Genomic DNA, 56,551 nt, shown 5'->3' on the forward strand with positions numbered 1-56,551 from the left:
TCTACATGAAGGCGCTCGAAGCCGGACGCGTCGCGCGCGAGAACGCAGCCGTCGCCGATGCGGTGAACCGCTTCTTCAACCAGGACGTGCTCGGTGCCGCGTCGCCCTATGCGGCCAACGGCAAAAGCGAGCCGACGATCCGCGAGGCGCTCGACCGCGCGGTCGTGCACATCGACGAGCGGCTGCGTGACCAACCCATCGTCGAAGCGACGGTGCGCATGACCATCGGCGAGGTGTACGGCGAAGCGATGCAGATCCCGCAGGCGATCGAGCAGGAGCGTCGCGCGCTTGCCTTGTTCGAACGCCATCTCGGGCCCGGGGATGCGCGCACCCAGCAGGCGCGCTACCGCCTGGCGACCGATCTCACCGACGACTCGCGTTTCACCGAAGCCAGGGCGCTGATCGACGACACCGATGCGCTCCGGCGCAAGCTCGAACTGGACGATGTCGAAACCACACTGATGTCGCGACGCGCCGGTTGTTACTGGTACATCCGGCGCGCGCAGTACGACGCGGGGTTGCCGGCGTGCGAGGGCGTTGTCGAATCGCAGCTGGCATTCGATGCGAGCGACCACACCGCGCTGATCCAGGCCCGCACCAACCTCGCGGTGCTGCACAGCCGTGCCGGGCGTATCCGGCAGGCCGAGGAGCAGTTCGCGATGGTGGACGCGAGCTTCGCCGAATCGAACGACCATGGCAGCCCTACCCGGCTGCGCGTGGATTATCTGCACGGCATGAACCTGCTCGCCCTCGGGCGGCTGGACGAGGCGGCGCGGACGCTCGGTGCGGCGCATCGCGGTTCGGTGGCCGCGTTGGGGGCGGACAATCCGCACACGCTGGAGGTGCAGATGGGCCTGGCGAAGTTGCACCTGGCCCGCTCGAGGCCCGCCGACGCGATACCGCTGCTGCAATTCGCGCATGCGGCCTACCTGCGACAGCTGGGCAAGGACAGCCACTTCACGATGGAGGCGCGCGACGTGCTCGACGACGCGCTGTGCGCGGCGGCACGCGGCACGCCGGATGAAGCCGCCGCGTGCGACGCCAACGCCGCACGCGACGCGCGCCCCGAGGCGTGAAACCCGCAGCGCCTCAGGGCGCGACGGGCGCCTGCACGGCTTCGCTGAACTTCGCGCCGCCGTTGTAGGCGAAATACACGTGCACGGTTTCGCCCTTGGCGAGCACCGTCTCGTGTACTTCCTGCGTCGACTGGCCGAACCGGCACGTGCCCCGCCCTTGCGGGTCCGCCGCCACGGCCACTTCCACCTTGCCGGCCGGCACCTTGAAGCGCGCGGTTTCCGCGTCTTCGAGGCGGGCGGCCCAGCGCCCGTTGATGTAGACGGCGGCGAAGCACGCGCCGGCTTTCCACGCCTTGCCGCGCGTGACCTGCAACGTGCCCCACGGACCGCGCACCGGCTCCTGGTAGGCGAACACGCGATCGGCCGGTGCATCGGCCGCCGGCGTCGCCGGCACGCCGGCCGCACGCAGCGCGTTGCGGGCGGCGACCTTGTCGGCGGCTTCCTTTTCCACCTGCTGCGCCGCGTGCGCCGCGTAGGCCTCCGACGCCGTGTCGCGATAGGTCGCCGACGCCTGCAGTTCGCCGCGCTTGGTGACCTTCATGTCGTAACCATTGTCGGACAGGCTGACGGTGGTCTCGTAGCCCATCATCTGGTCGAACACGAGCGTCTTCGCATCGACGACGCGGGCCGTCGCATTCGGCGCACGCGCGACGTCGAACAGCAGTTCGCCGGGGCGCTTGCCCGGCAGGATGCGCATCTTCGGTATCTCGCTACCGCGAGGGTCGGTGCCCGTTTCGACCATCACCTTGCCGGGTTCTTCCCACTGGATGCTGCGCGACTTGGAGGCGTAGTTCGGCCAGCCGCTCACGTCCTGCCCGGCGAACGTTCGCCCGACCAACGTCGCGTACGGACCCCACACCGCCGGATCGGCGGACGCGGCGTCCTGCGCGTGAGCGAGGTTCGTATACAGCGCGCTCGACAGCGCAAGCGCCATGCAGGTTTTCAGGATTCGCACCACGTCACTCACCTCCAGCCAGGGCTTCGTCGTTCGACACGAAGCGACGTTCCATTTCGTTGCGGAATGCCACGTCGCGCGTTTCGTTGCGCTTCTGCAGCGACTTGCGTTCGCCCGCCGACAGGTTGCTCACCGCCTGCACGCGAAGTGCGCCCGGTTCGCGGGCGCGGTACAGCACCAGGCGGCACGCGCCGGCGGTGCGGTCGATCACCGGCGCGGCGATGGGATAACGCTCGCCGTCGGCGGTCTGCTCGGCGATGGACAACGCCGTCTTCGCACCGCCCTTCACGAACGTGCCGTAGATGCGGTCGGGAAGGTTGTCCCAGTAGCGGATGTCGGCCTTGGGCTTGCTCGCCGAACTGACCAGCACCGCGGCGATGCCGACCACCGCCAGCGCGCCGGCGGCGCCGCCGCCGTCGTTGAGGCTGACGGCCATCGTCGCGCCCTGGATGCCGATGCCGGCCACCGTTTCGGTGCCTTTGCGGAAGCTCGCCTTGCCGTCGAGGATCGCGTCCACCTGGCGGCCACCGAGCGTGGACGCCTGCCAGCCGAGGTCGCCGAGCAACGGCAGTTCCTGCGTGCCGGCGTGTGCGGACACGAACGGGTTGTCGCCGGCCTTCAGCTGCATCGCCTCGCCGTAGGAACCCGTGGCGGTCTTCACCGGCGAGGTGCCCGACTCCACCAGCACCAGCGTCGTGAGACCCTTTGCCGGCGCCTTGAGGCCCTCGGGTTTCTGCGTGGCCGCACGCTGGTAGAAATCGGCGGCCATGCCCGCGTCGCCGGCGCAGGTCGACGACCAGCCCGACAGCAGCGACATCATGCCGAAGTCGCCGGCGTAGGTTTCGTGGCCGGAGATCGTGTCCTGGTACTCGGCCGAACGGAAACTCGCACGCGCGTTTTCGTAATCGCCGCTCGCCATGAACAACAGGCCGCGGTAGTAGTACGTCATCGCGCGCTCGTACGGCTCGCCCTTGAAATCCTTGCTGCCTTCGGCGGACCAGAGCGAACGCGCCTTCTTCGCCGAATCGGAGTTGGCGTAGATCAGTTCGATGCGTTCCAGCGCGGCGTCGAAGGCGCGCTCGGCGACGTCCAGGTGCCCCTGGTCGATGGCCTCCAGCCCGAGCCGCTGCAGGTTGAGCACGGCGCCCCACTCGCCTTCGGCGAGCAGCGTGTCGTAGTACGGGCGCAGGCCGGCTGGCAACGCCGACGGCGCATCCTGCGCGAAAGACGGCGCGGTGCAGGCCAGCAGCGCGGAGAACAACGCGGCGCGGCCGAGGTTCATCGTGGTGCGCAGGCTCATCGACGCACCATCGCGTCGGCCATGCGGTGACCGGTTTCGTTCGCCAGCACGCGTGCGGTGTCGGCCTGCGTGGCGGGCGCCGCGGTACCGCGTTCGAAGCCGCCAGCCGTTGCCACGTAGGGACGCACCGCGGGTTCGCCCGCGTCGGCCGGCGTGTCGAAATCCAGCAGCGTCTCGCCGGTGGCGATCGAACGCAGCGATACATGGAAGCGGCGTCCCGACGCCGCATTGCCGTCGGCGCTGGAGGTCACCTCCATCAGGAAATCCGCGTGACCGACGAGCGCGCCGGTCTCGATCGCATGCAGGTTCGGCCGCTCGCCCTGCGCCGCCTGCCCCGCCAGCCGCGTGGCCAACGTGCGGTCGATGAAGCGGACGCCGCCCTGGCGCAGTTCGGACATGAAGACCGACTGCATCGAACGGGCATCTGCCGACAGCGCGGCGTGCGTGGGGCCCTCGCCTTCGACGAAGGATTCGCTGCGCTGGTGCAGGTGCGCCTGCGCACCGGCGACGGCAACGCCGACCGGACCGCTGGATCCGTCGACTACGCCGTCGACCTGCGCGGCATTGCCATGCACGCGGCGGTCGAGGGTTTCCACGTCGCGATAGCGCGTGGACACGGCGTCATCGAGCGTGGATTCCCAGAACAGCATCACGCGGTTGCGTGCGCCGAGCCGGCCGCGCAATGCGGTCCACGGCGTGGCGACCTGCTGCACCGGGCGCGCGGCCGGCGTGAGCACCGTCGGCTGCCCGGGGCGCATCTGTGCGCCGGTCACCGCCGGCACGGCGAGGCCCGCCGTCGCGGCGCACGCGAGCGCGCAGGAGAGCAGCGTCCGGCGGCTCACGGGTTGCGCGCCAGTTCGATGTAGTAGTGCGCGGCCTTGCCCGTGGAGAACGAGGACTCCTGGTACACCGCCATGCCGCCCGCGGGCAGGAACACCGTGCGCCATGCCGACACCGGCTCGGCCGGCGCCATGCCCGCATCGAGGAACGCCGTGCGTGCGCGCACGCTCATCGGCGCACCGGTGCAGTTGGCCAGTCGCGCATTGACCTGCACGGTGCCGCCCGCGGTGTTCTGCGTGGCCAGCTGCTGCACGATGACGCTGTTGTAGAGGCCGGAATCGCTGATCAGCACCGCATCGGCCGGGATGTCCTTCACCGAACCGTAGGCGGTCGACGTCAGCGCCGGGCCGCCGACGAGCGCACTGGCCTTCAGCGCCTTGTAGTCGCACTTGAGCATGGCCTGCGGACGTGCGGCCGGCGTGGACGAACAACCGGCCAGCGCGAGCGCGATCACCGCGGCCGAAACGAGGATGGAAGCGGAGGATTGCATGGCGTCTCCTTCAGGGAACTCGCGAGTGGATGCCGCGCGCGGAACCGGGCACGCCGCGTCAGCGGCGGCCGGTCGTCCCGGCGGCACGTGTGTTGGGATGGAAGGCGCGCCGTCGCGGCGCGCGGGACGTCAGCGGTAGACCACGTCGTCGGCAGCGGCGCGCTGGAACTCGTACATGCCGCTCCACACGACCGCGCCGGTCTCGGCGTCGACCAGTTCGAACGCGATCTGGTTGTAGCGCTGGATCACGCCGCTCTTCGGGTCCCGGCTGTCGAGCGTCATGATCGCGCCGCCGAGGAAGTAGTCGACGCCGGCCTGGGCGCCGGTCATGCCGGTCGTGCCCACGTCCGTGACGCCTTCGCGCTTGAGCTCGCGCTGCTTGGCGACCATCCCCGCGTAGCGCTGACCGACGAAGGCCATGCGGCCCTGCGAGGCGCGGTTGAGTTCGGTCATCAGCCGCTGCGTGATCATGCGGCGGTTGATGATCTGCGAGCCCTCGTTCCGGAACTCCTGCTCGTCGATCAGGATGCGCGGCGGCTTGGACAGCCCGTTGAGGAAGCCGCTGGCGAACATGTCGCGCGCCATCTGGTTGGTCATCGACTGGATGTCGTGCGCCTCGATGCCGACGCCGGTGACCAGTCCCTTTTCCGACGGATCGAGATCGCGCGCCTGGACGCCGTTGCGGTTCTCGAGCTTGCGTTCGCGCGCCTGGCCTTCCCCGGCCGGCAGACACGCGGCGGCGAGTACCAGCCAGATGCCGGCACTGAAATGTCTTGCAGTCACGATTTCCCCCTGGAGTGCTGGACCGCCCGGCGCACCGGGCCGGCATCGCGGCCGGCCCCGCGGCCGGCGGGACGGGCGAAGTGGACCACCGTCACATCCCGGAGTCTTTTCCGAGCGCTGAAATCTTCTGAAAAGTTATGAATCGCGGCGCGGATCGTGCGGCAACCCGTTGTTGGTCAAGCACTTGCGAGCGACCCGCGCGAGCGCATCCCGCTTCGCCAAGGCGCCGTTGTCGCCGCGGAGCAGTTCCCGGCAGCCATGAAGGCAGGACGGCGCCGCCGGTCCGCCCTTCCCCGCGCGCCGGTCAGTCCGGCGTCAGCACCACCTTGCGGCAGTTCTCCTGCTTCTTCTCGAAGACCTCGTAGCCCTTCGGGGCGTCGGACAGCCGCATGCGGTGGCTGATGATGACGTCCGGGTGCAGCTCGCCATTGGAGATATGTTCCAGCAGCTGCGGCATGTACTGCTGCACGTGCGTCTGGCCCATGCGGAAGCCCAGGCCCTTGTCGAAGGCGTCGCCGAACAGGAAGCCGTGGATGAAGCCGGCGTACACGCCGGGCACGCTGACGATGCCGCCGCGCCGGGTCGCCGCGATGCACTGGCGGAGCGCCTTGCCGCTGGAGCCCTCCAGCTTCAGCGTCGTCATCGCCGTTTCCAGCTTGCTCCCCTTGGCCTCGAAGCCCACCGCCTCGATCGACGCATCGACGCCGCGGTTGCCCATCAGCGACACGATGAGCGCGGCGGGATCCTCTTCCTCGTCGAAGTCGATCGTCTCCACGCCATAGGTATCGCGCGCGAATTCGAGCCGGTACGGATGGTGGTCGATCATGAAGATGCGCTCCACGCCGAGCAGCCGCGCGCAGGCCGCGGACATCATGCCCACCGGGCCCGCGCCGAAGATCGCCAGCGACGAGCCGGGGCCCACCGCCGCATTGAGCACCGCCTGGTAGCCCGTCGGCAGGATGTCCGACAGGAACAGCACCTGCTCGTCGCGAAGCGTGCTGTCCGGAATGACCAGCGGGCCGACGTTGCCCTGCGGCACGCGCACGAACTCCGCCTGCCCGCCCGCGTAGCCGCCGTACAGGTGCGTGTAGCCGAACATCCCCGCGCCCGGTCGCGCGTCCTTCTTGTTGAGGATCGCGCCACGGTCGGGGTTGGTGTTCTCGCACGCCGCGAACAGCGCACGGCTGCAGAAGAAGCAGTCGCCGCAGGAAATGGTGAACGGCACGACGACCCGGTCGCCGCGACGCACGCGCGTGACGGCCGGACCGACGTCCTCGACGATGCCCATGAATTCGTGGCCGAGGATGTCGCCATCCTTCATGCCCGGCACCTTGCCGCGATACAGGTGCAGATCGGAGCCGCAGATCGCGGTGGCCGTCACGCGCAGCAGGACATCGGTGTCCTCGAGGATCGTCGGATCGGGCACGTTCTCGATGCGTACATCGTACGAGCCCTGCCAGGTCAGTGCTTTCATCTGCCGCTCCTGCGTCGTGTGTACCTGAATGATCTCCCGCAAGACGCATGCCACCCGCCGCACCGTGCAGGCGGCCTCGACGGCGCGTAGTGCGTGAAGCGGGTCGATCGCGGCAGAAAAAAGTTCACGAATGGCCTCGGTGTTGCGGATCGCGCGCGTCTTCGATGTGAATCCGATTGCCCGCGTGCGTCACGCGCATGAAACACATGCGATGGGACCGTAACTGCGGAACGCGAACAGGAGCAGGAAGTGGCACGACACAAGCCGATCGAACGCCAGGTCATCGTCATCACCGGCGCCAGCAGCGGCATCGGGCTGGCGACGGCGCTGACGGCCGCGGAAAAAGGAGCGACGGTGGTGATGCTCGCGCGCAGCGAGCAGACCCTTGCGGAGATCGCCGAGGAAATCCGCGCGAGCGGTGGACGCGCATTGGCGCTTACCGTCGACGTGGGCGATGCCGACGCGGTCGCCGAAGCCGTCGACCGCATCGTCGCGGAGTTCGGACGCATCGATACCTGGGTGAACAACGCCGGCGTCTCGATCTACGGATCGCTCGACGAAATCGGGCTGGAAGACGCGCGGCGCCTGTTCGACACGAACTTCTGGGGCGTGGTGCACGGCAGCCTCGCCGCCCTGCCCCATCTGCGTCGCGAGAACGGCGCGCTGATCAACGTGGGCAGCGAAGTCTCCGAGGCCGTGGTCCCGCTGCAGGGCATGTACACCGCGAGCAAGCACGCCGTGAAGGGCTTCACCGACGCGCTGCGCGTGGAAGTGGAGAACGTCGACCGGTCGGGCATGTCGGTGGTGCTGATCCAGCCAACCGCGGTCAACACGCCCTTCCCCGAACATGCGCGCAACTACATGTCGCGCGAGCCGAAACTGCCCGACCCGCAGATTGATCCGGCGCAGGTCGCCGCCGCGATCATCGAGGCGGCGCAGAGCGGCGGTCGCGACATCAAGGTCGGTTCGATGGCGCGACTGAACGTGATGGCCTCGCGCCTCATGCCGCGCGTGGCCGATCGCCTGTCCGCACGGCAGGTCGACAAGCAGCAACTCGACGAGGCGCCCATCCGCCCGCAAGGCACGCTGTACGAAGCGGGCCAGGCAGGCCGCGTGCACGGATCCCATCGCTGATCCGCGGATGCGGCGCCGCCGGTATCACGGCTACTTCACCATGTTCGATGTGTCGTAACAGGCGACGGATCCACACACATCACGCATGGACTGGTCTTCCACAACATGGGGTTTCCTCGCGCTGTACTGGGTCTGGGTGATCGCCGGTGCGCTCGATTTCGCATGCCACCGGCGCACGGACCTTCCGCACACGTCGGGTGTCGCCGAATCATCGATGCACCAGGTGCAGCTGGCCTTGTGCGGGTCGGCGACGGTGCTCGTCCTGCTGTTCGAGCCGACCGCAGGACTGGCGGCGCTGCTGCTGTGCATCGTGCTCGCGCATGCGTGGGCGGGGTTTCGCGACACGCGGTTCGCGTTCGACTCAGGCCGCACCATCCTTCCGATCGAACAGCACATCCACAGCGTGCTCGACATGGCGCCGTGGATCGCGTGGGCGATCGTGGCGTGGCATGCCGCGAGCGCGCCTGCGCTGGAATGGTCGCTCAGTCTGCGTCGCCCCGCAGCTGATGCCGCGCTCTGGATCGCGGTGCTGCTGCCGGCGCTGGCGCTATGCGTCCTGCCTGCGCTCCGGGAATTTCGCGACGCATGGCGCGCGAAGGCGGGTGCTTCGCATGCCTGAGCTTGCGCAGCGCCAGATGCGCCAACGTCAGTCCGGCTCCGAAGGCGACGTACGACGACACCATCCCGGCCGCCGAGAGATGCCGCTCGAAGCCCGGCGTCAGCCGCTTGGGCACGACGTGGTAATCGACGACGTACGCGGTGACGGCGGTCGCCGCGCCCAGCGCGGTCACGCCGCGCGGCGTGCAGGACGCCGCCTTCAGCTCGAACCATCCCGCCCACCACAGCGAACTTGCATGGTGGATGGCGTAACCCAGCGCGGTATGCCGGACGTCGGTGCGGTGTCGCCGCATCGCGGGGTCGCCCCACACCCAGTGGCTAGTCGCATTCACGCCGCTTGCCGCCTTTCCGGTCCGCGCGCGCGAGAACGCCGCGACGACCACCGACGACAGGGCGCTGGCCATGGAACCTGACACCAGCGTGCGCGACAACCAGTCGCCGACTTTCGCACGGAGCGCCCGATGCGAATCCTGCTGACCGGATCCACCGGCATGATCGGTTCGGCGCTGGTCGAGCGGTTGCTGCGCGATGGACATGAGGTGGTCCTGCTGGTTCGCGATCCTGCCGCGGCGGAAGCGCGGTGGCCGGCCGCGCAGATCGTGCGCGGAAGTTTCGGGGACGACATCGCCTGGGCCGACCACCTGCAGGGCGTCCACGTGGTGATCAACGCGGCGGGTCGCTTCGGAACCCAAGCAAGCCAGACGCTGGATGCAGTGCACGTGAAAGGGCCCGTCGAACTGTTCCGTGCCGCGACCGCCGCGGGCGTGGAGCGCATCGTGCAGATTTCCGCGCTCGGTGCGGATGCAGCGCGGCCCGAGCCGCACCTGTCGACCAAAGGTCGTGCCGATGCGGAACTCGCGGCCTTGCCAATACGCAGCACGATCGTGCGCCCATCGCTCGTGTTTTCTGTCGACAGCCCGAGTACGCGCTGGTTCGCGGCCCTCGCGCTGCTCCCGCTCACGCCGCTGCCCGCGGGCGGCGAGCAGGAGGTGCAGCCCGTGCATGTCGACGACCTGTGCGACGCCATCGTGCGCATCGCGACGCTGCCCGATCCGCCGTCGGAGGTGGACGCCGTCGGTCCGCGTGCGCTCACGCTCCGCGCGTACCTCACTCAGTTCAAGCAGAAGTTGAACGGCTGGGGCGGCTTCATCGTCGTGCCCGGCTGGCTGCTCCGGACGATGTCGGCGCTCTTCGGCTGGGCGAGCCCGTGGCTGTCGCCGGCCTCGTTGAGCATGCTCGCGTCCGGATCGTCGGCACCGGCCGAGGGTTTCTCAAAGGTGCTCGGACGCGCGCCCCGCGATGTGTCGACGTTCGTGCACCCGGGCAATCGTTCGGCACTGCGACGCGAGGCCATGCTCGAATGGCTGCGTCCGCTCCTGCGCGCCACGCTCGTCGTGTTGTGGATCGTGACGGGTCTGGTGTCGGCATTCGTCTATCCGCGCGAGGCGAGCCTGGAGCTGCTCGCGCGCACCGGACTGCACGGCTTCGTTGCGGAGATCGCGCTGTACGGCGCCGCCGCGCTGGACGTCGTGCTCGGCGTCATGCTGCTGTTCCCTGCCTGGCGGCGCCTCAGCTACACGGCGCAACTGCTGCTCATCACGTTCTACACGCTGGTCATTACGTGGTGCCTGCCCGAGTACTGGGCGCATCCGTACGGACCGATCCTCAAGAACCTGCCGCTGCTGGCGGCGATCGCGCTCGCTCGCGAACTGGATGCGCCCGATGGACGTCATCGTCGTTAAATTCCTGCATGTCCTGTCGTCCACGTTCCTGTTCGGAACCGGCGTCGGCACCGCCTTCTACCTGCTCGTCGCCAGTCGCTCGCGCAACGTGCAGGTCGTGGCGGCGATCGCGCGCTACGTGGTCGTCGCGGACTGGATCTTCACCGCCACCACCATCGTCTTCCAGCCGCTGAGCGGGCTCTACCTCGCGCACCGGCTCGGCTACCCGTTGAGCTCGCCGTGGCTGTACTGGTCGATCGTGCTGTTCGTCATCGCAGCCTTGTGCTGGCTGCCGGTGGTCTGGATCCAGATGCGGCTGCGCGACCTGGCCGTGGACGCGGCGAACCGGGGCGAAGAACTGCCGCTGCGTTACCACGGCTATCTGGGCGCGTGGGCCGCATTGGGCGTGCCCGCATTGATCAGCTTCCTGGTGATCTTCTACCTGATGGTGGCGCGGCCGGCCTGAGCGGTGGCATCGAACTTGCGACGGTTCCGTCTGCTAGTCGTCAGTACCGGTAGGCCTCCATGCACAAGCATCTCCTGCTCGCCCAGCCTCGCGAACGTCGCAGTGGGATTCCGGCAGCGTCCGGCGCAAAACTGCATCGCATCCCGCCCACGCCTTCACGATGCCGCGACGTGAGCGCGCTCGGCATCGTGTGCGCGCCGGCGGCCACATACCGCGGCTATACGGTGACGGTGGTGCTGGATCGGCTCGCGGTCGGCGATCGCTGGACGGGACGCGCGACGATCGCATCTAGCCGTTCGCCGAGCAGGACGTTGCTGGCGCTTTCGTTCGAGCGGTTGCCGAGGCAGCGAGGCGGCGATCGCGCACGACTGATCGTCTTGCGCGCTGCGCTGGAGGCGATCGACAACGCGCACCGCAGCGGCCGCGAAGTCTGCGCTGCGGACGCCTGAATCGCGTACTAAGGCCCCGCCCGCTCAGCCGCGCCCGGAGCGGATGATGTCCTGCGCTAGCTCACGCAGCAGCTCCGGCGCATCCGGACTCGCGTCGGCGTGCCACTCCACGCGTTGCCCATCCGGCCTGACCAGCGCGAGCGTCGACCCACCGCTGGCGTCGTCCGTCTCGATTTCGATATGCCAGCCGGGCGGCAGGCTGTCTCCCATCAGGTGTATGTCGGGGACGATGTTCGAAAAGTGTCTTGGCGTCATTGCGTGTGCCGTGCGATCCGCACGGACTTCCATTCCGTCTGCTCGATGGTGATGAGGCGCGCAACAGTCGTGCCAGTCGCGATGTCGCGGCGCACGAACGGAAGAGCCCGCCGCAGCGACTTCGCGCATGCCCATGGAAAGTCTCGCGAGGCCAAAGCCCGCAGGAAGATCGTGGCCCGCTGCGCTACTGCAGGGCACGCTCGCGCTCCGCGCCACCCGAGCGCATTGAAGTTTATGCAGCGCCCGGAAAATTTCTGCAGGTCCGCGCTTCGATGGTGAACCACACGAGCTCGCTGCGTCCGCGATTCCGCGTGGCATCGAACTTGCGTTGCATTCCTCGTGTCAGGGGCGCATGGGACGGCCCGCTCGTTTCACCGGCGTCATCACGATCGAGGGTGGAAGCATGGAAACAGCGCATGCCAGGCATGCCGCACGGAAAGCGGCGTCGGGCCTGGTCGTAATCGCCGCAGCGCTGGTCACGGCGTGCGGAGGCGCGACCGCACCGGCGGTCGCCCCACCCGGCGACGACAAGCAGCCGCGCACGGAAGCCCTCGAAGCCGGTGCCGCACTGCTGCAGGACAACGGCCCGCTCGCACGCCACGACATCCACCTCGTCGGTTTCCATCCGATGAAGGACGAGCCGAGCCACCAGATGGAAGCGCACCACTTCTGCCGGCAGGTCAACGAGGACTTCGCTCAGTGCGCGCTGTTCGACGGCAACACCGCGCAGGCGAACCTCACCGGTGTCGAGTACATCGTGTCCGAGAAGGTGTTCGCGCAGCTTCCCGCGGAAGAACGCCGGTACTGGCATCCGCACAACGCGGAGATCCTGACCGGCCAGCTGATCGCACCGGGGATTCCCGCGCCTGCAGAACATGCGCTGATGAAGTCGAAGATGAACAGCTACGGCAAGACGTGGCACACGTGGCATTCGCGCATGGGAACGCAGCCGGCCGATGCCCTGCCATTGGGCCCGGCGATGCTCGCGTGGTCGTTCAATCGCGACGGCGAAGTGCAACCGGCGCTGGTCGAAGCGCGTGATCGGAACCTGGGCGTCTCGACGAAGGACATCCGCCGTCAGCGCCAGGATCTGGTGCCGCTCGCACATCCGCAGGTCGGCGTGGACGCGTTGCGCGAGCGGTTTCCGGATGCAACGCCCATTCCGGGCGTGACGGAGCAGCCGTAATGGCGTCGGTGATGCGCACGTTGTGGAACTGCGAACGAACACGCTCTCCGTCCAGTTGGTCGACTCGCACGCTGCTTCTGCTCGCCCTCTGCATCGTTGCGTCGGCAGGCGCTCAAACGCCTCGCGATGGCGAGTGGCCGATGGCGACGCTGGATTACGCCAACACGCGCTACAGCCCGCTGGACCAGATCCGCGGCGACAACATCGAAAACCTGCGCGTCGAGTTCACCTTCTCCACCGGAAACAATCGCGGCCAGGAAGCCGCACCCATCGTGGTCGGCGACACGATGGTCATCGTCACGCCGTTTCCCAATGTGGTGTACGCGCTCGATCTTTCGCGACCGGGCGCGCCGCAGAAGTGGAAGTTCGAACCCAAGCCGCTGCCGGCCGCGCAAGGCGTCGCGTGTTGCGACGTGGTCAATCGCGGCGCCGTGTTCTGGCAGGGCAGGTTCATCTTCAACACGCTCGACGGCCGCACCATCGCGCTAGACGCCACCACGGGAAAGCCGCTGTGGGACGTGAAGCTCGCCGACATCAACAAGGGCGAGACCATCACCATGGCGCCGATGGTGGTGAAGGGAAAGGTGCTGGTCGGCAACTCCGGTGGCGAATTCGGCGTGCGCGGCTGGCTGGTGGCGCTGGACGCCGCGAGCGGCAAGCAGGCGTGGAAGGCCTACAGCACCGGGCCGGATAGCGAGGTGCTGATCGGCCCCTCGTTCAAGCCGTTCTACGCGAGCGATCGCGGCAAGGACCTTGGCAGGACGACGTGGCCGCCCGACGCGTGGAAGATCGGCGGCGGCACCGTGTGGGGCTGGATTTCCTACGACCCCGAACTGGACCTCGTCTACTACGGCACGGGGAACGCCGGCCCGTGGAACGCCGAGCAGCGCCCCGGCGACAACAAGTGGACGGCCGGCATGTTCGCGCGCGATCCCGACGACGGGCAGGCGCGCTGGTTCTACCAGTTCAGTCCGCACGACCTGTTCGACTACGACGCCGTCAACGAAACCCTGCTGCTCGACATGACCATCGACGGCAAGCGTCGCAAGGTCCTGGTGCGACCGGAACGCAATGGCTACGTCTACGTGATGGACCGTGCGACGGGACAGGTGTTGTCGGCCGACGCGTTCTCGCACGTCAACGCCATCGAGCGCGTGGACCTCAAGACCGGCCGCGCGCACTGGAATCCCGACAAGCAACCGGCGACCGGCAAGGTGGTGCGCGAAGTCTGCCCGGGTGCGCCGGGTGCGAAGGACTGGAATCCGTCGGCGTTCTCCAGGCGCACGGGCCTGATCTACATCCCGCACAACAACCTGTGCATGGACTGGCAGACCAACGAGGTGAACTACATCGCGGGCACGCCGTACGTCGGCGCGGATGCCCGCTACTACGGCGGGCCGGGCGGCAACCGCGGTGCGTTCACCGCGTGGAATCCCTCGACGCGGAAGATCGCATGGCAGGTGAAGGAAGACCTGCCCGTGTGGAGCGGCGCGCTGGCGACCGCGGGCGACCTGGTCTTCTACGGCACGATGGACGGCTGGTTCAAGGCGGTCGATGCGCGCAGCGGCAAGGCGCTTTGGCAGTTCAAGACCGACTCGGGAATCATCGGACAACCGGTGAGTTACCGCGGCCCTGATGGCCGGCAGTACATCGCGGTGCTGTCGGGCATCGGCGGCTGGCCGGGGGCGATCGTCGTGCAGAACCTGGACACGCGCGACGTCACCGCTGCCGGCGGCTGGGGCGGCGTGCTGTCGGACCTGAAGGACCGCACCTCACCGGGCGGGACGCTGTATGTCTTCGCGCTGCCCAAGTGAGTGGTCGAAAGCCGTGGCGGCGATGGCGCTGCTCGCGCTGATCGCGGCGTCCGGCTGCGAACGCGAGCGGCGCGCGTACCACAGCGCGCCCGAAGGCACGAACCCGCGCCCTGCCCTCACCGATTTCCAGCCAGGTTCCGCGATGACGCAGACCGTCAGCGACGCCGGCATGGCGTACCAACGCAACGCGTACCACATCAACCAGGGCGCCCGCTGGTACCGCGCGTTCAACTGCAATGGCTGCCATGCGAACGGCGGCGGCGCGATCGGGCCCGCGCTGATGGACGACCAGTGGCGCTACGGCGGCACCATCGACCAGATCCACGCCAGCATCGTCGACGGACGGCCCAACGGCATGCCTGCCTGGCGCGGCAAGCTCACCGACATGCAGGCCTGGCAGCTGTCCGCCTACGTGCGCGCGTTGTCGGGCAATGTGTCGAAAGCCGCGGCACCGAGCCGCCGCGAGGGCATGAGCGCCACGCCCCCGCTCACACAGTTGCCCCGCCAGTCGACCGAAGCCGGCGATGCGTCGGCGCAACAGCCGCCACCGCAATGAAGACGATGCGCGGGCTCGCGATGGTCGCCGCGTTGCTGCTGGCCGGCTGCAACGGCGTGCAGTCGTCGCTGGCGCCTGCGGGCGACCAGTCGGCGGCCATCGACCACGTGTGGCAGATCATGGTGTGGACCTGCAGCACGATCTATCTGTTCACCCTCGGCGCGCTGGCGTGGGCGATCTGGCGACGCCGCACCGTGGCGGTGCGCGAAGGCGTGTCGCGCGATCCGCTGCTGTCACGCGCGTTGTTCGCATGGGTCGTGCTGGTGGTCGGGCTGCTGACGTGGTTCGTCGCGGTGAGCTTCCTCGCCGATCGACGCCTTCGCGGCGGCACGCCGGACCTGGAAATCCGCATCACCGCGAAGCAATGGTGGTGGCAGGTCGAATACCTTTCGCCGGAGCCCTCGCAACAGTTCACGACGGCCAACGAACTTCGCCTGCCGCGCGATCGCACCGCGCGCATCGAGCTGAAATCGGGCGACGTCATCCACAGCTTCTGGGTGCCGGCGCTGAGCGGGAAGGAAGACCTCATTCCCGGCTACACGAATGCGGTCTTCCTCACGCCGCGCCGCGACGGCACGTTCCGCGGCCAGTGCGCGGAATTCTGCGGCCTCCAGCACGCGCACATGGCGCTGGACGTGCAGGTCACAGACGAGGCGACGTTCCGCGCGTGGACGGCGAAGCAGCTCGCGCCGGCGCCCTCGCCCTCCAGCGCGACGGCCCTGCGCGGTGCCGAAGTCTTCAACCGCACCGCGTGCGCCACCTGCCACACGGTGCGCGGTACGCCGGCGGGCGGCCGCGTCGGACCCGACCTCACGCATCTGGCAAGCCGCCGCACGCTCGCCGCCGGCGCGTTGCCGATGGAGCGCGACGCGATGGCGAAATGGCTCGACGATCCGCAGCACCCCAAGCCCGGGAACCTGATGCCGGCGGTGCCGCTGTCGAAGGACGATTCGTCCGCGCTCGTCGATTACCTGATGGGGCTGAAGTGAGCACGCACGTGGACAGGCTGTCGCGGAGCTGGGCAGACAGGCCGGGCTTCATCGGATGGCTGACCACGGTCGACCACAAGCGCGTCGCGCATCGCTACATCGTGACCGCGCTGGTGTTCTTCGCACTCGCCGGCGTGCTCGCGCTGATCATGCGCACGCAGCTGGCAACGTCCGAGAACCGGCTCCTCGGCCCTGACCAGTACAACCAGATGTTCTCGCTGCACGGCTCGGCGATGATGTTCCTGTTCGCGGTGCCGATCATGGAAGCCGTCGCGGTGTACGTGGTGCCGCTGATGGTCGGCACGCGCAACATCTCGTTCCCGCGATTGAACGCCTTCAGCTACTGGGTCTACCTGTTCGGCGGCGTGATGATCTTCATTGCCTTCGTGCTCGACATCGGGCCGGAAGCCGGCTGGACGGGCTACGTGCCGCTCTCCTCGTCCGACTTCTCGCCCGGAAAGCGCACCGATTTCTGGGCGCAGATGATCACCTTCACCGAAGTGGCGGCGCTGTGCATCGCGGTGGAGATCGTCGCCACCGTGATGACGATGCGCGCGCCGGGCATGACGCTGTCGCGCATCCCGCTCTTCGTCTGGTCGATGCTCGTCACCAGCTTCATGGTGATCTTCGCGATGCCCGCGGTGATGCTCGCCAGCACGTTCCTGATCACCGACCGGCTGGTGGGAACGCAGTTCTACAACCCGGGCGAAGGCGGCGATCCGCTGCTGTGGCAGCACCTGTTCTGGTTCTTCGGACATCCGGAGGTGTACATCATCTTCATGCCTGCGCTGGGGATGATCTCCAGCATCGTGGAGACCTTCTCGCGCCGGCCGATCTTCGCGTACACGCCGATGGTGATGGCGCTGGTCGCCACCGGATTCCTCGCGTTCGGCCTGTGGGTGCACCACATGTTCGCGGCCGGCCTGCCGCCGGTGGGCAACAGCTTCTACACCGCGGCGAGCATGCTCATCGCCGTGCCGAGCGGCCTCCAGATCTTCTGCTGGATCACGACGATCGCCACCGGCCGGCCGCGCTACGCCGTGCCGATGCTGTTCGTGATGGGCTTCTTCGCGCTGTTCGTGCTCGGTGGATTGACTGGCGTGATGCTCGCCTCGGTGCCGCTGGACCTGCAGGTGCACGACACCTACTTCGTCGTCGCGCATTTCCATTACGTGCTGATCGGCGGCGCGGTGTTCCCGCTGATGGGCGCGCTGTACCTGTGGTTCCCCAAGATCACCGGACGCATGCTCGGCGAAACGCTGGGGCGCTGGCAGTTCTGGCTCTTCTTCATCGGCTTCAACGTCACGTTCTTCCCGATGCACTACCTCGGGCTGATCGGCATGCCGCGACGCGTATACACGTATCAACCGGGCCTCGGCTGGGACGTCTACAACTTCATCGCCACGCTGGGTTCGTACCTGATGGCGGCCAGCGTGCTGGTGTTCGTCTTCAACGTGTGGCGCTCGCTGCGCCGTGGCGAACCCGCATCGGACGATCCCTGGGGTTCGCCGGACCTGATGTGGGCCACCACCTCGCCGCCGCCGTCCTACAACTTCGTGCACACGCCGGTGGTGACCGGACGCCATCCGCTGTGGTTGAACGCCGAGGCCGATCCGCGCCCCGATCTTCCGGTGATCGCAGGCGTGCGCGACGACCGCCGCGAGGTGCTGCTGAGCACGCCGGTCGATGCGATTCCGCTGTGCCGCTGGTCGATGCCGGATCCGTCGATCTGGCCGCTGTGGTCCGCCGTGGCGCTGACGGTGGTGTTCGTGTGGTCGATCTTCGACCAGTGGGGCGTGGTCTGGGGCGCGATACCGGCGGCGATCGCCTTCACCATCTGGTTCTGGCCGAAACGTTCCGACCGCAGCCAGGAGTCGGACGAATGAAACGCCAGCCGCGGATCGTCGGGGATGTCTCGAAGCTGGACGATTACGCCTTCGGCTCAGGCACGATCAGCTGGTGGGGCGTGACCGGCTTCATGCTGATCGAGGGTATGGGGTTCGTGCTCGCGATCGGCGCGTACTACTACCTCATGCACAACGAGGTGCAGTGGCCGCCGTCCACCGACCCGCCGCCACTCTTCTGGGCGACGGTGTTCACGGGCGCGCTGGTCGCCACGGAGATTCCCAACGTCTGGCTCACGCACATGGCGAAGGCGGAGCGATTGCAGCCGGTGCGCTGGGGCCTGACGCTGATGACGTTGCTGGGGCTTGGCGTTCTCGCGTTGCGCGCAATGGAGATGGACGCGCTGAACGTGCGCTGGGATCGCACGGCCTACGGCTCGATCGTCTGGGCGCTGATCGTGCTGCACACCTTCCATGCGATCACCGATGTGTTCGACAGCGGCGTGCTCGCGACGCTCAGCTGGACCCACGACATGACCGGGCGCAAGTTCTCCGACGTGGCCGACAACGCGATGTACTGGCACTTCATCGTCTGGAGCTGGGTCGCGCTCTACGTCGTCATCTACTGGACGCCGCGATGGCTCTAAGCACGCGATCGGGCCGGTTCGCGCCGTGGGCGGCGTTCGCGGGGGCGATCCTCGGCGAGGCGCTGCACCACCAGGTGCTGTCGGACATGCTGCGTTTCCGCTGCGAGCTCGGCGGCCCGGCTGCGGGCGTCACCGGTGCGGCGGTCGCATGGGCGTTGATGGGTATCGGCACGTGGATCTCGTGGACGTCGGTGCGCGGCAATGACGACGACCCGCACCGGCACACGCGCCTGTTCATCGCACGCGTGGGCTGGATGATGTGCGCGCTGTTCTCCGTGGCGGTGCTTTGGCAGACGCTGGCGATGTGGGTGCTGCCGCCATGTCCCTGATCCGTCGGTGGCCCTCGGTTCTCGTTGCGATGATCGCCCCGCCTGCGTTCGCGCATGGCGAGCCCGCACCGCAGCTCGGCTGGACGTTCGATCCCTGGATCGTGATTCCGTTGCTGCTGGTGCTGGCGTGGTTCGTCGCGGGCTACGTGCGCATCGTGCGGCGTTCGTCGACGCATCGCCATCAGCGCGCCAAGGCGCTGCTGTTCGGTGCGGGATGGCTGGTGATGGCTGGCGCACTCGTCAGTCCGCTGCACGAGGCCGGCGAGCGCTCCTTCGCCGCGCACATGCTCGAACACGAATTGCTGATGCTCGTCGCCGCACCGCTGCTGGTGCTCTCGCGGCCCATCGGCATGGGGTTGTGGGCGCTGCCGCGCACGACGCGGCTGCGCCTGGCGCACTGGGCGCGCGGTCGGGGCGTGTCGATCCCGTGGCGCGTGATGAGCTCGCCCATCGTCGCCACCGTCGTGCAGGCGGCCGTGCTGTGGCTGTGGCACGCGCCCGACGCGTTCGACCTCGCCCTCGCCCACCGCGGCTGGCACGTCGTGCAGCACGTGTGCTTCGTCGTGTCGGCGCTGCTGTTCTGGTGGGCGATGCTGGTCGCGCGGCCGCAGCGGCTGGGCATCACCGTCGGCTGCCTGTTCTTCACATCGGTGGTGAGCGGCGCGCTCGGCGCATTGATGGCGCTCTCGCGCGGGCCCTGGTACGCCGGCTACAGCCGGCTCGGGCTGGACGCTTTCGGCCTGAGTCCCGCCGAAGACCAGCAGATCGCCGGCCTACTGATGTGGGTGCCCGGCGGGCTGGTGCACGCGGCGGCTGGCATCGCGCTACTGGCGCGCGGGCTTGAACGGCAGGAACTTAAGCGCTCGGGGTTCGCGGGAATCCTCGTCGTGCTCGCGTGCTTGCCGGCGATATCGCGCGCGGAAACGCTGTACGTCTCCGACGAGCAGGCCCACGTCCTCCACGTGATCAAGGCACCGGACTGGACGGACATCCGCACGATCCCGACCGGCAAGCGCCCGCGAGGCCTGCAGCTGAGCAGCGACGGCAAGTCGCTCTTCGTCGCCGTGAGCGACGACAACCGCATCGACGTGGTCGACGTCGCCAGCGGCAAGGTGACCGGCCAGCTGCCGTCCGGCCACGACCCCGAGCGGTTCTCGCTGAGTCCCGACGGTCGCTGGATGTACATCGCCAACGAGGACGACGCGAAGGTGTCGTTCGTCGATATCGCCGCGAAGAAGATCGTCGCGGAGGTGGCGGTCGGCGCCGAGCCCGAAGGCATGGCGACCAGCCCCGATGGCAGGTGGGTGATCTGCACGTCCGAGACCGCGAGCCTGGTGCACTTCATCGACGCCCGCGACCGAGTGCTCGTCGACAGCGTGATGGTGGGCACGCGACCCCGCGATGCCGTGTTCTCGCGCGACGGCCGATGGCTGTGGGTGTCGTCGGAGATGCGCGCGACGGTGGCGGTGTTCGACATGGCGACGCGCAGGGTCGCGCGGACGATCGACTTCGACCGTGCCGACGATGCGCCGATGGGCGTGCAGGCCGTCGGTCTTGCACTGACGCCGGATTATCGGCGCGCGTTCGTCGCGCTCGGTCGCGGCAACCAGGTCGCCGAGGTGGAGCCGCAATCCGGGCGGATCCTGCGCTATTTCCCCGTCGGGCAACGCACGTGGTCGATCGCGCTGTCGAAGGACGGCAAGCGCCTGTATGCCGCCGCGGGGCTGTCGGGCGACGTGACCGTGATCGATCTCGAACGCAACCGCCCGCTCGCGACGATCCGCACCGGCGGAAAACCATGGGGTGTGGAGGTCGCGAAATGAAATCGCACGTGTCGATCCTGTTGTTGCTTCTCGCCTGCGCGAACGCCGAAGCCCGGGAACTTCGCGTCTGCGCGGATCCGAACAACCTGCCCTTCTCGAATCGCGAGGGAGAAGGCTTCGAGAACCGCATCGCCGAAATCGTCGCGAAGGAGCTCGGCGCGGACCTGGTCTACACGTGGTGGGCGCAACGACGCGGCGCGCTTCGCAACACGATCCGCGTCGGCAAGTGCGACTTGGTTCCCGGCATCGCCGCCGGCATCGAAGGGCTGTCGACGACGCGCCCGTATTACCGGGCGAGCTACGTCTTCGTCGCGCGCGGCGACGGGCGGTGGGCAGGATTGAGCTCGTTCGACGATGCGCGCCTTCGCGATGCCACCATCGGCGTGCAGCTCATCGGCGACGACGGGGCCAACACGCCGCCCGCGCACGCGCTGGCACGCCGGGGCATGTACGCGAACATCCGCGGCTTCACGGTGTACGGCGACTACGCCGATGCGGCGCCGCAGTCTGACATCGTGGCGGCGGTCGCCGATGGCCGCGTCGATGTCGCCGCGGTGTGGGGGCCGACCGCGGGCTACTTCGCGCGTCGCTTTCCTTCGCTGCAACTCGCACCGGTGACGCCCTGGCTAGATGGCCCCCAGTGGCCGATGACGTTCGAGATCTCGTTCGCGGTGCGTCGGGAAGATCGCGAGCTTCGTCGCGAGCTCGACCGTGCACTGGAGCGACACGCGACGGAGATCGCACGGATCCTGGAAGACTTCGGCGTGCCGGTTGAATCGCCCGATCCCGCGACGGGTTCCAACTGACGAACCCGCTCCGGCGGCGCAACCGACCGCTCCCTCGATGCGGGTGGCTGATGAGCCCGTCACGCGCGTGCGTGCGCTCGACCGACGCCTCGCCGCGCGATTGCCGTTATCGAAATCTCACGTTCGCAACGCGATACTCGAACCCCGCACACGAGTTCCTGCGTTGAACGCATCGGCGCCCATACACCGCGACCTCATCGTCATCGGCGCCTCGGCCGGGGCGCTGCGCGTGCTGCTGCAACTCGCCGCGGAACTCCCCGAAGGGTTTCCACCGGTGCTGGTGGTGCAGCACATCGGACGGCACCTCAGCGTGCTGCCGGAACTGCTCGGCAGCGCCGGGCCGCACCGGGCGTTCCATCCGGTATCGGGGCAGAAGATCACCAACGGCACGTTCCTGATCGCGCCGCCCGATCACCACATGCTCGTGTCCGACGGAGAAATCGTGCTGACGATGGGGCCGAAGGAGAACTTCGCGCGGCCGGCCATCGATCCCCTCTTCCGGTCGGCGGCGATCGCCTACGGCCCGCGCACGATCGGCGTCGTCCTCAGTGGCCGGCTCGACGATGGAACCGCAGGTTTGCAGGCGATCAAGGCGGCGGGCGGCCTCACCGTCGTGCAGGAGCCGGACGACGCGAAGGAGCCGGAAATGCCCCGCAGCGCGCTTGCATGCATCGATGTCGATCGCGTGACCACGGGTGCGATGCTGGCCGAGGTTCTCCAGGAACTGGTGCGCGTGCCGATCACCCGACACGATGACCTGCCGCGCGCGATTCGTGCCGAGCATGCGCTCACGCTGGACCGGTCGGATGCGATGGAACGCATCGACGACATCGGCACCCGCTCCGATCTCGCGTGTCCGGAATGCGGTGGCGTTCTCTGGCAGGTCAACGGTTCCCGGCCGTGCCGCTTCCGATGCCACACCGGTCACGCGTTCTCGCTGACGACGCTCGACGATTGCCAGGCCAGCCAAGCCGACGTCGCACTGTGGGCGGCGCTGAGGGCATTGCACGAACGGCATCGCGTGCTGCTGATGATGCTTGAACTCCATGACGCGGACGACCCCGCCGTCGCGACGTGGCGCCTGGAGGAAGAGCGCGTGAGGCACCGCATCGAGGTGCTTCGGAACATGGCGGACGACGAGTGACGCGCGTTGACGAAGCGAGGCGTCAGGCGCGCGACCTCACTCGTGCGCGGGAAAGCGGACGATGAACATGCTGCCCTTGCCGAGCCCTTCGCTCTTGGCCTGCACGCTGCCGGAATGCATCTCCACGATCTTCTTCACCAGCGCCAATCCCAGGCCCAGGCCGAGCTTGGAGCCCTGCAGCTGCGGCACCGTGAACAGGTCGAAGATCTGTTCGAGTTGCGCGGTGTCGATGCCCACGCCTTCGTCCGACACCCGCACCGTCACGTCCGATCCGATGATGGTGCCGGTTACCCATATCCGCCCGGGCAGCGGCGTGTAACGCAGCGCGTTGGCGATCAGGTTCACGAAGACCTGCTGCATTCGCATGCAGTCCACGTGCATGTCGATGTCGCCCAACGGCACCAGCACGGGCACGTCGCGGCCCTCCTGGTCCATCTGCCGCAGCGCGATCTGCGCCGATCGCTCCAGCAGGTCCCGCAGGCTGCAGTCGCTGCGATCGAGCGCGAAGCTCTTCGACGTCACCTTGCTGTGCTGCATGAGATCGTCGATGAGACGCGCGGCCATGTCGACATTGCGCACGATGGTGTCGACCTGCGGAGCGCCGACCGGATCGTTCACGCGGCTGGCGAGCACCGCTGCGGACAGGCCGATTCCGGACAGTGGATTGCGCAGTTCGTGCGCCAGCAGCGCGATCGACGCCGTGAGCCCCTCGTTGATCTGCGTGGTGGCGGTGCACTGCTTCAACGCGGACTCGAGCTGCATCCTGACGTCGGTCTGGTCGCGGAAGATCTTGAGGAAGGTGTAGGCACCGACGTCGTTTCCGAGGCTGATGGTCAGCCCGGAAGCCCAGAATTTCGAACGGTCGCTGCGCAGCATCCAGCGATCGTTTCCGGAGGTTCCACGCAGGCGGGCTTCCTCCAGTTCGTGTTCCGGAATCCCCTTGCGCACGTCGGGGCGGGTGAAGAAGCGCGCCACCGGTGAATTGACGAGGTCGCCCGGCGCCTCTCCAAGGATCGTCTCCGCACCCGCATTGGCCCAGGTGATCACGCCTTCGTTGTCCATCAGCATCACCGCGTAATCGTTCGACCGGCTTGCGAACGCCCAGAGCATCTGCTGAACGGTCTGTTCGGCAGCGGACGGGCTCTCGGTCATCGCGGAATCTCCATGCGGTGGAAATACGAGTCTGCCCCTGCCCGGCGGTTCGGTACGTGAAGCTTCCGCGGGGAATCACGCGACCCATCGCACCGCATGAATGGCGGGCCCGGATGCTCCTGCCGGCGCCACGTTGCCGACGATTTCACGTTATCCCACGCCCGCGTCGTGGACACTGCGTTCACGAATGGAGAAGACGATGAAGCGATCGGTGCTGGTGGTTGACGACAACGTGTATCTGACGCGGGCCACCGCGCAGGCGCTGGAAGCGCAGGGATTGCAGGCGTGCGGAGCGATGAACGCGACGCAGGCGTTGAAGCTGGTCGCAGCGCAGGAGTTTGATGGTGCGATCATCGACGTGGACCTCAAGGGTCGCGTCGATGGCGTCGAGCTGCTGGCCGCCATCCGGGAACTTCGCCCAGGCCTCAGCGCCGTGCTGACGACGGGACACGAAACGGGCGTGGTGGATCCGCCCGAGGGCGTGATGCTGATGCGCAAGCCGTATCGCATGTCGGAGCTGGTCGCCGCGATGTTCAAGCAGGACGCGGCGGCTTAGGCGACCGCTTCCGGCGACGAGCCCCTACGATGCGGGCGCGTGCAGCGGACGCCGCGCGAGACGCTCGAACTCGACCGGGTCGTGCGAACAGAAGATGTTGATAGCGCCCTGCGCATGGTGCAGGTCGCGGAGTCGCTGCTGGTTCCGTAAACGCGCAGCGCGGTCCTTCTCCATCATCCATTGATAGAACCGCAGGCCGGGCGTGCAGCGCGGGTGCCGGTCGAGCTCGCGATGGTCGAAGAACGCATCGCCCGCAAGCAGATGCCAGCCGTCGGCGCAGAGGATGGCGACGCCCGCATGTCCGAAGGTGTGGCCCGGTAGGGGCACGAGCAGGATGTCGGGGGGCAGGCCTTGCATGTCGCGAACGCTGCGGAAGCCGAACCAGTCTTCTCCGCCCGCCTCGTCGTACACGTTCCAGTTCGCGCGCGTGGACCACTGCTGCGGACGGAAGCGCTGGCGATCGAGCCACGTCTTCTGCTGCATCGCATAGCCGCGCTCCGTCGCCATCATGTGCACCTGCGCGGACGGGAAATCGTCCAGGCCGCCGGCATGGTCGAAGTCCAGGTGCGTCAGCACGATGTGCCGCACGTCGTGCGGCTGGAAGCCGAGACGCGTGACCTGTCGCACGGCCGTCATCTGCTCGCGGAAATCCGGACTGAGCAGCGTCAGGAAGAACCGGCTCAGTCGCCCGCGCGGGTCGCGCACGTCGTGCAATCCGAGTCCTGTATCGACCAGCACGAGGCCATCGTCGGCTTCGATCAGGACGCAATGGCAGGCGAGTTCGCCGCGCTCGATGATGCCCGTCGTGCGTCCGTCCATGAGGCGGCCGCCCAACGGGCACGTCGAGATGCAGTTCAGATGATGGAGCTTCATGGTGCCGCGCCCTCCTGCGGATGCGGGCGATTGCGTCCTTGCCCGACTGCACGGCGCGCTGCCCTTCCCCATTCCACGCAAACCGCATGCCACTCACCGCCCGTGCCGCGGGCACCCGAAGCGCGCAACGCGACCTTCGCTGCAAGGCAACTCCTTCGTCGCACATGCACCTCGATGCGCGCTTAAGCGGCCTGCGCGGCGTTGCGGCGTGGCACCGATCTTGCGTGAGTGTTGGTTCGGGACTTACGGAGGAACAAACACATGGCCTTGGACCTTTCCGACATCAAGGGTTGCCCGCTGGACCGCCAGCGTTTCACCTGGCGCGAACTCGTGCAGAAGCCCATCAGCAAGCTCGACGATGACGCGTTCACGCGCGTGCGCATCATCCTTCTGAACGGGCTGGAGCTGGAGGCGCTGCGGTTCCAGCATTCCGCCGCGCGCATGAACCGTGAACTGCAGGTTCCCCTCGCGAAAGTGCGGCGCGTGGAGCATCACCAGGCTACGTGCATCAACTGGCTCATCGGCGCGGATCATTCGCCGCTGGAGACGACCATCGCCTACGAGCAGGTGGCGATCGAAGTCACCGCGGCGGTCGCGCAGCGCGAGCCCGATCCGTACCTCGCGCAGACCTACCGTTACGGCCTGCTGGAAGACTTCGACCACATGTATCGCTACTCGGCGATGCTGGACCGGCTGGAAGGCAAGGACGCCAACAACATCCTGCAGTGCTACACCGACATCCTCCCCGGCCGTCCGACGATCGTCGAACACCGCGCGCCCGAGGACGACCTGCGCACGCCGTTCGACAAGGCCACCGCCGATCCGCTGTCGAAGCTGCACGCGCTGACGATCATGTCGGCCGAGCAGCAGACGCACAATTACTACATGAACATCGGGCCGCTGTTCACCGATCCGGTGGCGCGCCTGCTCTACGCCGAGATCGCATCGATCGAGGAGCAGCACGTCACGCAGTACGAGTCGATCATCGACCCGACGCAGACCTGGCTCGAACAGTGGGTGATGCACGAGGCGATGGAGGTCTACAACTACTACGGGGCCGTGCAGCAGGAGAGCAACCCGCGCATCAAGGCGATCTGGGAACGCTTCCTCGACTACGAACTGGGCCACCTGAAGTTCGTCACCGAACTGTTCAAGCAGCACGAGCGTCGCGATATCGCCGAGATCCTGCCCGATCGCCTGCCCGACCCGATCCCGTTCGACAGCCAGCGCGATTTCGTCCGCGAGACCTTGCTGGCCGAGGTCGACATGCGCGCGATCGGCCCGGACTACATGCCCGACGGCGAAGAGAGCGAGGAGACGATCCGCTATCGCACGCACATGAATTCCGAGGGCTCGCCGACCGAAGCCGTGGCCGAACGCTATCGCTACAACCCGGGCACCGAACTCAATCGCCAGGCGGCCTGACCGCAGGAGGACACCATGCAGGATCGAATTACGCTGGGCATGAACCGCACGGGGCTGCGCACCTCGCCGATGGAGGCCGAGGCCATGCTGTCGGGCCTTCCGATGCAGGAAGACACGCCGATGCCCGAGATCGGGCTGGAAGACATCCGCGCACAGTACCTGGAGGAATCCGAACCCGTCGGCTCCATGCCGCCGCCGACGACACTCAAGGGCGTCGTGGGCACGGTCGCCGAAACGCTGTCGGGCAATCGCCTGCACGTGCTGCTAGACAAGATCGGCGAGCGCGCCGCCTACGAGCGCAGCGGCACGCGCCTGTACGACGCGATGCTGCAACGACTCGCCACCGAAACGGCGTTGCCCGAAGGCATGACGCGCGAACTCGTCGAGGAAATTCGCGATGAGGAGGCGCGCCACTTCGCGCTGTGCGTCGAGGCGATCGAAGACCTGGGCGGCGACCCGACGCTGCAGACGCCGTGCGCGGACCTCGCCGGCGTACAAGGCATGGGGCTGATGCAGGCCATCAACGATCCGCGCGCGACGCTGTCGCAGGCGTTGCAGACGCTGCTCGCCGCCGAAGTCATCGACGTTGCGTCGTGGGAGCTGCTCATCGAGCTCGCGACGCAGCTCGGTCGCGATGAACTGGTCACGCAGTTCACCGATGCGCTGACCCGCGAGAACGAGCACGTGGCGCGCGTCACCGACTGGTTGCGGCTGTCGCTGCAGGCGGATCTTTCATTGAGTGGCGATCGCGGCCAGGAGGACAGCACGACCTGAGTCACGACCTGAGTGCCTCGCAGGCATCAACGCTTCCGGGCCGTCTTCGTTGCCGACCTCCTTGAACGGTCGGTTTTCGGGACGGCCCGGCTCGTTGCAGTCTTCTTCGTACGCGACGTTTTGGAATCCGCCCTCGTCGCGGGTTTGGACGCGGCCTTCCGCGACGGCTTGCGGGTCGCCTGGCGGGGCGCCTTCTTCGACGCCGTTTTCGCACGCCCAACGCGCTTCTTCGCTGCCGCAGGATTCAGCGGGATGTCGATGCGCGAGGTGATCCTCTCGTCGCGTGCGCCGGCACGGATGTCCGCGTCGCGCACGTTCTGGCCGAAGTCCAGGCCCGTGAGGGCCTCGATCTCATCCACCGTACTCAGGAAATCCTGCACGGCATCCAGCTCGTCCATGGCTTCGCGGTCCGTCGCGCCTTCGGGCAACGCATGGATCGCCTCCAGTACGGCGGTCTGGTCGGCCAGCATCGCCAGTGAACGCAGCGTCCCCTTCTCCGCCCATACCACGACCTTCCAGAACCGCATCGGCACCTGCACCGTGCGGTAATCGGGATCGTCCTCGTCCAGCACCGGACCGGTGAAGCAGTTCACGCGCTGGTCTTCGGCGACGGCGTTGCCGAGCACGTGGTCCTCGAGCGCGCGCCACAAACGGCCGTTGCCGGAGTTCGGCAGGTCCAGGCCCTTCGCGTTGCCCTGGTTGAAGAAACCCAGTTGCGGCACGCAGTTGGTGAAGTGGAACGTGTCGGCGTCGGCCTTCAGTGCGAGCGCGTCGTCGCCCCACGACGGATCCATGCGCCGCACCAGATGCCCGCGCTGCAGGATGCGGCCGAGGCGCCCCGCATCGCGCGTGCCGAATCCCGCCACCTGCTGCGCGTCGTACAGCGCCTGGTTGGTCTGCTGGTCGAGCGCGATGCGCGCGTCCTTGTACCAGGTCTCCGAACCTTCAGCGCCTTCCATCGATTCGTTGCCGACATCGGCCGGTGTCATCGGCCGGATGTCGCCGGTCTTGCGGTTGATCTTCTTCGCGTTGCGTCCGTCGATGTTGCACGCGGTGTAGAACGCCAGCCGTCGCTGGCCATTCATGACGACGCTGAAATGGTGGTAGCGCAGCTCGAAGTCGTCGTCGCCGGGCTCCGCCTGCAGGTTCGGCGCCGCGAGGGCACGCATCGAGTCCGACAGCGCCGGCAACGGAATTTCGTGGCCGCGGATGAACTTTGGCTTGTAGCCGGAACGACGGCCGTAATCCTCGTCCGGACGCCCCGATGCTTCCGGGCCGAGCGCCGGCGGAAGCTCCGGCTTCGGTGGCGGCGGAGGTGGCGTCGACGCGCGCGCCATGTTCGGCAACTGCACGGACAGTTCCAGCGGAATGCGCCACGTCGCGCGCCCGTCGGCATCGATCTGGGGCTCGCGATGATCCGTTTCGGATGTCGCCGGCGCGCTCGCGACGGGCGCGGGAACCGGCTTGATCTCCGCCAGCGACAGCGCGTTCTCCAGCAGGTCGCGTTCGATGTGCGGCAGCGCCGCGCCCTTCTGCCGGAGGTCTTCGAGGATCACGCTGATGCGGATGCCTTCGTTGACGTCGGTCTGCAGCGGCTGGCCGTCGGCGCCCACCGTCTGCCGCCACGGGCCGCCCCAATGATGCAGCGCGACCACCTGCCACTGGTCGTTGAACACCGGCGAGCCGGACGAACCGGGTTCGGTATCGGCGATGTAATGCAGCACGTGCGATTCGCGCGCCACCAGCCGGTTCTCGCGCAGCACCAGCTCTTTCAGGCGTCCGTCGGGGTGCTGCACGATGTTCACGAATTCACCCAGCGCGTGCTTGTCGCGCGAGGACGACAACGCGCAGTAGCCGAACGCCTCCAGCGTGAACGCGCCTTCCAGCCGCTCGCCGACGGCGATCAGCGTGTAGTCCAGGTCGTCGCGCTCGTCGGTGAGGAAGAACGCGTTGGGATCCAGCTGGAAACGGCTCACCGGCATGCGGTTGCCGCGCGCGTCGGTCTGGTAGTCGAACTCGATGCACAGCGCGTCCGCCGACTCGGGCGTGGGAATGACGTGGTTGTTGGTCAGGAACAACCGGTTGGACACCATGAAACCCGACCCCTGCGGGCGGCCGTCCAGGTAGGCCACGCGCGCCACCGCACGCGCGGTCAGCACGCCGAGGTCGAGGAAACCCACCTGGATGAAGTCGAACGTGCTGCCCCAGATCTTCTCGGGCACTTCGGCCGGACGGGGCAACGCGACGGGCGCCATCGCCTCCCGTGCGCCCCTCGCGCGCGCGGTCGTGCGCTCGATGGCCTCGCGTCCACGCGCCACGGTGCGCGCGATCGTGCGCGATTCCGTCTTCGTCAACTGCGCTTTCGCGGCCAGGCGATCTTCCAGCCGCTGCTGGTCCCATTCGGCCGCCAGCGGAACGCCGTTGCGCACCGCATTGATCGAGTTGGTGACCTGCGCGACGGTGTCGGGCTGGTTCAATCGACGTAGCGCGGCCTTCTCGATGCGTTCGGTCGCCATGCGGGCATTCCTCCTGTCAGGCGTTCTGGAGTCCGGCGAGCGTCCCGGCATTCCGCGACTTCCGTTGCGCCCAGTCGGCCAGGTTCTTCGGCACCTGGTGGTTCGCGCGGCACCAGTCGAAGACCGAGCCGTCGATCGTCTCGTTGATCGGGATGGACACGCCGCCCTTCACGGGCGTCGCGTCGCCGCCGATCGTCCGCCACGTGCGGCGGCCGAGTGTCGCGACGCGATACAGGCCGTGCATGAATTGTTCGTACGACTTCGCCGGCTGCGTGGTGGCTTCGTTGCCGCTTGGCTCGAACGTGCGCGTGAACCGCAGGCCCAGCGATTGCGCCTTCTCCTGCATCCAGATCAGCGGCGGATTGCGCAGCGCATCCTGGCCGCCGTAGCCGCCACCGATGTTCGAATGCGCGCCGATGAACCATCGCTGCTCGAAACGGTCGAGCGGCGGGGCCGGCTTCGCATCCGCACGTTCGCCGGCGGGCACGAAGCGCGTCCACAACGTCGGCTGGTACGGGCCGCGATGCTCGTCGATGGCCAGCGCGTGGAAGCAGTGGCGATACAGCACGCTCGGCCGCGTGTTGAGGAAGTAGTAGTCCTTCGGCCCGAAGATCGGCGCCGCGCTCCACGGAATGCCGAGCGATCCGACCGTGTCCCACACGCCGATCATCTCGATCTCGACACGCCGGCTTTCACGCAGCAGGCGTTCCTCGTCGGCGGTCAGCGGCCGCTTGTCGTGGCGGCGGATGTACTCCAGTTCATCGATGCGCTCGGCCTTCTTGTCCAGCCGATAGCGTTCGTAGATCGCATCGGCACGCTCCTCGTATTGTGCGTGCAGCAGCCCGCATCGTGCGATCAGGCCCGCCAGGCTGCGAGCGGTGTAGGCGCCGCGGCTGAAGCCGAACAGGAAGATGCGGTCGCCATCGCGATAGGTCTTCACGAGCCAGCGATACGCCTGCAGTACGTTCTCCGACAATCCCATGCCGAAGGCGCCGCCGCGGAACTTCTCGAAGCGCTTCACGCCGACGCCGGCGGAGTAGTAGCACTGCTGGCGATCCGGGACGTTGGAGGCGACGTCCAGGCATTCCTTCAGTTCGAAAACGCTGGTCCGATCCTTCGGGTCGTTCCAGGTTCCGTCCAGGAATATCGCGATGTTCGCCACGAGGCGGCCTTCCCTGGGTTCATGCGCGCGTGCGCACCCATTACGGCCAACGCGCGGATCGCGATGCGTCGGCCAACCGCTGGTCGGTACGGCGCTGGCCGCCGCGTGCGATCGGCCTCGTTGGTTTTCGTGAGCGCGTGCGAACGCGCATTCAAGGAGGAAGCGTCATGCCCAGTCCCTCCCAGTACAAGTTCAACCTGCCCGTCGCCGGCCGGCCCGACGATGTCGAACTGGCGGAGTTCTGGTATCCGGGCATCCGGGCGTTCTGGGAATCGGCGTCTGCGAGGCGGACGGTCGATCCCATCTTCGGCATCCGCGCCGTGGTGATCCACGCGACGGCTGGGGCGAGTTCCGACGGCGCCGCGTCGGTGATCCGCGCGGGCACGGCGTCGTTCCACTGGCTGGTGCCGGACGAGAACGAAGACGCGCACGGCGAGTTCGTGTGGGCGTGCATTCCCGAGGCGCGCGCGGCCTGGCACGTGCGCAACACGTGCAGCCATCCGTCCGTGAACGGCGGCGCCAAACGCGTGAACCACTGGTCGCTCGGCATCGAAGTGGTGAACACGCAGGTGCAGGATCCGTTCTCCGAGTGGCAGCTCGAAGCCACCGCGCAGATCGTCCGCTACTGCTGGGCGAAGTACCCCAACCTCAAGCACGTCGTCTCGCATGCGGTGCTCGATCCAGCGCGACGCAGCGATCCCGGCACCGCGTTCGACTGGGCGCAGTTCAAGGAACTCGTGCTGCAAGGTGCGTCGTCGCTGCCGGAATCGCTCACACGGATGGAATCGATACCCCGCGTCCGCGCGCCTTCGAGAAGGACGGCGGAGACGGTTCCGCATCTGTGCTACCCGTAACCAGCCTGATGCCTACTGCGGACGTGTAAAGACCGGATACGGATTGATCGCCGTTCCTTTCCACCACTGGCGCTCGGGCCCGAGCTCGAAGATCGCGAAATGCAGGTGGGGCGCGGACGGATCGGCATTGCCCGTGCTGCCGACGTAACCGATCACCTCGCCGCGGCGGATCGCCTGCTTTTCCTGCAGTCCGTCCGCGTAACGATCCAGATGCGCGTAGTAGTACGCGTAGCGCCCGCTCGGTTCGAACTGGTAGATCGTCAGACCGCCGGGAACGCTGGTGAACAGCTTCTCGACTGTGCCGTCTGCCACTGCGAGCACCGGCGTGCCGCGCGGCGCCATGATGTCCAGCGCTTCATGCACGCGGCCTTCCGAACGCGCTTCGCTGAAGGTGTCGCGCAGCTGCGCCGAAGTCACGCCCTGCACGGGGATCGTCAGCGTGCCCTCGCCTGCTGCGAAGGGCGCCGTCGCCCCCGGCGACGTTGCGCGCGTGTCAGTCGTCGCCGGCGCGATGGGCGCGGCGGCCGCGGGCTGCTGCACCGGCACGGGCGTTGGCGACGCCGCTTTCGTGATGACGGCTGCGGATGGGGTCACCGCGGCGTCGACGGGCGATGCCGCGCCGTGCTCCCGCCCGAAGTGATAGATCGCGACGTTCGCGCCCACCAGCACGATCGCGAGGAACAGCAGCGCCGCCTTGCTCATGCCCGCCTCCGTGGCGTTGGTGCATTCATTCCTGAAGCAGCGCCGGCGTGCCCGGGCTGACGGCTGCAGCCACCGCGGTCGCGTCCCAGTTCGTCAGCCGGATGCAGCCGTGCGATTCGGTCTTGCCGATTTTCCCGGGCTCCGGCGTGCCGTGGATGCCGTAATGGTCCTTGCTCAGGTCGACCCACACCACGCCGACCGGATTGTTCGGACCGGGCGCGATCTTCGCCTTCGCATGGCCGGGATCGGCGTCCCAGAACAGCTTCGGGTTGTACTGGAAGTGCGGATCGCGGGCGACGCCCTTGATCGTCCAGCGACCGATCGGAAGCGGATCGTGCTCGCTGCCGGTCGACGCAGGGAACCGCGCGTACACGCGCTGCTGGTCGTCGCGCAGCATCACGGACGCGTCCGACTTGTCGACCACCACCGACGCCGCCTTCGCCGGCGCGGCGGACTGCACGTTCGGCACCCACAGCGTCGTGCCTTCGCGTGTGAGGTCCGCACCGGGGTTGAGCGCGGCCAGCAGCGCGGGACTGGCGTGGAAACGTTCGCCCAGGCTTTCGGCGACGGAGGTGAATCCCAGCTGCGGCAACGCCGCCTTTGCCATCATGTCGTCGGGGATCGTGGCGTACGGACCCGCGACGTCCTGCGCGGTCAGGCGGTATTCGACCAGCGCGGGCGATGCATCGGCGCGGAGCGCGCGCCAGGTCGCTTCGTCCATCGTGCCGGTCGCCTCGAGGTTGCGGCTGCGCTGGAACGCGGCGATCGCACGCTCGGTGTTGCTGCCCCAGCGTGCGTCGATCTCGCCCGTGCCGAAGTACGCGCGATCGAGCAGCACCTGCGCGCGCAGTCGCGCCGCCGCGTTGGCCTCGCCTTTCAGGTCACCGGTGAATTCGGCTTCGTTCGCGCGATTCAGCGGCAAGTCGCCGGACGACGTCGGAGCCTGCGCGAAGGCGGAAATCGGAGTGGACAGTGCGAGCAGCAGTGCGGCATGCAGGATCGGTTTCATCGAACGCCCGAGGCAACGGATACGCCTGCATGCTGCTTGCACGCTTTTCGGTGTGGCGTGAACGCGGCGCTGTCTGGCTGTCGGCCACCTGAAGCGATGGTCGATCAGCCGTGCTCCGCAGCCTTCAGTTCACGAACGGGTAGTCCTGGATGATGTCCAGCACGCCGTTGATCACGAACTGCACGCCCATGCACGCCAGCAGGAAGCCCATCAACCGCGACAGCGCATCGACGCCGCTCTGGCCGAGCAGGCGGATGATCGCGCTGGCGCTGCGCAGGCAAAGCAGCAGGATCACGCTGACCAGCACGAACACCACCACCGGCGCCACCTGCATCACCCACGGCGAGAACGGGCGCTCATCGGCCATCGTCGCGGCAGTGCCGATGAGCAGCGCGATGGTGCCGGGCCCGGCGGTCGTCGGCATCGCCAGCGGAATGAAGGCGATGTCCTGCTTCTGGCGCAGTTGCAGCTCTTCGCTGCGGTGTTCGACCTCGGGCGGGTCGCGCTCGTCGGGGAACAGCATGCGGAAGCCGATGAAGCCGACGATCAGGCCGCCGGCGATGCGCAGGCCCGAGATGGTGATGCCGAACACGCCCATCACCGCCTGACCCGCGTAGAACGCGATGGTCATGATCGCGAAGACGTAGCACGAGCACAGCAGCGCCTGGCGCTTGCGCTGCTGGTCGGACATGCCGCGCGACAGGCCGAGCATCACCGCGACCGTCGATACCGGATTGGTGAGCGGCAACAGCATCGCCAAGCCGGTCCCCACCGCTCTCATCAACTCCCACATGACCATCTCCCGTGATGCGGCGTGCCGGAACGCGTGGCGGGATCGAACGTGATGTCGTGCGCGTGCTCACGCGTGCGGGTGGCAACGCGGGGTGGTGCGATGGCATTGGCGGGACAGCGCCGCCACGCTGCGGAGCGTACATCGAAGCCCGGGGCGGCGTTGCGATGGCTGCAACGGCCGCGCGGCAGGCGCACGCCAGCGTCCGCGGGTGGAACCGCGGGATCAGGCCTTCCTGGCAAGCCGCACGCGTCGGTGCGGAGCGTCCTTCCTCGTTGCGTCGCCGGGCGTCAGCCCAGCCAGCGCTTCAGTAAGGCCGCGCTTTCGCCGCCACTCACGGCGCCGAAGGCGAACGTGATGATCGTGGCGGCACCCAGCCCGCAGCCGATGCCGGCGGCGCACGTGGCCGCCTGATGGATGAACATGCTCATGGAGTTCCCCCTGTGCGCGTCCAACTCTAGTGACGGCGCCGCCGGGATGCATGGCGCAGTGCGGCAAATCATTCGCGGCCGTACCGGCTCGGTGTTCCGGCGTGCGAATACGCGACCGTTGGCGAACTTCGTGGAGCCGGCGCAGGCCGCATTCACGGTCGTGCCGGCGCCTTCAGCTCCGTCTTCTCGCCCGCCGGCCGGCCGAACACGGGGCGCCCGGCGGCATCCCACTGCACCGGCTGCATGCGCGGCGAGCGCTTCGCGGTGCACTTCATGTCCGGCCCGGAGTTGGCGTGGTAGACGATCCACGTCGTGCCGTCGGCCGCTTCGAAGAATCCGTTGTGGCCCGGCGCATAGACGCCCTGGCCGGCGTCCTTCGCCAGCACCGGACGTGGCGATTTGGTCCACGATGCGGCGTCCAGCGGATCGCTGCCCGGCGCCGCATGAAGCAGGCCGATCGCGTAGTCGTCCGACCAGCACGCGCTGCCGGAATACGTGAGGAACAGGTCGCCGTTGGGGCCTTCGAAATATTCCGGGCCTTCGAGGATCTGCCGGCCGCCCTGTCGCTCCCACGACTGGTCGGGGCGCGCGATGATCGTTTCCTTCCCCGCGAGCGTCCAGGGATTCTCCATCGCGGAAATCGACAGCACGCTGTCCGGCCCGACGTAGGGCGAGTACACGAAATAACGCTTGCGCGCGTGCACGAACGTCGTGCCGTCGATGCCGGTGTGTGCGGTCTTCACCTGGCCGCGATCGATCCACTCGCCCTTCGTCGGATCCGCGCCGGCGTTCTCTAGCACGAAGATGCCGCGATGGGCGTCGTCGTCATGGCCGCTCGCCGCGGCGGTGTAGTACAGGTACCACTTGCCGTCGATGCGGTGCAGCTCCGGCGCCCAGATGGACTGCGCGTTCGGGCCGCTCGCCGGCGGCGTCCAGACCGTGATTTCCGGAGCGTCGGCCAGGCGCGTGAGATCGCCCGTCTTCCGCATCGCGAGCCGGTCCCCGCGCGTGGCCATGTAGTAGTACGTGTCGCCGTCGCGGACGATCCACGGATCCGGGCCCGACGGCAGCAGCGGATTGCGGAAGGTGCTCGATTCCGCCGCGTTCGCGAGACCGGCGAGGGACAGCATCAGCGTGGCGGATAGCAGCGTCGTGCGAACGGACATGCGGTCTTCTCCTTGCCGAACCGGAAGCGCGATGCATGCGTGCACGGGCATTGCGCGAGGCCGACGACGTAAACATATAATCGGACAATACACAAGGCGACCGCCAATCGCCGCACATTCACGCCGCAAACGCGGCAAGCATCCGGTCACGTGACATGAGCGATCCATCGTCCGATTCCATCGTTGGCATCAACTGGGGCAGCTCGAACTTCCGCGCGCATTTGATCGCGCCCGATGGTGCGGTGGTCGATACGCTTGAAGCGGCGGCCGGCGTCGCATCGGTGCAGCGCGACGGCATGGTCGACATCGCCGGACGCGTGCGCGCCCGCTGGCCCGATGCCACGCGCGTGTACGCCGCCGGCATGATCGGTTCGAACGTCGGCTGGACCGATGCCGGCTACGTTGATTGCCCCGCCGGATTCGACCGCCTGAGCGAACGACTGGTGCCCACGCGCATCGGCGAGCTGGACCTGCACATCGTGCCCGGCCTGGCGTGCGTGCGCGAACGCGACGGCGCGCCGGACATCATGCGCGGCGAGGAAACCGAACTGCTCGGGCTGCAGGCCAGCGGTCGCCTCGGCGATGCGCCGCTGGTCGCGCTGCCGGGCACGCACACCAAGTGGGTGCGCATCGTCGACGGCGGCGTGCAGGAGTTCATGACGGCGATGTCGGGCGAGATCTACGACCGCCTGACCGCGGCGGGGCTGCTCGCCTCCATCGTCGAAGGCCCGGGAAACGACGGTGCCGCGTTCCGCGACGGTGTCCGCACGAGCGCGTCGCGCACGCTCGGCCTGGGCGCCCTCCTCTTCGGCGCGCGTGCGCGGGTGATCCGCGGAATGCTGCCGAAGGCCGACGCCAGCGCGTACCTGCGCGGGTTGCTGATCGGGTCGGAGATTGCCGATGCACTGGCGCTGTTTCCGCGCCGAGAGAACGTCGCCATCCCGCTGGTGGGCTCGCCCCCGGTGTGCGCGCTGTATGCGGCGGCGCTGGAGGAACTCGGCATCGCATCGCACGCGGTGGCCTCGGCTGACGCGATCGCGCGCGGGTTCGTGGAAATCGATGCGCGGGTTCGCGCGAGCGGTTGAATCTCCCCGTCGTTCCGGCTGAGGCGGGAATCCAGAGGCTTTTCATGCTTGCGCCACGCGCGTGCGGCGGCCGGCAGTCGCGTTCCTGACGCGGACGCGCGCACGGGCAAACATGCAACGTCCATGGATTCCCGCCTTCGCGGGAATGACGAGCGAGGGCCGGCGGCGCATTGCGTGATGGCCCGCTTCGCACCTGGCGAGGTCGGTTCCTTTGCAGGTGTTGCCGATGTCTTCCCCTCGCTTTGTGCATCGGCTGTCCAAAGCGTGTTGCGCCGCAACGTGCATATTGTCTGATTATATGTTTTTGTCTGTCCCACGCTGGTCATGGCGCACGTTGGGAGGGTCGAGAGCGATGGGGCTTGGGACGGGGATGTCGGGGTTGGTTCTGGGCGCGCTGGCGCTTGCCACCGCAGGTGCGGTGGGCGCGCAGGAACGCGCGGTCGTCGGCACGTTGCCCGACGGCACGAAGGTCGAATCGATCACCCTGCGCGATGCCAGCGGCATGACGGCGCAGCTGTGGACGCTCGGAGCCGCGCTGCACGCGCTGCAGGTCCCCGATCGCGACGGCAAGTTCGCCGACGTCGTCCTCGCTGACGCCACGCTCGACGCGACGCTCGCCAAGCCGCAGTACTTCGGCACCGTCGTCGGCCGCTTCGCCAACCGCATCGCGAAGGGCGCGTTCACGCTCGACGGCAAGTCGTACACCATCCCGACCAACGACGGCCCCAACACGCTGCACGGCGGCACGCGCGGTTTCGACAAAGTGGTGTGGGACGTCGTCGAAGCCAGGCCCGACCGCGCCACGCTGCGCTACGTGAGCCCCGACGGCGACCAGGGTTACCCCGGCAAGCTCACCGTCACCGCGAGCTACGCGCTGGAAGGCGACGGCAAGCTCGCCATCGAATATCGCGCGACCACCGACGCGCCGACGATCGTCAACCTCAGCAACCACGCGTACTGGAACCTGTCCGGCGAAGGTTCGGGCACGGCGATGGACCACGAACTCACCATCGCCGCCGACGCCTACACGCCGGTCGACGAAACGCTGATCCCGACCGGCGAGATCACGCCCGTCGCCGGCACCGTTTTCGATTTCCGCACGCCCAAGCCGATCGGTCGCGACCTGCGCACCGGTTCGGAACCGCAGCTGCTGCGCGGCCGCGGCTACGACCACAACTGGGTCGTGAGCCGCACCATCGCCAAGGCGCCGCGTGAAGTCGCGCGCGTGCACGATCCGCGTTCCGGCCGCGTGCTGACGCTGACGTCGGCGCAGCCCGGCCTGCAGTTCTATTCCGGCAACTTCCTGGACGGCACCACGGTCGGCAAGAGCGGCCGCGTGTATCGCCAGGGCGATGCCTTCGTGCTCGAACCCCAGTTGTTCCCGGACACACCGAACCAGCCGGCGTTCGGCTCGGCGCGACTGGTGCCCGGCAAGCAGTACGTGAATCGCATGGTCTACCGCTTCACCACCGATCAGGGCGCCCGCGCCACGCCGTAACCACGGCCGCCAACGCTGCCCAATGCCACCTGCGACGCGACGGCCACGGCTGTCGTGAAGGCCGGAGGCATGCCTGGATTCCTCGAAACAAGGAGATGGATTGATGTTCAAGTGGCTACCCAAACTGCTCGTCGCCGCTGCGCTGGCGGGCGCGTCCCTCGCGCAGCCGGCGCTCGCCGCGCCGGGCGAACGCTGGTCGCAGGAAGAAGCCAACGCGTGGTACGCGAAGCAGCCGTGGCTGGTGGGCAGCAACTACATCCCGGCCAACGCGATCAACCAGCTGGAGATGTGGCAGGCCGAGACCTTCGATCCCAAGCGCATCGACCTGGAACTGGGCTGGGCGCAGGACATGGGCATGAACACCATGCGCGTGTTCCTGCACGACATGGCCTGGCACCAGGATCCGAAGGGCTTCAAGCGTCGCCTCGAAACCTTCCTGCAGATTTCCGCCAAGCACGGCATCAAGCCGATGCTGGTGCTGTTCGATTCGTGCTGGGATCCGGATCCGAAGCTCGGCCCGCAGCGTCCGCCGATCCCCGGCGTGCACAACTCCGGCTGGGTGCAGGGCCCCGGCACCGCCGCGCTGGACGATCCGAAGCAGCACGCGCGTCTTGAGGCGTACGTGAAGGACATCGTCGGCAGCTACGCCAAGGACGACCGCGTGCTTGCCTGGGACGTGTGGAACGAGCCCGACAACGAAGGCGGCGGCAGCGGCTTCTACCAGCCGCGCGAGAGCAAGCACAAGTTCGACCGCGTCGCCGAACTGCTGCCGCAGGTCTTCGCCTGGGCGCGCACGCAGAAGCCGACGCAGCCGCTCACCAGCGGCCTGTGGCACAACCCCGACTGGAACAAGCTCGAAGGCCTCAACCGCGTCGAGAAGGCGCAGGTCGAGCTGTCCGACGTGATCTCCTTCCACACCTATGCCTGGCCGGAGGATTTCGCCCAGCGCGTGCAGGAGCTGCAGGTCTACGGCCGCCCGCTGCTGTGCACCGAGTACCTGGCCCGCGGCGCCGGTTCGACCATCGACGGGGTGCTGCCGGTGGCCAAGAAGCTCAACGTCGGCATGTACAACTGGGGCTTCGTGGACGGCAAGACGCAGACGCGCTTCCCGTGGGATTCGTGGGAGCGTCCGTACACGCAGAAGCCGCCGACGCTGTGGTTCCACGACCTGCTCCATGGCGATGGAAAGCCGTATCGCGCGCGCGAGATCGAGATCATCCGCGCCCTCAGCCGCGCTCCCAAGAACGAAGTTCCCGCCCTCTGAACCCTGACGCGCGGCGCGCCTTCGTGCCGGCCGCGCGCACCCAACGTCTTCGAGACCGATGCCATGAACCGACGCTTCCCACGCTCGCTGTTGTCGCTGTCGATCCTGTCCGCGCTGGTGCTGCCGCCGATGGCGCTCGCGCAGGACGCCACCCCGGCCGCTGCGCAGCAGCCGACCTCGTCGCAGGAAGCGACCGAGCTGGACACCGTGACGGTGACCGCGCTGCGCCAGAGCCTTGAAACCGCGCAGTCGCTGAAGCAGGACGCGACGATGGTGGTCGATTCGATCGTCGCCGAGGACATCGGCAAGCTGCCCGACAACAGCGTCGCCGACGCGCTGCAACGCGTCACCGGCGTGCAGATCGCGCAGGGCAACCAGGGCGAGACCACGAGCGTGGTGATCCGCGGCCTGCCCAACGTCATCACCACCCTCAACGGCCGCGAGATCTTCTCCAGCTCCGGCCGTGGTTTCGCATTCCAGAACCTGCCGGCGACCGCGGTCAGGACGCTCAGCGTGTACAAGACTTCCGAGGCCTCCCTCCCTCTCGGCGGCATTGCCGGTCTTGTCGACATCCAGCTGCGCCGTCCGTTCGATTTCGATGGCCGCGAAGTCGCCGGCACCTATACCGCCACGCACAGCAAGTACGGCGGCAGCGTCGATCCCAACGCGAGCCTGCTCTTCAGCGACCGCTGGGATACCGATGCCGGCGAGTTCGGCGCGCTGGTCAACTTCGGTTACCAGGCGAAGGACTACGCGTACGACGCGGTGTGGGGCGACTTCCCGAAGGTCGTCACCACCGGCACGGGCGAGCCGATCCGCACCAGCGACGGCAACCTCATCGCCGCGCCGAACGGTTGGGGCACCTCGTACAACGACGGCTATCGCGAGCGCGGCGCCTTCAACTACGCGCTGCAGTGGAAGCCGCGCGAAGACACCGAGATCTACCTGGAAGGCCTGTACGACTGGGTGCGCGACAGCTACTCCAACGCGTTCTATTTCACCTTCCCGGTCGGCGTCGTCTCGCCGCAGCAACTCGGCGTAAGCGGCCACTGCTATCCGAACCAGCTCGAAGGCGCGCTGCAGGGCCAGACCATCTGCGACGCCTCCAACGGCGTGTGGACCGGCGACACGTACGCCGCGACCAGCACGCAGGCGCACAAGCAGCGCGGGCAGGACATCCAGAACGCGCTCGGCCTGAAGTGGGACGGCGACCAGCTGCACCTGTCCACCGAGTTCTCGCGCACGTCGGGCTACTACCGCGACGAGAACTTCATCATCGACACCTTCCTGTCGGGCCCGATCACCACCGTGTGGGAAGGCACGTCCGGCCGCCACCAGAACTGGTACCTGCAGGGCGATCCGGCGCTGGATCCGTCGCGCTTCTACCTCAACGGCCTGTTCCAGACCTGGGGCTATTCGTACGGCGAGGAAAACAGCTGGCGCGGCGACGGCCACTTCGATTTCATCGACGGCCCGATCGCATCGCTGCAGTTCGGCCTGCGCTACGCCGACCGCAACGCCGAGGCGAAGGGCAGCGTCGAGCTCTCCACGCCGCCGCCGGGTGGCGCGGGTACCGGCAACATCACCGCCAATCCGAATCCGGACAACCAGGTCATCGCGCGCCTGCCGGGCCTGGACTTCTTCTGCAGCAAGCGCGGCAACGACGCCCTGCACCAGAAGTGGCTGACGCCCTGCTACGACACGCTGATCGACAGCGCCGACTACCTGCGCCAGCTGTACGGCCTGCAGCCGGGCCTGGCGGCGGAAAACCCGGGCCGCTTCTTCGACATCGGCGAGGAAAAGCTCGCCGGCTACCTGCAGGCGAAGTACGACACCGAGATGTTCGGCCTGCGCGTGGACGGCCTGGTCGGCGTGCGCGTGGAGCGCGTGGAGCGCGACCTCAACGCGTACTCCTTCGATGCGTCCACCGGCATCTACAGCCCGATCTCGCGCAACACGAAGGACACGAACACGCTGCCGAACGCGAGCATGAACCTGCACTTCAACGATGAATGGCAGCTTCGCCTGGTCGCCGCCAAGACGCTGAGCTATCCGGATTTCGGCGCGCTCAATCCGTCCATCTCGCTCAACCCCGGCACGATCAACCGCGCCGGCATCGCCGCCAGCGGCAATCCGGATCTGACGCCGATCGAGTCGATGAACTACGACGCGTCGCTGGAGTGGTACTTCTCGCCGGTGGGCTACACGAGCCTGGGCCTGTTCTATCGCGACATCGACGGCTACATCCAGAACTACGTCACCAACGTCGTGATCGGTGGCGAGGACTTCGAGCTGTCGTCCCCCCAGAGCGCCGGCAGCGGCCACCTGCAGGGCGTCGAGTTCGCCTGGCAGCAGACCTTCGACTTCCTGCCCGGCGCATGGAGCGGCCTGGGCGCGCAGTTCAACTACACCTACATCGACGGCTCCACGCGTTCGCCGCAGTTCATCGGCGGCCCGGAAACCTCGCGCCCGCTGCAGAACGTGTCGAAGAACAACTACAACGCGGTGCTGTTCTGGGAGAACTACGGCGTCTCGGCGCGACTGGCCTACGGCTATCGCAGCCGCTACATCGACTTCTTCACCCAGCCCACCGTGGCCGGCAACGAGGACCAGGTCGAACCGGCCAGCTCGCTGGACTTCTCGATCAGCTACGACGTGACGCCGCGCCAGACGGTCATCCTCTCGGCGACCAACCTGTTGGGCAACAACCTGCACCAGTTCTGGGGCGATGGCGACACGCGTCCGCGTGACATCCGCTTCCAGGACCAGACCATCGGCCTGGGTTACCGGTTCAAGCTGTGATGCGACGAGCGCCCTCCCCCGCGCGGCGCCTGCTGCCCGTCGCGATGTCCGTGCTGCTGTGCACGGGCGTCGTCGACGGCGCAATCGCCGACGCGCCCGATGAGGTCGTGGGCCACAAGCTCGCGCACGGCATCGGCTACGCGTCGGCGGTGAAGCTCGCGCACCAGTCGAACGGCGGCGACAACGGCCGCCTGTTGCTGGTCTACGAGCCGTCCGAAGCCGGCAACGTGCCGCTGTTCGAAAGCCGCGACGATGGCGACAGCTTCAAGCGCATCGGCTCGATCGACGAAACGGCGCATCGCGGCGACAAAAGCTGGGCACTGCGCTGGCAGCCGCACCTGAGCGAACTGGCGCGCAGCAGCGGCGATCTTCCGGCGGGGACGCTGCTGATGGCGGCCAACGCGATCCGCCGCGACGGCGGCGAGCGCATCACCGACCAGGACCTGCAGCTGTACGCCAGCGTCGACGGCGGCAGGTCGTGGACGTACCGAAGCAGCATCGTCAAAGGCGGCGGGCAGCCGTCCGACCGGCTCAACAAGGGCGTGTGGGAGCCGTACATCGTCGTGCTCGACGACGGCCGCATGGTCGTCTTCTATTCGACCGAACAGCACAAGGCGCAGGGCTTCAACCAGTTGCTGGCGCACCGGGTATCGGATGACGGCGGCCGCACCTGGGGCAAGGAGGTCTTCGACGTCGCCCTGCCCGGCGGTGTCGAGCGTCCCGGCATGGCCATCGTTGAACGCATCCCCGGCCGCGGCTACGCGATGGTCTACGAGAACATCGACAACACCGGAGCTGCGCGCAACGGCCAGGTCCACATCAAGTTCAGCCGCGATGGCCTCGACTGGGGCGACGCGGGCGATCGCGGCACGCCGATCCAGACCGCGTCCGGCGCGTATCCCTCGGCCTGCCCGACGATCCGCTGGCTACCCGGCGAGACGCCCGACGGCGTGATCGTGGTCGCCGCACAGCGGGCCGGCGGTGGCGGCGATGCGGGTGGACGCACGTTCTACTGGAACGCCGACGGCGGCCGCGGCCCGTGGTGGGAAGCCGGCGCACCGGTGCGCAAGCGCACGGGCAACATCCACGCGGGTTGGACGCAGGCGATGATTCCGCGCGCCGACGGCACGCTGCTGCACGTCACGTCGTCTTCGACAGCAAATGCGCCCGCACCCGACGAGACCAACGAGATCCTGTTCGCGTCGGCGCCGCTCGCGCTCAACCGGTATGAAGCCGAAGACGCCGTGCGTCGTGGCGGCGCGCAGATCGACAACGTCGAGGCATCGGCCTACCGCAAGGTGCGGCTGGCCAGCGGCAAGGATGCGGACCTGACCTTCGACGTCGTCGTCGGCCAGTCCGGCCCACGCACGCTGACGGTGCGCTTCGCCGACATCGGGTTCGCGGCTGCCCCGCACATGAGCGTCAACGGCGTTGCCGCGACCGGTGGCGCGACGCCGTCCACGTCCGAAGGCTGGCGCGAGGCGACGTTCAAGGCACCGCTGAAGGCGGGCCACAACCGCATCGTCCTGTCGAATCCCGAGCGCCCGCTCGACTACGACTGGCTGCGGATCGACCCGGTGGCATCGCCATGAGGCTCGAAGCGGTACGCGCAACCGAACTCATGCTATACCCCTATTGTCGGATAATAGGAGCGACGCCGGATGCGTCGTGGAGGGGGACCAGTGAGACAGATCGCGGTGCGGAACCTGCACAACCAGGTCATCCAGGAACTCGGCCGGCTGATCGTCAGCGGCGAGATCAAGCCCGGCGAACTGCTGCCGCGCGAGGAAGCGCTGGCGCAGCGCATGGCGGTCAGCCGCACCGCGCTGCGCGAAGCGCTGAAGGTGCTGGGCTCCAAGGGCCTGATCGAAACCAAGCAGAAGACCGGCTCGCGCGTGCGCGACACGCGCTACTGGAACCAGCTCGATGCGGACATCCTGGCGTGGCGCTGCGCGTCGATGCCGACGGAGGACTTCGTCGAGAAGCTGGTGGAGATGCGCGAGATCATCGAACCGGCTGCCGCAGCCGCGGCCGCGCGCAAGCGCACGCCGGAGCAGCTGGCACGCATCAAGTCCGCGTACGAGGCGATGGACGCATCGAAGGATCTGGACGCCTGGGCGAAGGCCGACCTGGAATTCCACGAGTGCGTGCTGGACGCGGCCAACAACGAACTGATGGGCTCGTTGTTCTCGGTGATCGACACCGCGCTGGGCGCGTACTTCCTGCTGTCGGCGAAGACCGCCGTGGACTTCAAGTATTCGCTGCCGCGGCACTTCGCGGTGTACGACGCGATCCGGCTGAAGCGGCCGGAGCAGGCGCGCGAAGCGATGCACGGCATGATCGTCGACTCCCGCGCGAACATCAAAGGACGACGCGCGCGCAAGACGGCGCGCTAGGCCGGAACACCCCCGCACCAACATCGACGGAGTGCGCATGAGCACCGCGTGGCTGCAACCCCTTCCCCTGGTTGCGATCCTGCGCGGGCTCACCCCGCAGGACGCATTACCCGTCGGCGCCGCGCTGTTCGACGCCGGTTTCCGCGTCATCGAAGTGCCGCTCAATTCGCCGCAACCGCTGGAGAGCATCGCGCTGCTCGCGCGCGAGTTCGGCGACCGCTGCCTCGTCGGCGCCGGCACCGTGCTGACGCCCGAGCAGGTCGCGCAGGTGAAAAACGCAGGCGGCAAGCTCATCGTCATGCCGCACGGCGACACGACCGTCATCCGCGCCGCGAAGGCCGCCGGTCTGGTCTGCACGCCCGGCGTCGCCACGCCGACCGAAGCCTTCGCCGCGCTCGCCGCAGGCGCCGACGCGCTGAAGCTGTTTCCTGCCGAACAACTCCCGCCTCCGGTGCTGAAGGCGTGGTCGAGCGTGTTGCCCAAGGGCACCGCGCTGCTGCCCGTCGGCGGCATCACGCCCGACAACATGGGTGCCTACCGCAAGGCCGGCGCCGCCGGCTTCGGCATCGGCTCCGCACTGTATTCGCCCGGCATCGACGCCACCGAAACCGCGCGCCGCGCGCGCGCCTTCGTCGACGGCTGGAACTCGATCAACCTCACCTGACCGACCGCACGCAACGAGCACGGACCCCCACACGCATGAAGATCACCGCCATTTCCACTTTCCTCGTGCCGCCGCGCTGGTGTTTCGTGCGCATCGACACCGATGCCGGCATCAGCGGCTGGGGAGAGCCTATCGTCGAAGGCCGCGCGCATACCGTCGCGGCAGCCGTCGACGAACTGTCCGATTACCTCATCGGCAAGGATCCGCGTTTCATCGAGGACCACTGGAACGTGATGTACCGCGGCGGCTTCTACCGCGGCGGCCCGATCCTGATGAGCGCGCTCGCCGGTATCGACCAGGCGTTGTGGGACATCCACGGCAAGGCGCTCGGCGTGCCGGTGCATGCGCTGCTCGGTGGCCAGGTGCGCGATCGCATCCGCGTGTACTCGTGGATCGGCGGCGACCGCCCGGCCGAAACCGCACGCGCCGCGAAGGACGCCGTCGCGCGTGGCTTCAGCGCCGTGAAGATGAACGCCACCGAGGAAGTGCAGTTCGTCGATACGCACGAGAAGGTCTCGCGCGTGCTGGAAAACGTGCAGGCCGTGCGCGACGCGGTCGGTCGCGAAGTCGGCCTTGCGGTCGATTTCCACGGTCGCGTGCACAAGCCGATGGCGAAGGTGCTGATGCGCGAGCTGGCGCCGTTCGGCCTCATGTTCATCGAGGAACCGGTGCTGTCCGAGCACCTGGAATGCATTCCCGAACTCGCCTCGCTCTCCCCTGCCCCGATCGCGCTGGGTGAGCGCCTGTACTCGCGCTTCGACTTCAAGCGCGTGCTGCAGACCGGCGGCGTGGACATCATCCAGCCCGATCCGTCGCATTCGGGCGGCATCACCGAAACGCGCAAGATCGCCGCGATGGCCGAAGCCTTCGACGTCGCGCTCGCGCTGCACTGCCCGCTCGGCCCGATCGCACTTGCAGCGAACCTGCAGCTAGATGCGGTCTGCTACAACGCGTTCATCCAGGAACAGAGCCTGGGCATTCACTACAACGCCAACAACGACCTGCTCGACTACCTGACCGATCGCGCGCCCTTTGCATACGAAGGCGGCTACGTCGCGATCCCGCAGGGGCCGGGCCTGGGCATCGAGATCAACCAGGAATACGTCGACGAACGCGCCGCCGAAGGCCATCGCTGGCGCAATCCGATCTGGCGCCACGCCGACGGCAGCGTGGCGGAATGGTGAGCGAGATGACCGACGATTCCATGGCGCGTTACCCGAGTCTCGCCAGCCGCGCCGTGCTCATCACCGGTGGCGCGACCGGCATCGGCGCTAGCTTCGTCGAGCACTTCGCGCGCCAGGGCGCACGCGTCGCATTCCTCGACATCGACGACGCTGGCGCGCAGGCGCTGATCGACGAACTCCGCGGCGTCGAACACGCACCGGTGTACCTGCGCTGCGACGTGACGAATCTCGATGCGCTGCACGGCGCCATCTCGCAGGCACGCGAGCGCATCGGCCGCATCCCCGTGCTGGTGAACAACGCCGCCAACGACGTGCGCCATTCCTTCGGCAGCACGACCGCGGCGGACTTCGAACGCAACATCGCCGTCAACCTGCGTCATCAGTATTTCGCGACGCAGGCCGTCGTCGACGACATGCGCGCGCTCGGCGGTGGTTCGGTGATCTGCCTCGGCTCGACCGGCTGGATGATCAAGAACGCCGGCTATCCGATGTACGCCATGGCGAAATCCGCCGTGCACGGGCTGGTGAACGGCCTCGCGCGCGAACTTGGCCGCGACCGCATCCGCATCAACGCGCTCGTGCCGGGCTGGGTCATCACCGAGAAGCAGAAGCGCCTGTGGCTGGACGAGGAAGGCGAAGCCCAGATCGCGCGCGCGCAGTGCCTGCCCGGTCACCTGAAGCCCGAAGACCTCGCGCGCATGGCGCTGTTCCTCGCCGCCGACGACAGCCGCATGTGCACGGGCCAGGACTTCATCGTGGACGGAGGCTGGGTTTGAGCGTCGACGTTCGCGTCGCGGTCCAGTCCGGCCACGCGCTGGGCGAAGGCGTGCTGTGGTGCGATCGCACGCAATCGCTGCTGTGGACCGACATCCACGCATCGATGCTCTGGCGTTACGTGCCCGGCGACGGCACGGTGCGCAGCTGGCCGATGCCGGAGCGTCTCGCATCGTTCGCGCTGTGCGTCGCCGATGGCTGGCTGCTGCTCGCGCTCGCGTCGCGACTCGCGTTCTTCCATTTCGGCACCGGCGAGATCCGCGAGATCCGAACGCTTCCCATCGCGCCGGAAACGCGTGCGAACGACGGCGCCTGCGATCGCCAGGGGCGTTTCGTCTTCGGAACCCTGCACGAACCCGCGCATGGACCGAAGGGCGCGCATGGCCAGTTCCTGCGGCTGGACGCGGACCTCGCGCTGCAGGAACTGCCGCTGCCGCGCGTCGCGATCGCCAACTCGGTCGCCTTCAGTCCCGATGGCGGCACGATGTACTTCTGCGATTCGCTGCAGAAGCGGATCCTGCAATGCGAATACGGCGACGAAGTCGGTGCGGTGTGCACCTTCGTCGACCTGACGTCGCTGGAAGGCGGCGAACCAGACGGTTCTAGCGTGGACAGCGAAGGCGGCGTGTGGAACGCGCAATGGGGCGCGTCGCGCGTCGTGCGTTACCGCGCTGACGGCCGCGAGGATCGCGTCGTCGCCCTTCCTACCGCGCAGCCCACGCGTCCGGCCTTCGGCGGCCCGTCGCTGGCCACGCTTTACGTCACCAGCGCGCACGACGGCATGACCGACGCCGCGCGCTCGATCGATCGCCATGCCGGCGATGTGCTCGCGTTCGAGCCCGGCATCACCGGCCTGCGCGAGCCGCGTTTCGCCGGCGACCCCGATGCCGTGCGGCGTCGCTGACGCCCTGCCCACCTTGCGGAGATTTGTCGAATGAGTCTTTCCACCCTCGATGTCGGCATCGTGCTGGCGTACCTGGCGGGCATCTTCGTGCTCGCGCAGTGGGTCTCGCGCGAGAAGGGCGGGCACCAGAAATCGGCGCAGGACTACTTCCTCGCCAGCCGCGCCCTGCCCTGGTGGGCCATCGGCGCGTCGCTGATCGCGGCGAATATTTCCGCCGAGCAGATCATCGGCATGTCCGGCTCGGGGTACGCCATCGGCCTTGCCATCGCGTCGTACGAATGGATGGCCGCGCTGACGCTGCTGATCGTCGGCAAATGGTTCCTGCCGATCTTCCTGCGCAACCAGGTCACGACGATGCCGCAGTTCCTGGAGGAACGGTACGGCAACCGCATCCGCACGCTGATGGCGGTGTTCTGGCTCGGGCTGTACGTGTTCGTGAACCTGACGTCGATCCTCTGGCTGGGCTCGATCGCCGTGTCGCAGGTCGCGGGCATGGACCAGACGCTCGCGCTGATCCTGCTGGGCCTGTTCGCGCTGGCCTACCAGCTGTACGGCGGACTGAAGGCGGTGGCGCTGACCGACATCGTGCAGGTCACGCTGCTGGTGCTGGGCGGCCTGCTGGTCACCGGCATCACGCTGAGCCAGATCGGCGACGGCAGCATCGTGCAGGGCTTCCACACGCTGTGGACGACGCATCCCGGCAAGTTCCAGATGATCCTCGACCCGTCCAATCCCTTCTACAAGGACCTGCCGGGCCTGTCGGTGCTGCTGGGCGGACTGTGGATCGCGAACCTCAGCTACTGGGGTTTCAACCAGTACATCATCCAGCGTGCGCTGGCGGCCAAGGACATCCGCGAAGCGCAGAAAGGCGTGGTGTTCGCCGCGTTCCTGAAGCTGCTGATGCCGGTGATCGTGGTGCTGCCGGGCATCGCCGCGGTAATGCTGGCGCCGTCGCTCGAACGCCCCGATGCGGCGTATCCGACGATGATGCGCCTGCTGCCGAGCGGCGTGCTCGGCCTGGTGTTCGCGGCACTCGTGGCGGCGATCGTCGCCTCGCTCGCCTCGAAGATCAATTCGGTCGCGACGATCTTCACGCTGGACTTCTACGCCAAGCGCGACACGCAGGCCTCGCAGCCCAAGCTGGTGCGCGTGGGCCGCATCGCCGCCGCGGTGTCCATCGTCATCGCCGTGCTCACCGCACGCCCGCTGCTGGGCAGTTTCGACCAGGGGTTCCAGTACATCCAGGAATTCACGGGCTTCTTCACGCCGGGCATCGTGGTGATCTTCCTGCAGGGACTGTTCTGGAAGCGCGCCAACGAAGCCGGCGCGCTCGCCGCGGCCATCGGTTCGTTCGTGCTGTCGCTGGCACTGAAGCTGCTGTGGCCGGATCTTCCCTTCATGGATCGCATCGGCCTGGTGTTCCTCCTCTCGTTCGCGCTGGCCACCGTGGTTGCGCTGGCGACACCAGCCAGCGGCGCGCGCGACCGCATCCGCACCGATGACGTGAGCTACAAGACCGCGCCTTCGTTCAACGTGGCGTCGCTCGCGGTGCTGGCGATCCTCGTCGCGCTGTACGCGACGTTCTGGCACTGACGATGCGCGGCTTCGTTCTCGCGCTCGCCCTGCTTGCCTTGCAGCCCTGCGCGTCTGCGGCGGTGCAGTGGACCGACACCGCCACCGTGGCCGAAAGCAAAGCGGCGTGGGGGCGGCTCGCACGACTCCCGGATGGTCGCTGGCTCGCGGTGACCACGCGATTCCACGGCAAGGGCACGCCGACGACGCTGACGATCTCGCTCGGCGACTCACGTGGCCGCGAGTGGAAGGAGTTGTCGTCGGTCGCCGAGCCGGGCCGCAACATCGACAACGGCGAACTGCTGGTGCTGCCGGACGGACGCATCCTGCTCGGCATGCGTTCGCTTGTCGAAGGCAAGTCGTATCGCCTGAACGTGCACGCAAGCAACGACGGCGGCCGCACGTGGCGGTTCCTCAGCACGATCGACCGCAACGAAAACCCGCGCGGGCGCAAGGATCGCGGCGTGTGGGAACCGGTGTTCACGCTGCTGCCCGATGGCGCGCTGTCGGTGCTTTATGCCGACGAGACGCTCGCCGACGGCAAGCCCTCGTACAACCAGGTCGTGTCGCAGCGCATCTCGCGCGACCACGGCGCGACATGGGGTGCGAAGTCCGTGCTCGTCGCCGAACCCGGCGGCGGCAAGCTGCGCCCCGGCATGCCGGTGATGTCGCGCATGCAGGATGGTCGCTACCTGCTCGTATTCGAGACGTGCGGCGACGATCCGCAATGTCCGGTGTCGACGAAGATTTCGAACGATGGCGTGACATGGCCCGACGGCCTCGGCACGCCGCTCGCCGACCAGCGTTGCGGCCCGCAGCTCACAACGACCACCCGCGGGACGGTGTTCGTCACCTCGTGCCAGAACGAAGTCACCTGGAGCGAGGACAATGGCGCGAGCTGGAAACGCGTCACGCCGCCGGCGTGGCCCTTCGGCTTCCGCCACACATGGCCGGCGATCTACCAGTTCGGCGACAACGAGATCGGCGTGATCAACGGCGTGCCGGGCGGCGGCGTGCAGATCCGCTTCGGCACGTTCTGAAGCGGACTGCGCAGCTTAACGGGCACAAGCCCTCCACTCTCGCGCCTCTCCTTGACACCCCGTTAACGCGTGTCACAGCCAGATAGCGCTCGCGCGTGAAGCCGAGCTCTGGCGCGCCGAGCCGTTACGGCAGGGAGGAGCCATGCGACGCCCAGACAGACCGCCCGGTGGTATTGGCCGCATCGTGTGCCTGTGTGTCGCGATGCTCGCCGCCTCGGCGGTGAACGCGCAGGATGCACTGTCCGAGGCGCAGTCGCTGCTGTCGCAGAAGCGCTACGCCGAAGCGCTGGAGCGGCTCGCACCGCAGGAATCGGCCAGCGCGGAGGACGCGAACTACCAGTACGTCCTGGGGCGCGCCGCACTCGGCGCAGACGATGCCGAACGCGCACGCGTCGCACTCGAACGCAGCATCGAACTCGACCCCGACAACGCGAATGCGCATCTCGCACTCGGCCGCGCGTACCACGCACTCGGCCAGCACGCGAACGCGATCAACCAGTTCGAGATCGCGATGCACTTCGACAACCTTCCGCCTGACCTGATCACGCAGTCGCAGATCTACGATGACGCTGCACGCGAAGCACTGGATGAAGGTCGGCGCACCAGCACGTTCGGCTATGCGGCGACCGGGATCGGGCGTTATCGCGTGAACTCCACGCGCGGCACGAACACGTTCGGTGGCGGCGATCGTCGCGAGACCTTCTACAACCTTCGCGTCGGCGGCGGGCTCAGCCACGCGCTTTCGAGCGGCACGTCGCTCGACGGAACGCTCGACTATCGCCATCGCGAGTACGATGCCGGATCCCGCGACGATCGCGACCTGCGCTGGAGTTTCGCCGCGAGCCACGGCGTGAACGACAGCCGTTTTTCCGGTGGCATTCGCGGCCGCGTGAGCTATCGCGGCAATGGCGATTACCGCAACGACGTCGCGGGATTCTTCGACTACACGCACAACATGGACGTGGAGTCGCAGCTGACGGCCGGCCTGTCGGTGCAGCGCCGACGCTACCCCGAAGGGCCGCTGCGCGATCGCAGCCGCACCACGACCACCGGCAGCGTCGGCTGGTCACACTCGTTCAACGATGGCGCGGCGAACTTCGGCATCACCGGGCATGCCGGCCGCAACACGGCGACGTCGCGACCCGATGGCGATTCCGACGTCTTCGGCGCCACCGCGAACCTCGACTGGACCTTCAGCGACACGCTCGATGCGTTCTTGTTCGTCTGGTGGGAACGCGACGACTTCAGCGCCGACGACGTCCGCTTCCATCCCGATGAACGCGACGAGGCCGCGACGTTCAGCCGCAAGGACAACCTGTACGAAGGCGGCGCCGGGCTCGTGTGGGCCTTCACGGACGGCTGGTCGCTTCGCCCGGAACTGCTGTACATCCGCGACCAGAGCAACGTCGTCGCGCTCAACTACAGTTCGACGGAGGTCTGGTTGAATGTCCGCGCGGATTTCTGAGGCGCTGTACAGGCTCGTTCCCATCGCGACCCTCGCGCTGCTGTGCGCCTGCGCGCACACGCCCGCCGATCCGCAGGAACGGCTCGCGCGATATCGCCAGCATGCAGGCACGCCGGTCGCGGGCATCGACTACGCACGCAACATGCGATGGGAAGCGCTCGGCGACCAGGCGCTGGCGGTCTGGCCGCGGCGCGACAACGGCTTCCTGCTCGAGCTCGCGTCTCCGTGCACGGGCCTCGACACGGCGACGTCGATCCAGATCACGCGCAGCGAAGGCCGCGTGCAATCGCGACGCGATGCCGTGCGCGTGATGTCGATGCCCGGCGCGCGGCCGATGCAGCGTCCGCCCTGCCCCATCATGCTGATCAGCCCCATCCGGGAAGCACCCGCGGCGGGCGAACTTCGCGATGTCGACGACGCCGAAGGAGCCGGACCATGACACGCCATCACGCCTCCAGCGGCGCGTCGCATCGCGCCACGCTGATCGGCATCGCGATCCTCGCGGCGCTCGCGGTGCTCATGTTCTCGATGTTCGACCGGCGCAGCAGCCAGGACGCACCACCCGGTGCCCTGGTGGAGCGCGGCATGTCGCCCGGACATCGGCTCCTGAACGAGGAAGCCGGCGGCACGCTGCCGTCGAACTCGCCGCGCATTCCGCGGGCGGATGCGTCGATCACCCGCGTCTCCGCGCGCTTCGGCCTCAGCAAGGATCGCGTCGCCAGTCTTGCCCTATCGACGCGCAACGCCATCGCGAAGTCGCAGCCGGAGGACGTGATCGACGTGCTCGACGCCGCGTTGTTCGCCACCGACGACATGGCGCCCGACGCCGTGCCCGCGCTGCCGCCGGTTCTCGCGGCGTATGCGCAGTCGCGCCTCAACGGCGCCGGCGTGCCGGAAGCGCGCGCGGTGGCGCGGTCGTTCGCCGAACTCGCGTCGAATAGCCGCGCGCCACGCTGAGAATCACCGACGACGCCAGCGGCCGCGCAGCGCGGCGATCCGGCCGAAATACAGCGCGAGCAGCGCGCCAATGCTCACAATGAGGATCAGCGCCGTCACGCGCATCCATTCGCCCCGCGCCGCACTCAGGCGCTCGCCGCTCGCGATCTGCTCCAGCTCGGCGACGCACGGCGCGTCCGCCCGCTCGTTCGCGCGCGTCGCGCTGTAGGTGGCGCCGGCGCGACGCTGTTCGGCAACGTCGCCCGTGCGCGTGGCCAGGCGCGCTGCGTCGGTGCCCTGCGCGACGTTGGCGCGGCGACGTTCGAGCTCGCGTCGTGCCTGCGCACGCGTGACCGGTGCCGTCAGGTCCGCGCAGCTTTCGACAGTGCCCGTCGATTGCGCCGTCGGCCACTGCGGCAGGCGGAACACGCCGACCAGCGCAAGCACGACACCGATCGCGATCAGCAGCAGGACACGGTACATGGTCGCCTCCTTGTCAGATGGACTGGCTCATTCGTTCGCACGCGCGCGCCGCGCGGGATCGCCCGACAACAGCTGCGCCCAGTTGCGCGCGGTGGGATGGTGTTCGGCGAACGTCATTGCCGCGATGAGGATCGGCACGCCGATGAACGCGCCCGCGATGCCCCAGAGCATGCTCCACATGAACACCGCGAACAGCACCAGAAACGGCGAGATCGACAACCGGTCGCCCGCCACGCGCGGTTCGAGATAGCTGCCGATCAGGAACTGCACCACGTTCAGCCCGATGAAGATCGCGATTGGAATGACGAAGTTGTCGAACTGTACGATGGCGAACAGCGTCGGGAGCATCGTCGCGAACAACGGGCCGAGGAACGGAATGAAGTTGAGCGCGAACGCGGTGACACCCCACTCCATCGCCAGGTCCATGCCGAACGCGTACGTGAGCGCCCACACGCCCAAGCCGGTCGCCAGGCTCATCACGGCGCGGATGACCATGTAGCGCTGGAATTTCGCCGCCGCCGCGCGACACGCCGCCACCAGTTCCACCTTGTTCGCGCGCACGAGCTTGCGACGCGTCGGCTCGACTTCCAGCAATCCCAGGACGACGAACACCAGCGCGATCACGACGAAGCTCGCGACGTACTGCAGGCCGGCACCGAGTCGCTGCAATGCGGCGAACAGCCAGCGCGGGTCGAAGTTGTGCACGAACTCGCTGGCCAGATACAACCCATGCCCTTGCAACCATGTATCCATCTGCACGTATGCCGCCTGGAATGCGGCTGCGTTGGCGATCGCCCACAGCACGGCGCGATTGAGGCTCCACAGCACCAGGCTCGCCAGCGTGACCATCACGCCGCCGGCGACCACTACGGTCACGAGCATGGCGAGCACGCGCGGAAGCTTCTTTTCCATCGCGTCCTGCAAGGGCCACACGATGGCGACGATGAAGATCGCGAAGAACACCGGCGCGAACAGCGAACGCCCGAGATACAGCGCCAGCAGGATCACGAACACCGCGCTGATGCCGAGGAGCATCGCAAGCGGCGTCGGGATGCGTTCGTCGCGCATGGATCGGCCCGTCAGAACGCGGCTTCGAGGTACGCGTACAGGTAATTGGAGCCGCCATCGACGGTGCCCAGCAGCTGCGACGTGGCGAAGATGCCGGACCGGTGCGACACCGCAAACCCGAAGTAAACGTCGTGCCAGCGCTTGTTGCCGAACAGGTCGCCGACGCTGACGTCGATGCTCGGCTCCAGGTAGTTGAGCAGCTTGGAGGTGTTGCGTTCGCGCTCGGCCTGCGTGGTCACCTCGCTGTACGGCACGCGTTCGGCGTACGACACGCCGATGCCGAACCCCACGCGCGTGGTCACGCGATGACTCCACGGAAAGCCGTACCAGAAGCCCTTCATGTACGCGTCGACCTGCCAGCCGTCGGGCTGAAGTCCCTTCTCGTCGTGCCGGAGCAGACCGACGTAACCGATGATATCGAGCGGCCAGCCGTTGAACTTCGATACGAACGGACGGCCGACGTGCACGCCGTAGATGTCGGTCGGATCGTCGTCGTTGAGACTCACGCACTGGAGCGTCATGATCCGCACCAGATGGCAGCCGTCGCCCGTATCGCGGCCGTAGAACACCTTCACGTACGTCGGCGAGGTGTCGTCGTCCCAGCGCACCTGCCCGTTGCCGAAGTCGTACGCGGCGCCGGCCATCACGCCCCACTGCACGTCGTCGTCCACGACGGGACTGTTCGTGATCTCCGACGAAAGCTTCGTCACGTACGCGCCGCCGACCAGGCTCCAGTGCTGGAAAATGCGGTACTTCCCGTACAACGCCAACGTCGCGTTCCATCCGTCGCCCGCGTCGTACGCCGGACGGTCGTCGCGCGCTTCGAACGGTGCGACGCCGTAGTAGTAGTCGTTGAGATCGCCGCTTCGCCACGACGCGATCGCCACCGGCTGCAGGCGCCAGCGTTCGCGCTCGATGGTGTACGCGTAACCGGCGCGCACTTCCGTGCCGTGCGAGAGACCCGCCACGTCGTGGCGCACGGCGGCGTCCCAGCGTGATGCGTCGTGCTGGAAGTAGAAGCGCACGCCGAGATCCGCGCCGGTATTGCGCACGGTCATGCCCTCCAGCGAGGAAGGCGCCTCGTCCTCCGGATAGCCTTCCAGGCGCCGCTCGACGAAGCCTTCCAGCCCCATCGTGTCGTTGCGCCACATCCGCACGCCGGCTTCGTTCGCGCGCAGGAAGAAGCGCTCGCCCTCGTAGAGGTACAGCGGCAGGAAGTCGTCGCGCGTGTCGCCGTCGACGTAGGGCGAGGATTCCGCGCGGAACGCGAAGCCCAGGCCGGCGCTGCCGGGCTCGTCGAGCACGGT

Annotated in this window: 54 protein-coding genes (2 of these 54 running past the window's edge); 35 read left to right on the plus strand and 19 right to left on the minus strand. The window is 67.6% G+C overall.

Translation table 11 applies throughout. From position 1 onward, the window contains the following. Window positions 1-1,076 carry the 3' portion of a protein kinase domain-containing protein gene (locus GOY17_RS09685; RefSeq protein WP_198173636.1) on the plus strand. 1,366 nt of this gene lie to the left of the window's left edge, so the window shows 1,076 of its 2,442 coding nt (coding positions 1,367-2,442); its start codon lies beyond the left edge, outside the window; it ends in the stop codon at window positions 1,074-1,076. 13 nt (window positions 1,077-1,089) lie between these two features. Here the strand turns inward: GOY17_RS09685 and GOY17_RS09690 are convergent, their stop codons facing one another. From GOY17_RS09690 to GOY17_RS09715, 6 genes are all read right to left on the minus strand, one after another. Further along, a complete protein-coding gene (locus tag GOY17_RS09690) occupies window positions 1,090-2,031 on the minus strand; it encodes a hypothetical protein (protein ID WP_157030239.1) in 942 nt (313 codons plus the stop codon). 4 nt (window positions 2,032-2,035) lie between these two features. Beyond that, window positions 2,036-3,331, minus strand: a complete 1,296-nt coding sequence (locus GOY17_RS09695) for a hypothetical protein (protein WP_157030240.1) — start codon at window positions 3,329-3,331, stop codon at window positions 2,036-2,038. After that, entirely contained in the window at window positions 3,328-4,173 is an 846-nt protein-coding gene (locus GOY17_RS09700; RefSeq protein ID WP_157030241.1) for a hypothetical protein, read from the minus strand. The genes GOY17_RS09695 and GOY17_RS09700 overlap by 4 nt, the downstream gene beginning before the upstream one ends. Next, entirely contained in the window at window positions 4,170-4,661 is a 492-nt protein-coding gene (locus GOY17_RS09705; protein WP_157030242.1) for a putative periplasmic lipoprotein, read from the minus strand. The genes GOY17_RS09700 and GOY17_RS09705 overlap by 4 nt, the downstream gene beginning before the upstream one ends. Before the next feature lie 129 nt (window positions 4,662-4,790). Next, window positions 4,791-5,444: an LpoB-related protein gene (locus GOY17_RS09710; RefSeq protein ID WP_232338393.1), complete on the minus strand. Its 654-nt coding sequence runs from the start codon at window positions 5,442-5,444 to the stop codon at window positions 4,791-4,793. 304 nt (window positions 5,445-5,748) lie between these two features. Beyond that, window positions 5,749-6,918, minus strand: coding sequence for a zinc-dependent alcohol dehydrogenase (locus GOY17_RS09715; protein ID WP_157030244.1), 1,170 nt, complete (start codon window positions 6,916-6,918; stop codon window positions 5,749-5,751). A 249-nt stretch (window positions 6,919-7,167) separates the two neighbouring features. Here GOY17_RS09715 and GOY17_RS09720 point away from each other — a divergent pair, with 249 nt between their 5' ends. The 5 genes from GOY17_RS09720 (at window position 7,168) to GOY17_RS09740 (ending at window position 11,306) form a co-directional block, all read left to right on the plus strand. After that, on the plus strand, window positions 7,168-8,052 hold the full coding sequence (locus GOY17_RS09720) for an SDR family oxidoreductase (protein WP_157030245.1): 885 nt from the start codon (window positions 7,168-7,170) through the stop codon (window positions 8,050-8,052). 85 nt (window positions 8,053-8,137) lie between these two features. Continuing rightward, complete coding sequence (locus GOY17_RS09725) at window positions 8,138-8,671, plus strand: hypothetical protein (RefSeq protein ID WP_157030246.1); 534 nt, start codon at window positions 8,138-8,140, stop codon at window positions 8,669-8,671. A 460-nt stretch (window positions 8,672-9,131) separates the two neighbouring features. Further along, complete coding sequence (locus tag GOY17_RS09730) at window positions 9,132-10,412, plus strand: SDR family oxidoreductase (protein WP_157030247.1); 1,281 nt, start codon at window positions 9,132-9,134, stop codon at window positions 10,410-10,412. Beyond that, entirely contained in the window at window positions 10,393-10,857 is a 465-nt protein-coding gene (locus GOY17_RS09735) for a DUF2269 family protein (protein ID WP_157030248.1), read from the plus strand. Before GOY17_RS09730 ends, GOY17_RS09735 begins: the two co-directional genes overlap by 20 nt. A gap of 59 nt (window positions 10,858-10,916) precedes the next feature. Next, on the plus strand, window positions 10,917-11,306 hold the full coding sequence (locus GOY17_RS09740; protein WP_157030249.1) for a hypothetical protein: 390 nt from the start codon (window positions 10,917-10,919) through the stop codon (window positions 11,304-11,306). 24 nt (window positions 11,307-11,330) lie between these two features. Here the strand turns inward: GOY17_RS09740 and GOY17_RS09745 are convergent, their stop codons facing one another. Further along, window positions 11,331-11,594 carry a hypothetical protein gene (locus GOY17_RS09745; RefSeq protein WP_157030250.1) on the minus strand — a complete coding sequence of 88 codons (264 nt, stop codon included), beginning with the start codon at window positions 11,592-11,594 and terminating at the stop codon, window positions 11,331-11,333. A 370-nt stretch (window positions 11,595-11,964) separates the two neighbouring features. Here GOY17_RS09745 and GOY17_RS09750 point away from each other — a divergent pair, with 370 nt between their 5' ends. The 10 genes from GOY17_RS09750 to GOY17_RS09795 all read left to right on the plus strand — a co-directional run bounded on the left by GOY17_RS09750 (window position 11,965) and on the right by GOY17_RS09795 (window position 22,699). Continuing rightward, window positions 11,965-12,747: an OBAP family protein gene (locus GOY17_RS09750; RefSeq protein ID WP_157030251.1), complete on the plus strand. Its 783-nt coding sequence runs from the start codon at window positions 11,965-11,967 to the stop codon at window positions 12,745-12,747. 140 nt (window positions 12,748-12,887) lie between these two features. After that, window positions 12,888-14,561 carry a methanol/ethanol family PQQ-dependent dehydrogenase gene (locus tag GOY17_RS09755; RefSeq protein ID WP_198173637.1) on the plus strand — a complete coding sequence of 558 codons (1,674 nt, stop codon included), beginning with the start codon at window positions 12,888-12,890 and terminating at the stop codon, window positions 14,559-14,561. Continuing rightward, window positions 14,539-15,117 carry a c-type cytochrome gene (locus GOY17_RS09760; protein WP_157030253.1) on the plus strand — a complete coding sequence of 193 codons (579 nt, stop codon included), beginning with the start codon at window positions 14,539-14,541 and terminating at the stop codon, window positions 15,115-15,117. The genes GOY17_RS09755 and GOY17_RS09760 overlap by 23 nt, the downstream gene beginning before the upstream one ends. Further along, window positions 15,114-16,106, plus strand: a complete 993-nt coding sequence (gene coxB / locus GOY17_RS09765; protein ID WP_157030254.1) for a cytochrome c oxidase subunit II — start codon at window positions 15,114-15,116, stop codon at window positions 16,104-16,106. Before GOY17_RS09760 ends, coxB begins: the two co-directional genes overlap by 4 nt. Continuing rightward, window positions 16,103-17,992, plus strand: a complete 1,890-nt coding sequence (ctaD, locus tag GOY17_RS09770) for a cytochrome c oxidase subunit I (RefSeq protein WP_198173638.1) — start codon at window positions 16,103-16,105, stop codon at window positions 17,990-17,992. Before coxB ends, ctaD begins: the two co-directional genes overlap by 4 nt. Then, the gene (locus tag GOY17_RS09775) at window positions 17,989-18,597 is read left to right on the plus strand and encodes a cytochrome c oxidase subunit 3 family protein (RefSeq protein WP_157030256.1); all 609 of its coding nucleotides are present in this window, start codon (window positions 17,989-17,991) and stop codon (window positions 18,595-18,597) included. Before ctaD ends, GOY17_RS09775 begins: the two co-directional genes overlap by 4 nt. Continuing rightward, on the plus strand, window positions 18,588-18,926 hold the full coding sequence (locus GOY17_RS09780) for a hypothetical protein (RefSeq protein ID WP_157030257.1): 339 nt from the start codon (window positions 18,588-18,590) through the stop codon (window positions 18,924-18,926). Before GOY17_RS09775 ends, GOY17_RS09780 begins: the two co-directional genes overlap by 10 nt. 29 nt (window positions 18,927-18,955) lie before the next feature. After that, window positions 18,956-20,749 (plus strand): PQQ-dependent catabolism-associated beta-propeller protein, encoded by a 1,794-nt coding sequence (locus GOY17_RS09785; protein ID WP_198173639.1) that lies wholly within the window; start codon window positions 18,956-18,958, stop codon window positions 20,747-20,749. After that, entirely contained in the window at window positions 20,746-21,555 is an 810-nt protein-coding gene (locus GOY17_RS09790) for a quinoprotein dehydrogenase-associated putative ABC transporter substrate-binding protein (protein ID WP_198173640.1), read from the plus strand. Before GOY17_RS09785 ends, GOY17_RS09790 begins: the two co-directional genes overlap by 4 nt. Then, entirely contained in the window at window positions 21,521-22,699 is a 1,179-nt protein-coding gene (locus tag GOY17_RS09795; RefSeq protein WP_157030260.1) for a chemotaxis protein CheB, read from the plus strand. Before GOY17_RS09790 ends, GOY17_RS09795 begins: the two co-directional genes overlap by 35 nt. Window positions 22,700-22,735: 36 nt before the next feature. Here the strand turns inward: GOY17_RS09795 and GOY17_RS09800 are convergent, their stop codons facing one another. Beyond that, window positions 22,736-23,851 carry a PAS domain-containing sensor histidine kinase gene (locus GOY17_RS09800; protein WP_157030261.1) on the minus strand — a complete coding sequence of 372 codons (1,116 nt, stop codon included), beginning with the start codon at window positions 23,849-23,851 and terminating at the stop codon, window positions 22,736-22,738. Window positions 23,852-24,050: 199 nt separating this feature from the next. Here GOY17_RS09800 and GOY17_RS09805 point away from each other — a divergent pair, with 199 nt between their 5' ends. Next, window positions 24,051-24,407, plus strand: coding sequence for a response regulator (locus GOY17_RS09805; RefSeq protein WP_198173641.1), 357 nt, complete (start codon window positions 24,051-24,053; stop codon window positions 24,405-24,407). A 24-nt stretch (window positions 24,408-24,431) separates the two neighbouring features. Here the strand turns inward: GOY17_RS09805 and GOY17_RS09810 are convergent, their stop codons facing one another. Continuing rightward, window positions 24,432-25,280, minus strand: coding sequence for an MBL fold metallo-hydrolase (locus tag GOY17_RS09810; RefSeq protein WP_157030263.1), 849 nt, complete (start codon window positions 25,278-25,280; stop codon window positions 24,432-24,434). A gap of 261 nt (window positions 25,281-25,541) precedes the next feature. Between GOY17_RS09810 and GOY17_RS09815 the strand changes: the two genes are divergently transcribed. Both GOY17_RS09815 and GOY17_RS09820 read left to right on the plus strand, forming a co-directional pair. Then, on the plus strand, window positions 25,542-26,705 hold the full coding sequence (locus tag GOY17_RS09815; RefSeq protein ID WP_157030264.1) for a ferritin family protein: 1,164 nt from the start codon (window positions 25,542-25,544) through the stop codon (window positions 26,703-26,705). Between the two features lie 15 nt (window positions 26,706-26,720). Further along, window positions 26,721-27,479 carry a ferritin-like domain-containing protein gene (locus tag GOY17_RS09820; RefSeq protein ID WP_157030265.1) on the plus strand — a complete coding sequence of 253 codons (759 nt, stop codon included), beginning with the start codon at window positions 26,721-26,723 and terminating at the stop codon, window positions 27,477-27,479. Between the two features lie 26 nt (window positions 27,480-27,505). Here GOY17_RS09820 and GOY17_RS09825 read toward each other — a convergent pair whose 3' ends face one another. Then, window positions 27,506-29,995: a DNA/RNA non-specific endonuclease gene (locus tag GOY17_RS09825; RefSeq protein ID WP_198173642.1), complete on the minus strand. Its 2,490-nt coding sequence runs from the start codon at window positions 29,993-29,995 to the stop codon at window positions 27,506-27,508. Window positions 29,996-30,011: 16 nt separating this feature from the next. Next, window positions 30,012-31,157 (minus strand): T6SS phospholipase effector Tle1-like catalytic domain-containing protein, encoded by a 1,146-nt coding sequence (locus GOY17_RS09830; protein ID WP_157030267.1) that lies wholly within the window; start codon window positions 31,155-31,157, stop codon window positions 30,012-30,014. Window positions 31,158-31,324: 167 nt separating this feature from the next. Between GOY17_RS09830 and GOY17_RS09835 the strand changes: the two genes are divergently transcribed. Beyond that, a complete protein-coding gene (locus GOY17_RS09835; RefSeq protein WP_157030268.1) occupies window positions 31,325-32,011 on the plus strand; it encodes an N-acetylmuramoyl-L-alanine amidase in 687 nt (228 codons plus the stop codon). A 12-nt stretch (window positions 32,012-32,023) separates the two neighbouring features. Here the strand turns inward: GOY17_RS09835 and GOY17_RS09840 are convergent, their stop codons facing one another. The 5 genes from GOY17_RS09840 to GOY17_RS09860 form a co-directional block, all read right to left on the minus strand. Continuing rightward, a complete protein-coding gene (locus GOY17_RS09840) occupies window positions 32,024-32,713 on the minus strand; it encodes a M23 family metallopeptidase (protein WP_157030269.1) in 690 nt (229 codons plus the stop codon). A gap of 25 nt (window positions 32,714-32,738) precedes the next feature. After that, complete coding sequence (locus GOY17_RS09845; protein WP_157030270.1) at window positions 32,739-33,722, minus strand: L,D-transpeptidase family protein; 984 nt, start codon at window positions 33,720-33,722, stop codon at window positions 32,739-32,741. A gap of 124 nt (window positions 33,723-33,846) precedes the next feature. Further along, entirely contained in the window at window positions 33,847-34,476 is a 630-nt protein-coding gene (locus GOY17_RS09850; protein ID WP_269750029.1) for a MarC family NAAT transporter, read from the minus strand. 326 nt (window positions 34,477-34,802) lie between these two features. Next, on the minus strand, window positions 34,803-34,943 hold the full coding sequence (locus tag GOY17_RS09855; RefSeq protein ID WP_157030272.1) for a hypothetical protein: 141 nt from the start codon (window positions 34,941-34,943) through the stop codon (window positions 34,803-34,805). A gap of 152 nt (window positions 34,944-35,095) precedes the next feature. Further along, window positions 35,096-36,109, minus strand: coding sequence for a glycoside hydrolase family 43 protein (locus GOY17_RS09860; RefSeq protein WP_157030273.1), 1,014 nt, complete (start codon window positions 36,107-36,109; stop codon window positions 35,096-35,098). Between the two features lie 155 nt (window positions 36,110-36,264). Between GOY17_RS09860 and GOY17_RS09865 the strand changes: the two genes are divergently transcribed. The 15 genes from GOY17_RS09865 to GOY17_RS09935 all read left to right on the plus strand — a co-directional run bounded on the left by GOY17_RS09865 (window position 36,265) and on the right by GOY17_RS09935 (window position 53,714). After that, window positions 36,265-37,194, plus strand: a complete 930-nt coding sequence (locus GOY17_RS09865; protein ID WP_157030274.1) for a 2-dehydro-3-deoxygalactonokinase — start codon at window positions 36,265-36,267, stop codon at window positions 37,192-37,194. 370 nt (window positions 37,195-37,564) lie between these two features. After that, window positions 37,565-38,692 carry an aldose epimerase family protein gene (locus GOY17_RS09870; RefSeq protein WP_157030275.1) on the plus strand — a complete coding sequence of 376 codons (1,128 nt, stop codon included), beginning with the start codon at window positions 37,565-37,567 and terminating at the stop codon, window positions 38,690-38,692. Window positions 38,693-38,795: 103 nt separating this feature from the next. Further along, on the plus strand, window positions 38,796-39,956 hold the full coding sequence (locus GOY17_RS09875) for a cellulase family glycosylhydrolase (protein ID WP_157030276.1): 1,161 nt from the start codon (window positions 38,796-38,798) through the stop codon (window positions 39,954-39,956). A 63-nt stretch (window positions 39,957-40,019) separates the two neighbouring features. Next, window positions 40,020-42,758: a TonB-dependent receptor gene (locus GOY17_RS09880; RefSeq protein ID WP_157030277.1), complete on the plus strand. Its 2,739-nt coding sequence runs from the start codon at window positions 40,020-40,022 to the stop codon at window positions 42,756-42,758. Next, the gene (locus GOY17_RS09885; RefSeq protein WP_157030278.1) at window positions 42,758-44,350 is read left to right on the plus strand and encodes an exo-alpha-sialidase; all 1,593 of its coding nucleotides are present in this window, start codon (window positions 42,758-42,760) and stop codon (window positions 44,348-44,350) included. Before GOY17_RS09880 ends, GOY17_RS09885 begins: the two co-directional genes overlap by 1 nt. Before the next feature lie 90 nt (window positions 44,351-44,440). Beyond that, window positions 44,441-45,154 carry a FadR/GntR family transcriptional regulator gene (locus GOY17_RS09890; RefSeq protein ID WP_232338394.1) on the plus strand — a complete coding sequence of 238 codons (714 nt, stop codon included), beginning with the start codon at window positions 44,441-44,443 and terminating at the stop codon, window positions 45,152-45,154. A gap of 37 nt (window positions 45,155-45,191) precedes the next feature. Beyond that, entirely contained in the window at window positions 45,192-45,818 is a 627-nt protein-coding gene (locus GOY17_RS09895) for a 2-dehydro-3-deoxy-6-phosphogalactonate aldolase (protein ID WP_157030280.1), read from the plus strand. Between the two features lie 35 nt (window positions 45,819-45,853). Next, complete coding sequence (gene dgoD, locus GOY17_RS09900) at window positions 45,854-47,002, plus strand: galactonate dehydratase (protein WP_157030281.1); 1,149 nt, start codon at window positions 45,854-45,856, stop codon at window positions 47,000-47,002. A gap of 5 nt (window positions 47,003-47,007) precedes the next feature. Further along, window positions 47,008-47,778, plus strand: coding sequence for an SDR family NAD(P)-dependent oxidoreductase (locus tag GOY17_RS09905; protein WP_232338395.1), 771 nt, complete (start codon window positions 47,008-47,010; stop codon window positions 47,776-47,778). Then, the gene (locus GOY17_RS09910; RefSeq protein WP_157030283.1) at window positions 47,775-48,680 is read left to right on the plus strand and encodes an SMP-30/gluconolactonase/LRE family protein; all 906 of its coding nucleotides are present in this window, start codon (window positions 47,775-47,777) and stop codon (window positions 48,678-48,680) included. Before GOY17_RS09905 ends, GOY17_RS09910 begins: the two co-directional genes overlap by 4 nt. Before the next feature lie 30 nt (window positions 48,681-48,710). Then, window positions 48,711-50,273, plus strand: coding sequence for a sodium/sugar symporter (locus GOY17_RS09915; RefSeq protein WP_157030284.1), 1,563 nt, complete (start codon window positions 48,711-48,713; stop codon window positions 50,271-50,273). A 2-nt stretch (window positions 50,274-50,275) separates the two neighbouring features. Further along, a complete protein-coding gene (locus GOY17_RS09920; RefSeq protein ID WP_157030285.1) occupies window positions 50,276-51,292 on the plus strand; it encodes a sialidase family protein in 1,017 nt (338 codons plus the stop codon). 142 nt (window positions 51,293-51,434) lie between these two features. Then, entirely contained in the window at window positions 51,435-52,757 is a 1,323-nt protein-coding gene (locus GOY17_RS09925) for a tetratricopeptide repeat protein (RefSeq protein WP_157030286.1), read from the plus strand. Beyond that, complete coding sequence (locus GOY17_RS09930) at window positions 52,738-53,196, plus strand: DUF6491 family protein (RefSeq protein WP_157030287.1); 459 nt, start codon at window positions 52,738-52,740, stop codon at window positions 53,194-53,196. Before GOY17_RS09925 ends, GOY17_RS09930 begins: the two co-directional genes overlap by 20 nt. Then, entirely contained in the window at window positions 53,193-53,714 is a 522-nt protein-coding gene (locus GOY17_RS09935) for a hypothetical protein (protein ID WP_157030288.1), read from the plus strand. The genes GOY17_RS09930 and GOY17_RS09935 overlap by 4 nt, the downstream gene beginning before the upstream one ends. A gap of 3 nt (window positions 53,715-53,717) precedes the next feature. On the opposite strand, the gene GOY17_RS09940 is transcribed toward GOY17_RS09935, so the two are convergent. The 3 genes in view from GOY17_RS09940 to GOY17_RS09950 are tightly spaced (at most 27 nt apart) and all read right to left on the minus strand, a layout consistent with a single transcriptional unit that may run on beyond the window. Beyond that, on the minus strand, window positions 53,718-54,176 hold the full coding sequence (locus GOY17_RS09940; protein WP_157030289.1) for a hypothetical protein: 459 nt from the start codon (window positions 54,174-54,176) through the stop codon (window positions 53,718-53,720). 27 nt (window positions 54,177-54,203) lie between these two features. Further along, window positions 54,204-55,244, minus strand: a complete 1,041-nt coding sequence (locus GOY17_RS09945) for an AI-2E family transporter (RefSeq protein ID WP_157030290.1) — start codon at window positions 55,242-55,244, stop codon at window positions 54,204-54,206. Between the two features lie 11 nt (window positions 55,245-55,255). Beyond that, a protein-coding gene (locus GOY17_RS09950; RefSeq protein ID WP_157030291.1) for a MipA/OmpV family protein crosses the window boundary here: on the minus strand, window positions 55,256-56,551 show its 3' portion. The gene runs 144 nt beyond the window's last position; the window shows 1,296 of its 1,440 coding nt (coding positions 145-1,440); the start codon falls outside the window, past its right edge; its stop codon occupies window positions 55,256-55,258.

Source organism: Lysobacter soli (assembly GCF_009755585.1).
In the GTDB taxonomy this organism is placed as follows: domain Bacteria; phylum Pseudomonadota; class Gammaproteobacteria; order Xanthomonadales; family Xanthomonadaceae; genus Lysobacter_J; species Lysobacter_J soli.

Coding starts and splice junctions, on each gene's coding strand:
- GOY17_RS09695 (WP_157030240.1), bottom strand. CDS start 3,331: ATGAGCCTGCGCACCACGATGAACCTCGGCCGCGCCGCGTTGTTCTCC.
- GOY17_RS09705 (WP_157030242.1), bottom strand. CDS start 4,661: ATGCAATCCTCCGCTTCCATCCTCGTTTCGGCCGCGGTGATCGCGCTC.
- GOY17_RS09715 (WP_157030244.1), bottom strand. CDS start 6,918: ATGAAAGCACTGACCTGGCAGGGCTCGTACGATGTACGCATCGAGAAC.
- GOY17_RS09725 (WP_157030246.1), top strand. CDS start 8,138: ATGGACTGGTCTTCCACAACATGGGGTTTCCTCGCGCTGTACTGGGTC.
- GOY17_RS09730 (WP_157030247.1), top strand. CDS start 9,132: ATGCGAATCCTGCTGACCGGATCCACCGGCATGATCGGTTCGGCGCTG.
- GOY17_RS09735 (WP_157030248.1), top strand. CDS start 10,393: ATGGACGTCATCGTCGTTAAATTCCTGCATGTCCTGTCGTCCACGTTC.
- GOY17_RS09740 (WP_157030249.1), top strand. CDS start 10,917: ATGCACAAGCATCTCCTGCTCGCCCAGCCTCGCGAACGTCGCAGTGGG.
- GOY17_RS09745 (WP_157030250.1), bottom strand. CDS start 11,594: ATGGAAGTCCGTGCGGATCGCACGGCACACGCAATGACGCCAAGACAC.
- GOY17_RS09750 (WP_157030251.1), top strand. CDS start 11,965: ATGGAAACAGCGCATGCCAGGCATGCCGCACGGAAAGCGGCGTCGGGC.
- GOY17_RS09755 (WP_198173637.1), top strand. CDS start 12,888: ATGGCGACGCTGGATTACGCCAACACGCGCTACAGCCCGCTGGACCAG.
- GOY17_RS09760 (WP_157030253.1), top strand. CDS start 14,539: ATGTCTTCGCGCTGCCCAAGTGAGTGGTCGAAAGCCGTGGCGGCGATG.
- coxB (WP_157030254.1), top strand. CDS start 15,114: ATGAAGACGATGCGCGGGCTCGCGATGGTCGCCGCGTTGCTGCTGGCC.
- GOY17_RS09775 (WP_157030256.1), top strand. CDS start 17,989: ATGAAACGCCAGCCGCGGATCGTCGGGGATGTCTCGAAGCTGGACGAT.
- GOY17_RS09780 (WP_157030257.1), top strand. CDS start 18,588: ATGGCTCTAAGCACGCGATCGGGCCGGTTCGCGCCGTGGGCGGCGTTC.
- GOY17_RS09785 (WP_198173639.1), top strand. CDS start 18,956: ATGATCGCCCCGCCTGCGTTCGCGCATGGCGAGCCCGCACCGCAGCTC.
- GOY17_RS09790 (WP_198173640.1), top strand. CDS start 20,746: ATGAAATCGCACGTGTCGATCCTGTTGTTGCTTCTCGCCTGCGCGAAC.
- GOY17_RS09800 (WP_157030261.1), bottom strand. CDS start 23,851: ATGACCGAGAGCCCGTCCGCTGCCGAACAGACCGTTCAGCAGATGCTC.
- GOY17_RS09805 (WP_198173641.1), top strand. CDS start 24,051: ATGAAGCGATCGGTGCTGGTGGTTGACGACAACGTGTATCTGACGCGG.
- GOY17_RS09810 (WP_157030263.1), bottom strand. CDS start 25,280: ATGAAGCTCCATCATCTGAACTGCATCTCGACGTGCCCGTTGGGCGGC.
- GOY17_RS09815 (WP_157030264.1), top strand. CDS start 25,542: ATGGCCTTGGACCTTTCCGACATCAAGGGTTGCCCGCTGGACCGCCAG.
- GOY17_RS09820 (WP_157030265.1), top strand. CDS start 26,721: ATGCAGGATCGAATTACGCTGGGCATGAACCGCACGGGGCTGCGCACC.
- GOY17_RS09825 (WP_198173642.1), bottom strand. CDS start 29,995: ATGGCGACCGAACGCATCGAGAAGGCCGCGCTACGTCGATTGAACCAG.
- GOY17_RS09835 (WP_157030268.1), top strand. CDS start 31,325: ATGCCCAGTCCCTCCCAGTACAAGTTCAACCTGCCCGTCGCCGGCCGG.
- GOY17_RS09840 (WP_157030269.1), bottom strand. CDS start 32,713: ATGAGCAAGGCGGCGCTGCTGTTCCTCGCGATCGTGCTGGTGGGCGCG.
- GOY17_RS09845 (WP_157030270.1), bottom strand. CDS start 33,722: ATGAAACCGATCCTGCATGCCGCACTGCTGCTCGCACTGTCCACTCCG.
- GOY17_RS09850 (WP_269750029.1), bottom strand. CDS start 34,476: ATGCTGTTGCCGCTCACCAATCCGGTATCGACGGTCGCGGTGATGCTC.
- GOY17_RS09855 (WP_157030272.1), bottom strand. CDS start 34,943: ATGAGCATGTTCATCCATCAGGCGGCCACGTGCGCCGCCGGCATCGGC.
- GOY17_RS09860 (WP_157030273.1), bottom strand. CDS start 36,109: ATGTCCGTTCGCACGACGCTGCTATCCGCCACGCTGATGCTGTCCCTC.
- GOY17_RS09865 (WP_157030274.1), top strand. CDS start 36,265: ATGAGCGATCCATCGTCCGATTCCATCGTTGGCATCAACTGGGGCAGC.
- GOY17_RS09870 (WP_157030275.1), top strand. CDS start 37,565: ATGTCGGGGTTGGTTCTGGGCGCGCTGGCGCTTGCCACCGCAGGTGCG.
- GOY17_RS09875 (WP_157030276.1), top strand. CDS start 38,796: ATGTTCAAGTGGCTACCCAAACTGCTCGTCGCCGCTGCGCTGGCGGGC.
- GOY17_RS09880 (WP_157030277.1), top strand. CDS start 40,020: ATGAACCGACGCTTCCCACGCTCGCTGTTGTCGCTGTCGATCCTGTCC.
- GOY17_RS09885 (WP_157030278.1), top strand. CDS start 42,758: ATGCGACGAGCGCCCTCCCCCGCGCGGCGCCTGCTGCCCGTCGCGATG.
- GOY17_RS09895 (WP_157030280.1), top strand. CDS start 45,192: ATGAGCACCGCGTGGCTGCAACCCCTTCCCCTGGTTGCGATCCTGCGC.
- dgoD (WP_157030281.1), top strand. CDS start 45,854: ATGAAGATCACCGCCATTTCCACTTTCCTCGTGCCGCCGCGCTGGTGT.
- GOY17_RS09905 (WP_232338395.1), top strand. CDS start 47,008: ATGACCGACGATTCCATGGCGCGTTACCCGAGTCTCGCCAGCCGCGCC.
- GOY17_RS09915 (WP_157030284.1), top strand. CDS start 48,711: ATGAGTCTTTCCACCCTCGATGTCGGCATCGTGCTGGCGTACCTGGCG.
- GOY17_RS09920 (WP_157030285.1), top strand. CDS start 50,276: ATGCGCGGCTTCGTTCTCGCGCTCGCCCTGCTTGCCTTGCAGCCCTGC.
- GOY17_RS09925 (WP_157030286.1), top strand. CDS start 51,435: ATGCGACGCCCAGACAGACCGCCCGGTGGTATTGGCCGCATCGTGTGC.
- GOY17_RS09930 (WP_157030287.1), top strand. CDS start 52,738: ATGTCCGCGCGGATTTCTGAGGCGCTGTACAGGCTCGTTCCCATCGCG.
- GOY17_RS09935 (WP_157030288.1), top strand. CDS start 53,193: ATGACACGCCATCACGCCTCCAGCGGCGCGTCGCATCGCGCCACGCTG.
- GOY17_RS09940 (WP_157030289.1), bottom strand. CDS start 54,176: ATGTACCGTGTCCTGCTGCTGATCGCGATCGGTGTCGTGCTTGCGCTG.
- GOY17_RS09945 (WP_157030290.1), bottom strand. CDS start 55,244: ATGCGCGACGAACGCATCCCGACGCCGCTTGCGATGCTCCTCGGCATC.